This is a genomic window from Amycolatopsis sp. NPDC058340 (genome assembly GCF_042723975.1).
In the GTDB taxonomy this organism is placed as follows: Bacteria; Actinomycetota; Actinomycetes; order Mycobacteriales; family Pseudonocardiaceae; genus Amycolatopsis.
This window is the reverse complement of record NZ_JBHXIB010000013.1, coordinates 56,530-111,438: the sequence shown is the minus strand read 5'-3', so window position 1 is coordinate 111,438 and position 54,909 is coordinate 56,530. Positions and strand designations below refer to the sequence as shown.

Sequence of the window (54,909 nt, the reverse complement as noted above, 5' to 3'; positions counted from 1 at the left end):
GCGCGAACTTCGCCAGCTTCTCGCCCGCCGCGTTCGCCGCGTCACCGGTCCACTGGGACAGCGACGTCTCCGCGTCTTCACCGAACTTCTTGCTGTAGTTCTGCAGGTAGACACCGATGTTGTTGAAGTTGCCCGCCGCGTTCGACAACGCCGGGCCGTCGCCGCTCACCATGTGGATGGCGTCCTGGATCGGCTGGCACACGTTCATCAGGAAGCTGAGGCCCTGGCCGACCAGCCAGCCGATCGGGTCGCTGGCGATATCCGCCACGCCCATGCACGAGCTGACGAAGCCGGCGCCGCTGGCCGCGATGGTCCCGATGTCGCTCGCCTGGAACCCGTCCGCGGTCGCCTTCTTGACGGTGTCGAAGGTGCTGAAGCCGCTGCCGATCGGACCGGGCAGCGAGGTCAGCATCTTGTCCGTGCGGATGGTGTCCGGGTTGTAGTCGTTGATCTGGATCTTGGTGTGTTCGCCGGTGATCTTCTGATCGGCCACGATCAGTCCCCCTCGCTACTTGGCCGGCCCCATCTTCGGTGTCCTCGATTGCGCCGGCTGCTCCAGCAGCTTGAGGATTTCGTTGAGCGCCTTGACGTTGTCGTCTTCGTTCCGCTCGTAGGCGGTCGCGGCGTTGCCGAGCTTCTCCGAAGCCGCGGTCAGTCCCGCGGACATCTCGATCAGCAGATCCTGCAGATCGGTGAGCATCGACGTGTACTCGTTCTTGACGAACAGGCCGACGACGCCCCACGACTCGTCGCCGACGTCGGACTGCTGCACCAGCCGTCCGACCTCGTTCGGGATCTGCACGTCCTGCCCGAGCTTGCCCGAGTAGGTGCGCAGAGCGCTGATCACCACCTCGTGCCCTCCGGCCATCGGCGGTCCCTCCCTTCGCGCACCTTCCGATGCGGCTCGTCGTGATCGGCGCCTTGGACCCTGGGGCGCCGCTCACGGTTCCGGAAACCCCCGGATCGCGTTTAGCCCGCTAAACGCGATCCGGGGGTCAGTGGTCGTCGTCGAAGAGGTTCTTCAGGAAGCGGTCGCCGTCGGAGCCGCTCGACGCCGGGGGCTGAGGGGCCGGCGGTCGCTGCGGATCGTCGGCGGACTTGAGGACGGAACGCTCGGAGTAGTCGTCGGACTGCTCGGCCGCCGGCTGTGCAGGCGACTCCTCCTCCATCCGTGCCCGCATCTCCTCGACGGAGGTGCCGAACAGCTCGGCCTGGGTCTCCAGCACCTGGTCCACCAGGTTGAGGTCGTCGCCCATATGTCCTTCGACGATGGTGGCCTGCTTGCGCGCCGATTCGGCCACGGCCTGCTGGATGGTCGACATCAGCGCCGCCGAAAGGGCGTCCGGACGCTGGCGAAGGGCGTCTTCGGTGAATTTGACGTCCATGATCGCGCCGCCGGGCCCGGCGGTCACGGTCACCGAACGGTCCGAAGAGGACGCCGTCGCCTCGATCCGGCTGAGCTCGTCCTGCATGCCGCCGATATTCGCGAGCCGATCGTCGACGTTCTGGAGCTGGGACTGGAACTTGTCGAATTGCGCGACCAGCTGCTCGAACTCGGCGGACATGGAGCCTCCCCATTACTTGCGGTGCGACGGCCGGACCGGCCCGGGCCGACGCTGTGACCAGTCTCATCGTGACTCATTCACCGGTTCGACGCGACGGGGTGGTTATCGGATCCATCCGGCTCACCCGATAGGGGAATAGGTAGCGTGGACCGCCGAGCAAGGCGGTATCAGTACGAACGAGGGGAGGCGTCGTGGACGCCGAGCAGAAGGAAAGCACCGAGGAACCCAGGCGGGGGAGTCACGCGGCGCCGGAGGGGGCTCCCGTGCATCCGCTGATCGATCTTTCCCGGGACCCGCATCCGGGCCGGGCCGATCACGCCAAGCCGGAAGACGAATAGAAGCGGTCCGAAACGCCGTTCCATCAGGGTGGCCGCGGCGTGCCGCCCGGCACGATATAGTTATCGACCCCCCGATTTGGCCGGTCCGGAAGTGGCCGGGTATCTTTGGAGACCGTGCCCGGCAGGCGTCGGGCCGTCCCGTGTGCCGTGCGGCACGGACGGGGTGCTCAGGCATCCGGTCCGAAGGCTTCGCCCACACGGGATCCGACGGAAAATCCCTACGGGAAGTTACCGGTCGCAAGACCGTGACGCGGGCCGACACGCCCGACCGCGGGGGCCGGAGACAACACGTAGTAGCAAGATCGCGAACAGAAAGCTGGTCCATTGCCCACGATCCAGCAGCTGGTCCGTAAGGGCCGCCAGGACAAGGCTGCCAAGCAGAAGACCGCGGCCCTCAAGGGGAGCCCGCAGCGGCGTGGCGTGTGCACTCGCGTGTACACCACAACCCCCAAGAAGCCGAACTCGGCGCTTCGCAAGGTCGCTCGTGTGAAGCTGACCAGCGGCATCGAGGTCACCGCCTACATTCCCGGTGAAGGCCACAACCTGCAGGAGCACTCGATGGTGCTCGTGCGCGGTGGTCGTGTGAAGGACCTGCCGGGTGTCCGTTACAAGATCATCCGCGGTTCGCTCGACACCCAGGGTGTCAAGAACCGTAAGCAGGCGCGCAGCCGGTACGGCGCGAAGAAGGAGAAGAGCTAATGCCCCGCAAGGGTCCGGCCCCGAAGCGGCCGCTGATCTCTGACCCCGTCTACGCATCCCCGCTGGTCACCCAGCTGGTGAACAAGGTGCTGAAGGACGGCAAGCGGTCCCTGGCCGAGCGCATCGTCTACGGCGCCCTCGAAGGCGCTCGCGAGAAGACCGGCACCGACCCGGTCGTCACGCTGAAGCGCGCCCTCGACAACGTGAAGCCCACCATCGAGGTGAAGAGCCGCCGCGTCGGTGGTGCCACCTACCAGGTGCCGATCGAGGTCAAGCCGGGCCGCTCGACGACCCTCGCGCTTCGTTGGCTGGTCTCCTTCTCGCAGGCCCGTCGCGAGAAGACCATGATCGAGCGTCTGCAGAACGAACTCCTCGACGCGAGCAACGGCCTCGGCGCCAGCGTGAAGCGGCGTGAGGACACGCACAAGATGGCCGAGTCCAACAAGGCCTTCGCGCACTACCGCTGGTGATGAACGCCCGGCTGCCGATCAAAGCCTTGCCGGGCCCCAATTTTGAGACAGGGGAACACTCTCGTGGCACGTGAAGTGCTGACCGACCTGAACAAGGTCCGCAACATCGGCATCATGGCCCACATCGACGCCGGTAAGACCACCACCACCGAGCGGATCCTGTTCTACACCGGGATCAACTACAAGATCGGCGAGGTGCACGACGGCGCCGCGACGATGGACTGGATGGAGGAGGAGCAGAAGCGGGGTATCACCATCACCTCGGCTGCCACCACCACCTTCTGGGCCGACCACCAGATCAACATCATCGACACCCCGGGTCACGTCGACTTCACCGTCGAGGTGGAGCGTTCGCTGCGGGTGCTCGACGGTGCCGTCGCCGTCTTCGACGGCAAGGAAGGTGTCGAGCCGCAGTCCGAGCAGGTCTGGCGTCAGGCGGACAAGTACGAGGTTCCTCGTATCTGCTTCGTCAACAAGATGGACAAGCTCGGCGCGGACTTCTACTTCACCGTCCGCACCATCGAGGAGCGCCTCGGCGCCCGCCCGCTGGTCATCCAGCTGCCGATCGGCGCCGAGAACGAGTTCGAAGGCGTCATCGACCTGGTCCGCATGAAGGCGCTGACCTGGCGCGGCGAGGTCCAGAAGGGCGAGGACTACTCGGTCGAGGACATCCCCGCGGAGCTGGCCGACAAGGCCGCCGAGTACCGCGAGAAGCTGGTCGAGGCCGTCGCCGAGACCGACGACTCCCTGATGGAGAAGTTCCTCGAGGGCGAGGAGCTCACCGAGGCCGAGATCAAGGCCGGCATCCGGAAGCTCACCGTGAACCGCGAGGCGTACCCGGTGCTCACCGGTTCCGCGTTCAAGAACAAGGGCGTCCAGCCCATGCTCGACGCGGTCATCGACTACCTTCCGTCGCCGCTGGACGTCCCGGCCGTCGAGGGCACGCTGCCCGACGGCGAGACCGTCGTGTCGCGCAAGCCGTCGACCGAGGAGCCGTTCTCCGCTCTGGCGTTCAAGATCGCCGCGCACCCGTTCTTCGGCAAGCTGACCTACATCCGGGTGTACTCGGGCAAGGTCTCCTCCGGCGCGCAGCTGATCAACGCCACCAAGGAGCGCAAGGAGCGCATCGGGAAGCTCTTCCAGATGCACTCCAACAAGGAGAACCCGGTCGACGAGGCCCAGGCCGGCCACATCTACGCGGTCATCGGCCTGAAGGACACCACCACCGGTGACACCCTCGCCGACCCGCAGAACCCGGTCGTCCTCGAGTCGATGACGTTCCCGGCGCCGGTCATCCGCGTCGCGATCGAGCCGAAGACCAAGGCCGACCAGGAGAAGCTGTCCCTGGCGATCCAGAAGCTGGCCGAAGAGGACCCGACGTTCCAGGTCAACCTGGACGAGGACACCGGCCAGACGATCATCGCCGGTATGGGCGAGCTGCACCTCGAGGTGCTGGTCAACCGCATGAAGTCCGACTACAAGGTCGAGGCGAACATCGGTAAGCCGCAGGTCGCCTACCGCGAGACGGTGCGCAAGACGGTCGAGAAGCTCGACTACGTGCACAAGAAGCAGACCGGTGGTTCCGGTCAGTTCGCGAAGGTCATCGTCAAGCTCGAGCCCCTCGAGTCCACCGACGGTGCCCTCTACGAGTTCGACAACAAGGTCACCGGTGGCCGCGTGCCGCGGGAGTACATCCCGTCGGTCGACGCGGGCGCGCAGGACGCCATGCAGTACGGCGTGCTGGCCGGCTACCCGCTCGTCGGGTTGAAGTTCACCTTGTTGGACGGCGCGTACCACGAGGTCGACTCTTCGGAAATGGCCTTCAAGATCGCCGGCTCCATGGCGATGAAGGAAGCCGCGAAGAAGGCCGGTCCGGTCATCCTCGAGCCGCTGATGGCCGTCGAGGTCACCACGCCCGAGGACTACATGGGCGATGTGATCGGCGACCTCAACTCCCGCCGTGGCCAGATCCAGGCCATGGAGGAGCGCGCCGGTACCCGTGTCGTCAAGGCACTGGTCCCGCTGTCGGAGATGTTCGGTTACGTCGGCGACCTGCGTTCGCGTACGCAGGGGCGTGCCAACTACTCCATGGTGTTCGACTCCTACGCCGAGGTTCCCGCGAACGTCGCGAAGGAAATCATCGCGAAGGCGACGGGGGAGTAGTTCCCGTCCGCTCGCGGGCATAAGGAACACTCCTGAACGTCCGCAGCATCCGTCAAGAAACGAATCCCCGTCCGACAGCCACGTTGGCCGGTGAGTAAGCAAAACAGTCCAGGAGGACATTCCAGTGGCGAAGGCGAAATTCGAGCGGACCAAGCCGCACGTCAACATCGGGACCATCGGTCACGTCGACCACGGTAAGACCACTCTGACCGCGGCGATCACCAAGGTTCTGCACGACAAGTACCCCGAGCTGAACACCGCTTCGGCGTTCGACCAGATCGACAACGCGCCGGAAGAGAAGCAGCGCGGTATCACGATCAACATCTCGCACGTCGAGTACCAGACCGAGAAGCGTCACTACGCCCACGTGGACGCCCCCGGTCACGCGGACTACATCAAGAACATGATCACCGGTGCGGCGCAGATGGACGGCGCGATCCTCGTGGTCGCGGCGACCGACGGCCCGATGCCGCAGACCCGTGAGCACGTGCTGCTCGCGAAGCAGGTCGGCGTGCCCTACATCGTGGTCGCGCTGAACAAGGCCGACATGGTCGACGACGAGGAGATCCTGGAGCTCGTCGAGCTCGAGGTCCGCGAGCTGCTGTCCTCCCAGGACTTCCCGGGTGACGACGCTCCGGTCATCAAGGTCTCCGGCCTGAAGGCCCTCGAGGGCGACGCCAAGTGGGGCGAGAGCGTTCTCGAGCTGATGGAAGCCGTCGACGAGAACGTGCCGGACCCGGTCCGCGAGCTCGACAAGCCGTTCCTCATGCCGATCGAGGACGTCTTCACCATCACCGGCCGTGGCACGGTCGTGACCGGTCGCATCGAGCGCGGCCGCGTCAACGTGAACGAAGAGGTCGAGATCGTCGGCATCAAGGAGAAGTCGACCAAGACCACCGTCACCGGTGTCGAGATGTTCCGCAAGCTGCTGGACACCGGCGAGGCTGGCGACAACGTCGGTCTGCTGGTCCGCGGTATCAAGCGCGAGGACGTCGAGCGCGGCCAGGTCGTCGTGAAGCCGGGCACCACCACCCCGCACACGGAGTTCGAGGGCTCGGTCTACATCCTGTCGAAGGACGAGGGTGGCCGTCACACCCCGTTCTTCAACAACTACCGCCCGCAGTTCTACTTCCGTACCACGGACGTGACCGGCGTCGTCACCCTCAAGGAGGGTGTCGAGATGGTCATGCCGGGCGACAACACGGACATCAGCGTCGTGCTGATCCAGCCGGTCGCCATGGACGAGGGTCTGCGGTTCGCCATCCGCGAGGGTGGCCGGACCGTCGGCGCCGGCCAGGTCACCAAGATCATCAAGTGATTTAGACGCCCCGCCCGGGGGTAATACACCCCCGGGTTAGGGGCGTCAAATCACGTGTGCGACACTATTCAGGTTGCTCGTCCTGGGGCGGCCGAACTCGTACTTCCTTCGGAAGACAGGTTCCGGCCGCCCTGGTATGAGCGGCCACGGTCCGCGGAGCACTTCCTTCGGGTGAGGCTAGCGGGCAAGGGCGTTTGAGACGGCGATCCAAGCTTTTCCGCCGGCTCGATGCCTCCTCACGTTGAGGAAGACCAGGCAAGACGAAGATCCCGCGGGATCCGTCTGTGCGTCGGGCACGACACGCCCGACCGCGTGGACCGGGGACAGGGCCGTTGAACTGGGAAAACCTCAGCCAGGCTGAGGTTTGAAAAGACAAAAGCGGCACGAGACGACAAGGAACGAGCAGCCACCATGGCGGGACAGAAGATCCGCATCCGGCTCAAGGCCTACGACCACGAGGCGATCGACACCTCGGCACGCAAGATCGTCGAGACGGTCACGCGTACCGGCGCCCGTGTTGTCGGGCCGGTGCCGCTGCCCACCGAGAAGAACGTTTACTGCGTCATCCGCTCGCCGCACAAGTACAAGGACTCGCGCGAGCACTTCGAGATGCGCACGCACAAGCGTCTGATCGACATCCTCGACCCGACGCCGAAGACGGTCGACGCGCTCATGCGCATCGACCTGCCGGCGAGCGTCGACGTCAACATCCAGTAGCAGCGGCTGGCGAGCGGCGGAGAGTAAGAGACTCATGTCTGACAGGCAAGTGAAGGGCATCCTGGGCACCAAGCTCGGCATGACCCAGGTCTTCGACGAGAACAACCGGGTCGTCCCGGTGACCGTCGTCCAGGCCGGGCCGAACGTGGTCACCCAGGTTCGGACCCAGGAGAACGACGGCTACAAGGCCGTGCAGCTGGCTTTCGGCGCGGTCGACCCGCGTCGCGTGAACAAGCCGCGCACCGGCCACTTCGACAAGGCGAGCGTGACCCCGCGTCGTTACCTTGCGGAGCTGCGTACCACCGACGCCGAGACCTACGAGGTCGGCCAGGAGATCACCGCCGAGGTGTTCGAGGCCGGTATCGAGGTCGACGTGACCGGTACCAGCAAGGGCAAGGGCTACGCCGGTGTCATGAAGCGTCACGGTTTCAAGGGCCAGGGCGCGAGCCACGGTGCCCAGGCCGTGCACCGCAAGCCCGGCTCGATCGGTGGCTGCGCCACCCCGGGCCGCGTCTTCAAGGGCCTGCGCATGGCGGGCCGGATGGGCAACGACCGGGTCACCACGCAGAACCTGACCGTGCACGCGGTGCGTGCCGAGGACGGCCTGCTGCTGATCAAGGGCGCCGTGCCCGGTCCCAAGGGCGGCCTGCTGTTCGTTCGCAGCGCCGCGAAGGGTGGTAACTGAACATGACCAGCGTCGAGCTGAAGACCCCGGCCGGTAAAGCCGACGGCACGGTCGAGCTCCCCTCGGAGATCTTCGACGTGCAGGCCAACGTGCCCCTCATGCACCAGGTCGTGGTGGCCCAGCTGGCCGCCGCTCGCCAGGGCACGCATGACACCAAGACCCGCGGTGAAGTCCGCGGTGGTGGCAAGAAGCCGTACCGCCAGAAGGGCACCGGCCGCGCCCGCCAGGGTTCGACCCGTGCGCCGCAGTTCGTCGGCGGTGGTGTCGTCCACGGCCCCACGCCGCGCGACTACACCCAGCGGACCCCGAAGAAGATGAAGGCCGCCGCCCTGCGTGGCGCCCTCTCCGACCGGGCCCGTGCCGGACAGCTGCACGTCATCACCGAACTGGTGACCGGCGAGAAGCCGTCCACCAAGTCCGCCAAGGCCGCCATCGCCGCGGTGACCCAGGCCAAGCGCGTTCTCGTGGTGCTGCACCGCGACGACGAGCTGAGCTGGAACTCCGTGCGCAACCTGGCCGAGGTCCACATCATCACGCCCGACCAGCTCAACACCTACGACGTGTTGGTCAACGACGACGTGGTGTTCACCAAGGCCGCTTACGACGTGTTCGTCGCCGGCCCCGTCCGGGGCAAGGGCGCGAAGGCTTCGGCTCGGTCGAGCGAGGTTGAAGGGAGTGACGAGCAGTGAGTGCGATCGCCATCCCCGATCCCCGCGACATCTTGCTCGCGCCGGTGATCTCCGAGAAGTCCTACGGGCTGCTCGAGGACCACAAGTACACGTTCATCGTCCGCCCGGACGCCAACAAGACCCAGATCAAGATCGCGGTCGAGAAGGTGTTCGGCGTCAAGGTGGTCAGCGTCAACACGGCCAACCGCCAGGGCAAGCGTAAGCGGACTCGCGCCGGCTTCGGCAAGCGCAAGGACACCAAGCGCGCCATCGTGACTCTTTCGGCTGAGAGCAAGCCGATCGAGATCTTCGGCGGACCCACCGCGTAAAGGACTGAGCTGACACATGGGCATCCGCAAGTACAAGCCGACGACCCCGGGTCGTCGCGGTTCCAGCGTCTCCGACTTCGCCGAGATCACTCGGTCCACCCCGGAGAAGTCGCTGCTGCGTCCGCTGAGCAAGTCCGGCGGCCGTAACTCCAGCGGCAAGATCACCACCCGGCACAAGGGCGGTGGCCACAAGCGCGCGTACCGGCTGATCGACTTCCGCCGGAACGACAAGGACGGAGTTCCCGCCAAGGTCGCGCACATCGAGTACGACCCCAACCGGTCCGCTCGTATCGCGCTCCTGCACTACGCCGACGGCGAGAAGCGCTACATCATCGCCCCGGAGAAGCTCAAGCAGGGTGACACGGTGGAGAACGGCCCCCGGGCCGACATCAAGCCGGGTAACAACCTGCCGCTGCGCAACATCCCGGTCGGCACCGTGATCCACGCGATCGAGCTCCGCCCCGGTGGCGGCGCGAAGATGGCGCGGTCCGCCGGTGCCAAGGTGCAGCTGGTGGCGAAGGACGGGCCGTACGCCCAGCTTCGTCTCCCGTCGGGCGAGATCCGCAACGTCGACGTGCGCAACCGCGCCACCATCGGCGAGGTCGGCAACTCCGAGCACTCCAACATCAACTGGGGCAAGGCGGGCCGTAACCGCTGGCGCGGCAAGCGTCCCACCGTCCGTGGTGTCGTCATGAACCCGGTCGACCACCCGCACGGTGGTGGTGAGGGTAAGACCTCCGGTGGTCGCCACCCGGTGAACCCGAACGGTAAGCCCGAAGGCCGCACCCGCCGCCGCAAGGCTTCCGACGCCATGATCGTCCGCCGCCGGCGTACCGGCAAGAAGCGCTGAGCAGGGAGGTAGAAGAACATGCCACGTAGCCTCAAAAAGGGCCCCTTCGTGGACGACCACCTGCTCAAGAAGGTGGACGCTCTCAACGAGTCGGGCAAGAAGACCGTGATCAAGACGTGGTCGCGTCGCTCCACGATCATCCCGGATTTCCTGGGTCACACGATCGCGGTGCACGACGGCCGCAAGCACGTCCCGGTGTTCGTCACCGAGGCGATGGTGGGTCACAAGTTGGGCGAGTTCGCCCCGACTAGGACCTTCAAGGGCCACATCAAGGACGACCGCAAGTCGCGCCGCCGCTGAGCGGGCACGAGAGAACAAGGAAGCTAGCGATGAACGCCCAGAACGACGTGGCCGAGGCTCTGCCGACGGCTTACGCGCGGGCTCGCTTCGTCCGGGACTCGCCTACCAAGGTGCGCCGGGTGATCGAGCTGATCAAGGGACGTAGCGCCGCCGACGCCTTGGCCGTGCTCCAGTTCGCCCCGCAGGCGGCAAGCGAGCCGGTCGCGAAGGTGCTCGCCAGCGCCGTGGCCAACGCCGAGAACAACCTCGATCTCGACCCGGACACCCTCTGGGTCAAGAACGCCTACGCCGACGAGGGCCCGACCCTCAAGCGCATCCGTCCGCGGGCCCAGGGCCGCGCGTACCGGATCCGCAAGCGGACCAGCCACATCACCGTCGAGGTGGAGTCGCGTCCCAAGGCCGAGGCCAAGAAGGCACAGGGCAAGAAGAAGGCAGGTGGCCGGTAGTGGGCCAGAAGATCAACCCGCACGGCTTCCGCCTGGGTATCACCACGGACTGGAAGTCGCGTTGGTACGCCGACAAGCAGTACGCGGAGTACGTGGCCGAGGACGTCAAGATCCGGAAGCTGCTGTCCACGGGCATGGAGCGCGCCGGGATCTCCAAGGTCGAGATCGAGCGCACCCGTGACCGGGTCCGCGTCGACATCCACACCGCCCGGCCGGGCATCGTCATCGGCCGTCGCGGCGCGGAGGCCGACCGCATCCGCGGCGCGCTGGAGAAGCTGACCGCCAAGCAGGTCCAGCTGAACATCCTCGAGGTCAAGAACCCCGAGGCCGACGCCCAGCTCGTCGCTCAGGGTGTCGCGGAGCAGCTGAGCAACCGTGTGGCGTTCCGCCGCGCGATGCGCAAGGCGATCCAGACCTCCATGCGTTCGCCGCAGGTCAAGGGCATCCGCGTGCAGTGCGGCGGTCGTCTCGGCGGTGCCGAGATGTCCCGCTCCGAGCACTACCGCGATGGCCGCGTCCCGCTGCACACGCTGCGTGCCGACATCGACTACGGCTTCTTCGAGGCCAAGACGACGTTCGGTCGCATCGGCGTGAAGGTGTGGATCTACAAGGGCGAGCTCGTGGGTGGCCTCAAGGCCAAGGAGGCGCGTGACGCCGCCGCGGCCGCCGAGCGCGCCCCGCGCCGTGACCGTGGTGACCGCCCGTCCCGACCGCGCCGTTCCGGCTCGTCGGGCACGACGCCGACCTCGACCGAAGCCGGCCGGGCGGCCGCCGCCGCGAAGAGCGACGACGCCCCCAAGGGTGGCACCGCCACCGAGGCCCCGGCTGCTGAGACTGCAGAAAAGACGGAGGGCTGACACGTGCTCATCCCGCGCAGGGTCAAGCACCGGAAGCAGCACTCCCCGAAGCGCCACGGTGCCGCCAAGGGCGGTACGAAGGTGAACTTCGGCGAGTACGGCATCCAGGCGCTTGAGCACAGCTACGTGACCAACCGGCAGATCGAGTCCGCTCGTATCGCCATGACGCGTCACATCAAGCGTGGCGGCAAGGTGTGGACGACCATCTACCCGGACCGCCCGCTGACCAAGAAGCCGGCGGAAACCCGCATGGGTTCCGGTAAGGGTTCGCCCGAGTGGTGGATCGCCAACGTGAAGCCGGGCCGCGTGATGTTCGAGATCTCGTTCCCGAACGAGGAGACCGCCCGTGAGGCGCTCCGTCGCGCGATCCACAAGCTGCCCATGAAGTGCCGCATCGTGACCCGTGAAGGTGGTGAGTTCTGATGGCGAAGGCAGGTGCCGCCCAGGCATCGGAGCTGCGTGAGCTCACCGCGGAAGAGCTCGTTCTGCGTCTGAAGGAATACAAGGAGGAGCTCTTCAACCTCCGCTTCCAGATGGCGACCGGACAGCTCGACAACAACCGCCGTCTGCGCACCGTCCGCACGGACATCGCGCGGATCTACACGGTCATGCGCGAGCGTGAACTCGGCCTGTCCGTTTCCCCTGACGCCGAGAGTGAAGGTGCCGCATGAGCGAGCAGCCCAACGCTGAGGCGGCCCCCCGCAACGACCGCAAGGTCCGTGAGGGTTACGTCGTCTCGGACAAGATGAACAAGACGATCGTGGTCGAGCTCGAAGACCGCAAGAAGCACCGTCGTTACGCCAAGGTTCTCCGCAGCACCAGCAAGGTCAAGGTGCACGACGAGAACAACGAGGCGGGCGTCGGCGACCGGGTCACCCTGATGGAGACCCGCCCGCTGTCGGCGACCAAGCGCTGGCGTCTGGTGCAGATCGTGGAGAAGGCCAAGTAAGTAGGGCTCTCTGAGTCCCTTAGTTCCGCAAGGCTCGCGGCAGAACGCGAGAACCAGCGCGACATACAGGAGTAGACGTGATCCAGCAGGAGTCGCGGCTTCGGGTTGCCGACAACACGGGCGCGAAGGAGATCCTTTGCATCCGCGTTCTCGGTGGCTCGGGGCGGCGCTACGCGGGCATCGGCGACATCATCGTCGCCACCGTGAAGGACGCCATGCCGGCCGCCGGCGTGAAGAAGGGTGACGTCGTCAAGGCGGTCATCGTTCGCACGCGCAAGGAGCGCCGTCGTCCGGACGGTTCTTACATCCGCTTCGACGAGAACGCTGCTGTGCTCATCAAGAACGACAATGAGCCCCGCGGCACCCGCATCTTCGGGCCGGTCGGCCGCGAGCTGCGCGACCGAAAGTTCATGAAGATCATTTCGCTCGCGCCGGAGGTGTTGTAGAGCATGAAGGTGAAGAAGGGCGACACGGTCGTCGTCATCGCCGGCAAGGACAAGGGTGCCAAGGGCAAGGTCATCCAGGCCTACCCCGAGCGCGAGCGCGTGCTGGTCGAGGGCGTCAACCGGATCAAGAAGCACACGCGGATCTCCCAGACCCAGCGCGGCGCGCAGTCCGGCGGCATCGTCACGCAGGAGGCGCCCATCCACGTCTCGAACGTGATGGTCGTCGACTCCGACGGCAAGCCGACCCGGGTGGGCTACCGCATCGGCGAGGACGGCAAGAAGGTCCGGGTCTCGCGCCGGAACGGTAAGGACATCTGATCATGACCACCGCAGAGAAGATCGCCCCGCGCCTCAAGGTGCGGTACCGCGACGAGATCAAGGGACAGCTCCAGGAGGAGTTCTCCTTCGAGAACGTCCACCAGATCCCGGGCGTCGTCAAGGTCGTCGTGAACATGGGTGTCGGTGACGCCGCCCGTGACAGCAAGCTGATCGAAGGCGCCATCCGCGACCTGGCCGCGATCACCGGGCAGAAGCCCGAGGTTCGCAAGGCTCGCAAGTCCATCGCGCAGTTCAAGCTGCGTGAGGGCCAGCCGATCGGTGCGCGCGTCACGCTGCGCAACGACCGCATGTGGGAGTTCCTCGACCGGCTGCTGACCATCGCGCTGCCGCGTATCCGTGACTTCCGCGGGCTTTCGCCGAAGCAGTTCGACGGCAACGGCAACTACACGTTCGGTCTCAACGAGCAGTCCATGTTCCACGAGATCGACCCGGACGCCATCGACCGCCCGCGCGGTATGGACGTCACTGTCGTCACCACCGCCAACACCGACGACGAGGGCCGCGCGCTGCTTCGCAAGCTCGGCTTCCCGTTCAAGGAGAACTGAGTCGATGGCCAAGAAAGCACTGGTCCACAAGGCCGCGAAGACGCCGAAGTTCAAGGTTCGCGGTTACACGCGTTGCCAGCGGTGCGGTCGCCCGCACTCGGTGTTCCGCAAGTTCGGGCTCTGCCGGATCTGCCTTCGCGAGATGGCACACGCGGGCGAGCTGCCCGGCGTCCGCAAGTCCAGCTGGTAAGAGTCTTTTTTAACTCCCACTTCGCCACAGGCCCTGCAGTGAGTGCAGGGAACCAGGGCGAGAAAGGTTGACAGGTCACCATGACGATGACCGACCCCATCGCAGACTTCTTGACCCGTCTGCGTAACGCGAACTCGGCTTACCACGACGAGGTCGTGCTTCCCCACTCGAAGATCAAGGCGAACATCGCCGAGATCCTCAAGCGCGAAGGCTACATCTCGGGCTACCGCGACGAGCCGGGCGAGAAGCACAAGAACCTCGTCGTGGAGCTGAAGTACGGCCCCAACCGTGAGCGCAGCATCGCCGGCCTCCGCCGCGTGTCCAAGCCCGGTCTGCGGGTCTACGCAAAATCGACCGAACTGCCGTCGGTTCTCGGTGGCCTCGGCGTCGCGATCATCTCGACGTCGTCCGGCCTCCAGACCGACCGTCAGGCCAAGCGCAACAGCGTGGGCGGCGAAGTCCTCGCCTACGTCTGGTAAGGAAGGGGGCACAGACATGTCACGCATTGGAAAGCTGCCGGTCGCCGTCCCCTCCGGGGTCAAGGTGACCATCGACGGTCAGCAGATCAAGGTCGAGGGGCCCAAGGGCACCCTCGAGCACACCATCGCCGAGCCCATCACCGTCGAGCAGGCCGAGAACGGCACGCTCGAGGTCAAGCGGCCCGACGAGGAGCGCACCAGCCGTGCCCTGCACGGTCTCACCCGGACGCTGGTCAACAACCTCGTCGTCGGTGTGACCGAGGGCTACGAGAAGAAGCTCGAGATCCACGGTGTCGGTTACCGCGTGCAGGCCAAGGGCTCGGACCTCGAGTTCGCCCTCGGCTACAGCCACCCGGTGAAGATCGAGGCCCCGGAAGGCATCACCTTCAAGGTCGAGACCCCCACCCGGTTCTCGGTCTCGGGCATCGACAAGCAGAAGGTCGGCCAGATCGCCGCGGTCATCCGCAAGCTGCGCCGCCCGGACCCGTACAAGGGCAAGGGCCTGCGCTACGAGGGTGAGAAGATCCGCCGCAAGGTCGGAAAGACGGGTAAGTGATCATGAGCGACACGACTACGAAGCGCAAGCCGGTCGGCAAGGACATCTCGACCCGCCGCCGCGTCGCGAAGGCCCGTCGGCACTTCCGCCTTCGCAAGAAGATCAACGGCACGGACCAGCGTCCGCGCCTGGTCGTCAAGCGTTCGTCGCGGCACATCGCCGTGCAGCTGATCGACGACCTCGCCGGCAAGACCCTGGCGTCGGCGTCCACCCTCGAGGCGGACGTCCGCGCGCTGGAAGGCGACAAGAAGGCCAAGGCCGCCAAGGTCGGGGAACTCGTCGCCGCCCGCGCCAAGAACGCCGGTGTCTCGACCGTGGTGTTCGACCGTGGTGGCAACGCCTACCACGGCCGCATCGCGGCGCTCGCCGACGCCGCGCGTGAGGCGGGGTTGGAGTTCTGATGCAGCAGATGCTCGTGAATGGAAGGAAAGCCTGATGCCGGGACGTACACGGCAATTCGGCGGCGGCCAGGGTGGACCCGGCGGGCAGGGCGGCAACGACCGCAATGACCGTCGCGACCGCCGGGACCGGCGCGACAGCGGCCGTGGCGGGGCCGGCCAGGAAAAGACCCCGCACCTCGAGAAGGTCGTGACGATCAACCGCGTCGCCAAGGTCGTCAAGGGTGGTCGTCGCTTCAGCTTCACCGCCCTGGTGGTCGTCGGTGACGGCGACGGTCAGGTCGGCGTCGGCTACGGCAAGGCCAAGGAAGTTCCCGCGGCCATCGCCAAGGGCGTCGAGGAAGCGAAGAAGAACTTCTTCCGCGTTCCCCGCGTCGCCGGCACCATCCCCCACCCGATCCAGGGTGAGGAAGCCGCCGGTGTCGTGCTGCTCCGTCCGGCCTCGGCCGGTACCGGTGTCATCGCCGGTGGCCCGGTGCGCGCGGTGCTGGAGTGCGCGGGTGTCCACGACGTGCTGTCGAAGTCGCTCGGCTCCGACAACGCGATCAACATCGTGCACGCGACCGTGGCGGCCCTGAAGGGTCTGCAGCGTCCCGAAGAGGTCGCGGCCCGCCGCGGTCTCCCGCTCGAGGACGTCGCGCCGGCTCGCATGCTGCGTCAGCGCGCGGGTCAGGGGGTCTGACATGACTCAGCTCAAGGTGACCCAGGTCAAGAGCAAGATCGGCACGAAGCACGCTCACCGCGAGTCGCTGCGCACCCTCGGGCTGCGCAAGATCCGCCAGAGCGTCGTGCGTGATGACACTCCCGAGGTGCGCGGCCTTATCCACACCGTCCGCCACCTGGTGGAGGTCGAGGAGGTCAAGGCATGACTGCCATCAAGATCCACCACCTTCGTCCGGCTCCGGGCGCGAAGCGCGACAAGATCCGCGTCGGCCGTGGTGAGGGCTCGAAGGGCAAGACCGCCGGTCGCGGTACCAAGGGCACCAAGGCCCGGAAGAACGTGCCCGCCGGTTTCGAGGGTGGGCAGATGCCCATCCACATGCGGCTGCCGAAGCTGCGCGGCTTCAAGAACCGGTTCCGCACCGAGTACCAGCCGGTGAACGTTGGCGACATCGCCCGCGTCTTCCCGGAGGGTGGCAAGGTCGGCGCCGAGGAGCTCGTCGCGAACGGTCTCGTCCGCAAGGGCAAGCTCGTGAAGGTGCTCGGCAACGGCGACGTGAACGGCGTCAAGCTGGACGTCACCGCCGACGCTTTCTCCGGCTCCGCCAAGGAGAAGCTCTCCGCCGCCGGTGGCTCCGCCACCACGCTCTGAGCTTTCTTCGCTCGCTTCACCGAAAGGCCCGCCAGGCTCTGCCAGGCGGGCCTTTCGCTTGCGCTCCCTCCGGCGCCGCCGACCTGCGTTTCGCGGGCTAAACGCGATCTGGCCCGTTTCGCCCGGCCCTCCCGCCGACCTGCGTTTAGCCCCCTAATCGCGATCTGGCCCGAGCGCAGGCCGCCCGCCCCGGAGCGCGTTTAGCGGGCTAAACGCGCTCCGATGGTCGCGCAGGTGCCCGTCGCCCGGATCGCGATTAGTGGGCTAAACGCAAGTCGGCCACGGCGGTCACGAGCATGGCGGAGGGGTGTCCGAGCTGGAAGGATCGTGAGGTGGCCATACCTCCAGGGCAGGATCCGCAGCCCGTGCAGCAGCAGCCGGACGCCCCGCCGATGGTCGTGTCGGTTTCCGGCCCCATGGATCCCGTAGGCGAGCCGGCGCGGTCCGCCCGGATCGAGCCCCGCAGGCTGGTCGCCGCGGGATTGGCATCGCTGGCTCTGGTCCTGTCCCTCGTAGGCTGCTTCTTCCCGCTCTTCAAGACCGAGCATCGGTTCGCCTTCGACACCAGCGAACAGCTCCTGATGGTGTTCGTGCAAAGCGCGTGGGACACGACGGCGTTACAGACCAACGAACCTGCTTTCACCACTTCATCGTCTCCGCTCGGTATCCCGCTCCTGGTCGCCGCGGCGCTCTTGCTGGCCGCAGCGATCGTCAGCGCGCGAGCCGCCGGACGCCCGGGTGCGATGGACAGGTGGCTCACCACCATCGCGGCGGTGTTCCTCACCGGTGTCGTCAGCACCATCGCCACGCTGAGCGCCGGGCGTCAGCTGGGAGATGACGTCAAGGTGGCCCTGACACTCGAAGCGGGTATGTGGGCACTGCTCGCCGCGGTCGTCGCCGCGGTGGGTGCGGCGGTCATGAGCCACCGCGTCCAGGACGACGCTGTCCCACTGAGCGGAGACTCGGCCCTCGCGGAAATGCCCACACCGAAGGACGGCATCTCCATCACCGTGCTCCCGCCGGAGCCCCCGGACTATTCAGCCTTCGCGCCGCCGCCGGATCCCGGCGCGAAGGAGCGCGATTAGCCCGCTAAACGCGCTCGCGGTCGCCGATACGGTGGGGGAGGAGGTGGCCGATGACTTGGGTGGCGGTCTTTTTCGGAGCGGCGGTACTCGTGGCTTTTACGCCAGGGGCGAACAATCTGCTCGGCCTGCATCACGGAATGACGCAGGGGGCCTGGAAGGGACTCGCGGGCCTGTTAGGCCGATTGGCCGCATTCACGGTGCTCATCGCGGCTGTCGCGGCAGGCCTCGGACAGCTCCTCGCGGCATCCGAGCTTGCACTCACAGTGATCAAGTGGGCGGGCGTCGCCTACCTGCTCTGGCTCGGCGGCCGTCTGCTGTGGTCGACGTTCCGCGCCGGCACCACGCCGGTCCAGCCGCCGCCGGCCGCCGAATCCGTACCGGCACTCCGGATCGCGAGAAAGGAATTCGTCGTCGCGATCACGAATCCGAAGGCGATCCTCATCTTCACCGCGTTCGTGCCCCAGTTCATCGACGCAGCTCACGGCTCCTTTTCCGCGCAGATCGCGATCCTCGGCGCCGTCTACCTGCTCGCCGAGTTCGTCGCGGGCGCGACCTACATCGGCGCGGGTGCGCTCGTGAAGACGCTCCGGCTGTCCCGCCGGGCGACTCGCAATGTGGACCGCGGCACCGGTGTCGCGCTCCTCGGCATGGCCGGCGCCTTGGCGGTTTCGAGCACCTGAACGCCCTCGCTGATCACAGCGCGTTTAGCGGGCTAAACGCGATCCGGCAGCGCCAGGAAAGTGAAGACAGGTAAGGCGATCTGTCAAGGTTCCGGAGCGAGAAGCACAAGTCGATCAACCTCGCGGACCAACCTTCGTCCGGAAAACCCACACGCACTGCGGACACGCCCTGTGAAGCTGTTAGAGTCGGCGGCACGCTTCGGGACGAGTGTGCCCCGAAGCGTTCCTGGCTTGTGCCAGAAAGCTGTGTGTTCCCGCCGGCCCCAGGCCGGCCAAGCCGATCGTCGGTAAGACAGCCGACGACGCCGAGGAGGTTCCCCGCGTGCTCAGCGCCTTCCGCTCGGCTCTAGCGACGCCGGATCTACGTAAGAAGATCCTGTTCACGCTAGCCATCGTCGCGGTCTACCGAATCGGTGCCACCATTCCGGCCCCGGGCATCTCGTATTCCGCCGTGCAGCAATGTACGGAGACCGGGTCGCAGGAGGGCGTCTATCAGCTGCTGAACCTGTTCAGTGGCGGTGCACTGCTGCAGCTGTCGCTGTTCTCGACCGGCATCATGCCGTACATCACGGCGAGCATCATCGTCCAGCTCCTCACCGTGGTCATTCCGCGATTCGAGGAACTGAAGAAGGAAGGCCAGGCCGGCCAGGGCAAGCTGACCCAGTACACCCGGTACCTGACGATCGCCCTCGCGGTCCTGCAGGCGACCGGTGTGGTGGCGCTCGCCGACCGCAAGCAGCTCTTCCCGCAGTGCGACACCGCGATCATCCCGGACAACAGCGTCTACACGCTGGCCATCATCGTCATCACGATGACCGCCGGTACCGCCGTCATGATGTGGCTGGGTGAGCTGATCACCGAGCGCGGCGTCGGCAACGGCATGTCCGTCCTCATCTTCCTGAACATCGCGGCCCGGATCCCGATCGAGGGTGGCAACATCCTCAGCAGCGCGGGTGGCGTCGTCTTCGCCCTGATCTGTGTGTTCGGCCTGGTGATCATCGCCAGCGTCATCTTCGTCGAGCAGGGCCAGCGCCGGATCCCGGTGCAGTACGCCAAGCGCATGATCGGCCGCCGCATGTACGGCGGGACCTCGACGTACCTGCCGATCAAGGTGAACCAGGCCGGTGTCATCCCGGTCATCTTCGCCTCGTCGCTGCTCTACCTGCCGGACCTGATCAGCCGCCTCGTCGGCGACGCCAACAGCAACGCGGGCTGGCAGGTCTTCATCCAGAACTACATCGTCAACCAGTCCAGCTGGGCGCACGTCCTGCTGTACTTCGCGTTGATCATCTTCTTCACGTACTTCTACATCACGATCACGTTCAACGTGGACGAGCGTGCGGAAGAAATGAAGAAGTTCGGTGGCTTCATCCCGGGTATCCGCCCGGGCCGACCCACCGCGGAGTACCTCAGCTACGTCCTCGGCCGGATCACCCTGCCGGGCTCGCTGTACCTGGGCATCATCGCGATCCTTCCGAACTTCTTCCTGTCCGTCACCGGCAGCGGGAACAACCAGAACTTCCCGTTCGGTGGCACGGCTGTGCTGATCATGGTCGGTGTCGGTCTCGACACCGTGAAGCAGATCGAAAGCCAGCTGATGCAACGTAACTACGAAGGGTTCTTGAAGTGACGCGCCTGGTTCTCGTTGGCCCTCCTGGCGCGGGCAAAGGTACTCAGGCGGTAGCACTGTCGGAGAAGCTCCGGATCCCGCACATCTCGACCGGCGACCTGTTCCGCGCCCACGTGGGCGAGCAGACGCCGCTGGGCCAGGAAGCCAAGCGCTACCTGGACTCCGGCGAACTCGTGCCCGACTCGGTCACGAACGAGATGGTGCGTGAGCGCCTCGCCGAACCCGACGCCAAGGTCGGTTTCCTGCTCGACGGGTTCCCCCGCAACACGAAGCAGGCCGACGTCCTCGGCGAGATCCTCGGCGAGGTCGACACCAAGCTCAACGCGGTCATCCAGCTGCAGGTCTCGGAAGACGTCGTCGTCGAGCGGCTGCTGTCCCGCGGCCGCTCGGACGACACCGAAGAGGTGATCCGCCGCCGCCAGCAGATCTACGTGTCCGAGACGGCTCCGCTGCTCGAGTACTACGCGGACATCCTGGTCACGGTCGACGGCGTCGGCACGGTCGACGAGATCTCCGCCCGCGTGCTGGAAGCGCTGCGCGACCGCACGTGAATCTCGGAGGACTGCGTGTACTGCAACGGCTTCGTCGTGGGCGCATGATCGAAATCAAGACCCCTGGCGAGCTCCAGGCGATGCGCGCCGCCGGACTGGTCGTCTGGCGCACCCTCACCGCGGTGCGCGAGATCGCCAAGCCGGGGGTGACCACGGCCGATCTCGACGAGCTCGCCGAGCAGACGATCCGCGACGCCGGCGCGGTGCCCTCGTTCAAGGGGTATCACGGCTTCCCGGCGTCGATCTGCGCTTCGGTGAACGAGCAGATCGTCCACGGCATCCCGTCGAAGACGCAGATCCTGAACGACGGCGACATCATCTCCGTGGACTGTGGCGCCATCCTCGACGGCTGGCACGGCGACTCCGCGGTCACGCTCGCGATCGGTGAGGTGTCGAAGGCGGATCTCGCGCTTTCGGCCGCCACCGAGGCGGCGATGTGGGCCGGGATCGCCGCGGTGTCGTCCGGTGGCAGGCTCACGGACATCTCGCACGCGGTGCAGACCGCCGCCGAGAAAGCAGGCCGGGAAGACGGCGTCGAGTACGGGATGATCGTCGAGTACGGCGGCCACGGCATCGGGCGCCAGATGCATATGGACCCGTTCCTGCCGAACCTGGGCAAACCGGGCAAGGGGCCGCGGCTCAAGACCGGTATGGCGCTCGCGATCGAGCCGATGCTGACCGGTGGCGGTGGGGAGACCGTCGAGCTCGAGGACGGATGGACCGTCGTGACCGCGGACGGCTCGCGGGCCTCGCACTGGGAGCACACGGTCGCCATCACCGATGACGGCCCTTGGGTACTGACCGCCCCCGAAGACGCCTGACCTGCCCCTTCGCCCGCCGGAGCGCGTTTAGCCCGCTAAACGCAGGTGGGGCCCCGGATCGCGTTTAGCCCGCTAAAGGCGATCGGCCTCCCGGAGCGCGATTAGCCCGCTAAACGCAGGTCGGCCCGCTGGCCGGCGCAGCGCCTCGGACCGCCGTTGAGGCGCCCGCCCGCTGCCCCCATCGGGTGCACCTCGGCCGCCGAGCGCTCCAGGTCCAGGCCCCATCGGAGCACGATTAGCCCGCTAAACGCAGGTCGGCGCGGGCGTATGATGGGGTTGGTCGCCCAGGGCGGCCTCAGAGGGCACCTAACACAGTCACCCCCCGTTTGGGGCTCACGACACGGGTTGCGTACACTGTCAAGTCGGTGTACTCATCGCGCCCGGATCCTGCGCGCTCGTGATTTCTCGCGAACGGACATTGGACCCGGGCAGGAGTGTGCCGATGCACCACCCAGCCAAGCACTCAAGCTTTGACTGATCACACAGTGTAGCGACAGGAAATGCGGAGGACATGGGCAAGAAAGACGGGGCCATCGAGGTCGAAGGCCGCGTAGTCGAGCCGCTCCCCAACGCGATGTTCCGCGTCGAGTTGGAGAACGGCCACAAGGTCCTTGCACACATCAGCGGCAAGATGCGGCAGCACTACATCCGCATCCTGCCCGAGGACAGGGTTGTCGTGGAGCTCTCGCCCTACGACTTGTCACGTGGTCGCATCGTCTACCGCTACAAGTGATCACGACGAGTTAGCACAAGCAGGAGAGCAGGAGACGTGAAGGTCCAGCCGAGCGTCAAGAAGATCTGCGACAAGTGCAAGGTGATCCGCCGTCACGGCCGGATCATGGTGATCTGCGAGAACCTGCGGCACAAGCAGCGGCAGGGCTGATCACTCGCACTCGTACAGAGTGGATTGACGGCTACACAATCTCCCCGCACCTGCCGGGCCGTGCGAACGGCCCGGTTCACCCTCGGACTTCAGGCCGAGGCCGGGACACCCGAAGCGCAAGCAGAGGGCACGACAGGCGAGTCGGTCCCGGGACCGGACGGGGAGCAGACCTGGAGATGAATTCTATGAAGGAGCATCAACGCCAATGGCACGACTCGCTGGCGTAGACCTCCCCCGCGAAAAGCGGTTGGAGATCGCGCTGACCTACATCTACGGCATCGGCCGTACCCGCTCGAAGCAGCTCATCGCGGCTGCCGAGCTCAACGCGGACACTCGCGTCAAGGATCTGAGCGATGACGACCTCGCCAAGCTGCGGGTCTACATCGAGGAGAACTTCAAGGTCGAGGGTGACCTTCGCCGTGAGGTGAACGCCGACATCCGTCGGAAGATCGAGATCGGGTGCTACGAGGGCCTTCGCTGGCGTCGCGGACTTCCCGTCCGTGGTCAGCGCACCAAGACGAACGCCCGCACCCGTAAGGGTCCGAAGAAGACGGTCGCCGGCAAGAAGAAGGCTGGCAAGAAGTGAGCGTCCAGGGCAAGAAGGTCGTGCGTATGGGCGGCGTCCACCGCCGCGGCTCGGCTTGTGTCTCGCCCAAGGCGCTCTACGCCCGCCCGATGGCGCTCCGCAACCTGTACACCGACGCCGGTTCGATCATCCGGCGCGGACAGGCCGAAGCGGTCGCCGCTCACCAAGAGAACGCGCGCTAACAGGAGAACCCTCAGAACATGCCACCGAAGTCTCGTACTGCGGCGGGGGCCAAGAAGGTCCGCCGCAAGGAAAAGAAGAATGTCGCGCACGGTCACGCGCACATCAAGAGCACCTTCAACAACACCATCGTCTCGATCACGGACCCGACCGGTGCCGTGATCGCGTGGGCGTCGAGTGGTCACGTGGGCTTCAAGGGCTCGCGTAAGTCCACCCCGTTCGCCGCGCAGATGGCCGCCGAGAACGCCGCCCGCAAGGCTGCCGAGCACGGCATGAAGAAGGTCGACGTCTTCGTGAAGGGCCCGGGTTCGGGTCGCGAGACGGCGATCCGCTCGCTGCAGGCGGCCGGCCTCGAGGTCGGCACCATCCAGGACGTGACCCCGCAGCCTCACAACGGCTGCCGCCCGCCCAAGCGGCGCCGGGTCTGAGGAACGGGGAGGAGTAAGAAGAAATGGCTCGTTACACCGGCCCCGCGACGCGTATTTCGCGTCGCCTCAAGGTTGACCTCATCGGCGGCGACCAGGCTTTCGAGCGTCGCCCCTACCCGCCGGGCCAGCACGGCCGCGGGCGCATCAAGGAGTCCGAGTACCTCCTGCAGTCGCAGGAGAAGCAGAAGGCTCGCTACACCTACGGCGTTCTCGAGCGTCAGTTCGTCCGGTACTACAAGGAAGCCGTCCGGCGTCCGGGTAAGACCGGTGAGAACCTGCTGCAGATCCTCGAGTCCCGTCTGGACAACGTGATCTACCGCGCCGGCATCGCCCGCACCCGCCGTCAGGCGCGTCAGCTGGTGAGCCACGGCCATTTCCTGGTCAACGGCGTCAAGGTCAACGTCCCGTCCTACCAGGTCACGAAGTGGGACATCATCGACGTGCGGCCGAAGTCGTTCGCGATGCTGCCCTTCGTCGCGGCCAAGGAGTCGTTCGGCGAGCGTCCCGTTCCCGCGTGGCTCCAGGTCGTTCCGTCCAACCTCCGTGTGCTGGTCCACCAGCTCCCGGAGCGCGCTCAGATCGATGTTCCGGTTCAGGAACAGCTGATCGTCGAGCTCTACTCGAAGTGATCCACCATCGGGCCGGGGTTTCCCCGGCCCGATGTGGGCACGGGCGGCGGCGCCCGGAGTGCGCCGCCGCTTCGCCATCCCTTTCGGTGTCATATGGCGGGCGCCGTTTGGAAAGGAATTAGGAAAGATGCTGATTTCCCAGCGACCGGCTCTCGGCGAAGAGACGGTCAACGAGACCCGCTCCCGGTTCACCATCGAACCGCTGGAGCCCGGCTTCGGCTACACGCTCGGCAACTCGCTGCGGCGCACGCTGCTGTCGTCCATTCCGGGCGCGGCCGTGACGAGCATCCGCATCGACGGCGTGCTGCACGAGTTCACCACCGTTCCCGGGGTGAAGGAAGACGTCACCGACATCATCCTGAACCTCAAGGAGCTCGTGGTCTCCTCGGAAGAGGACGAGCCGGTCACCATGTACCTGCGCAAGCAGGGCCCCGGTGAGGTCACCGCCGCCGACATCGTGCCCCCGGCCGGTGTCACCGTGCACAACCCGGATCTGCACATCGCGTCGCTGAACGGCAAGGGCAAGCTCGAGATCGAGCTCGTCGTCGAGCGCGGCCGCGGTTACGTTCCGGCCCTGCAGAACAAGCAGGCGGGCGCGGAGATCGGCCGGATCCCGGTCGACTCCATCTACTCCCCGGTGCTGAAGGTGACCTACAAGGTCGAGGCGACCCGTGTCGAGCAGCGCACCGACTTCGACAAGCTGATCCTGGACGTGGAGACGAAGCCGTCGATCACGCCGCGGGACGCTGTCGCGTCGGCCGGTAAGACGCTGGTGGAGCTGTTCGGTCTCGCGCGCGAGCTGAACGTCGACGCCGAAGGCATCGAGATCGGCCCGTCGCCGCAGGAGGCGGACACCATCGCCGCCTACGCGATGCCGATCGAGGACCTGGACCTCACCGTCCGGTCGTACAACTGCCTCAAGCGCGAGGGCATCCACACCGTCGGCGAACTGGTCTCGCGCAGCGAGGCCGACCTGCTGGACATCCGCAACTTCGGTGCGAAGTCGATCGACGAGGTCAAGCTCAAGCTCGTCGGTCTCGGCCTCGCGCTGAAGGACAGCCCGCCCGGGTTCGACCCGACCGCGGCCGCGGCCAGCTACGACGGTGAAGGCTGGTCCGAAGGCGTCGACAGCATCACGGACGGAATTTCGGACAACGGCCACGACGATGGCCAGGACTACGCAGAGACGGAGCAGCTGTAAGGCCAGCTACGGCTCCCTCACCGGTCGGGTGGGGGAGCGCCGGCCTTCAGCTGTGAGCTGAACGAGGAGAACCGATGCCCACCCCCACAAAGGGACCCCGTCTCGGCGGGTCGCCCGCGCACGAACGGCTGATCCTGGCCAACCTGGCCACCCAGCTGTTCGAGCACGGCAAGATCACGACGACCGAGGCGAAGGCCCGGCGGGTGCGCCCGCTGGCCGAGAAGCTGATCACGAAGGCGAAGCGGGGCGACCTGCACAACCGTCGTCAGATCCAGCGCATCGTGCGCGACAAGGATGTCGTGCACAAGCTGATCGCCGAGATCGGTCCGTTCTTCGCGGAGCGTCCGGGTGGCTACACCCGGATCACCAAGACGATGGCGCGCAAGGGCGACAACGCCCCCATGGCCGTCATCGAGCTGGTGGCCGAGAAGACCGTCACCGCCGAGGCCGAGGCCGCGCGCAAGACGAAGTTCGCCAAGGACGAGCCGAAGGCTGCCGCCCCGGCCGCCGAGGAGACCACCGAGGCCACTGAGGCTGCCGACACGGCCGCCACCGAGGCTCCGGAGGCCACCGAGGCGCCCGCCGCCGACGAGGCCGCTGAGGCCCCCGCCGCGGACGCGGACAGCAAGAAGGACTGACGTCCTGACGGCACCGAACACCCCGGACGAGCCCGCCACTCCCACTGCGGAGGGCGGGCTCGTTCGTCTGCGTCTGGACGTTTCCTACGACGGGACCGACTTCTCCGGCTGGGCGCGGCAGCCCGGGCGGCGCACGGTGCAGGGAGTCCTCGAAGAGGCGCTCGCTAAGCAGCCTCCAGGAGCCTCGGTCCCGAAGTCCGTCGTCGTCGCCGGCCGCACCGATGCCGGTGTGCACGCGGCCGGCCAGGTGGTCCACGCCGACGTGTCGCCTTTAGCGGGCAAAACGCGATCCGGCCGCCTGGAACTGGACGAGCAGGGCATTCCTGACCTGGGGCGGATGCGGCATCGCTGGAATCGGTACCTGCCGGGGGACGTGCGGGTGCTGGATGCCCGAGTGGCGGCACCTGGGTTCGACGCGCGGTTCTCGGCCGTGCGACGTCACTACCTCTACCGCGTTTCGGACGCGCCGTGGGGCGTGGATCCGTTGCGGCGTCACGACACTCTGGCTTGGGGCCGTCCGCTGTCGGTGGACGCGATGAACGAGGCTTCAGCGGCTCTCTTGGGGCTGCAGGACTTCGCGGCCTTCTGCAAGCAGCGTGAAGGCGGAACGACCATTCGCGAACTGCAGCGGCTTGTGTGGCGACGGACCGGACCGCACGCGGTCGAGGTCGAGGTCTCCGCCGACGCCTTCTGTCATTCCATGGTGCGCAGTCTGGTGGGGGCACTGCTCTTGGTCGGTGACGGCCGACGCCCGCTGGGCTGGCCGGGTGACGTTTTGGAGAGCCGGACGCGCGACAGTGCTGTCGCTCCCGCGCACGGCCTCACGTTGATGGCCGTCGACTACCCACCAGACGCCGAACTTGCCGCGCGTGCCGATCAAACGCGCGCCATGCGCACCCCCTCTTGACCCGGACGCGGCGCCTTTAGTGGGCTAAACGCGCCGCGGCGGGCCTGCCAGACGGCTTCGACGACGCCTTTGAAGTCGTTCGCCAGGTCTTCCGCGGTGACGACGACGAATCGCCATCCCTCGGCCTCCACGCGTCTTCGACGTTTGCGGTCATAGGCCTGTTCCTTCGGTGTGTTGTGCCATCGGCCGTCGTACTCGATGGCGACCCGGAACTTCTCGTCCGCGAGGTCGAGACGAGCGAGGAAACGGCCGGTCCGGGACGTGACCTCGACCTGAGGCGTCGCCGTGATGTCGCCGGCGGCCAGCACGATGCGGAGCTCCGATTCCGGGGGCGACTCCGCACGTGGATCGGAAAGGCGTAAAGCATGCCTGGCCAAGCGAATTCCTCTATTGCGGCGACCGTAGAACTCGCCGTTGAGGTGCAGATCGGTCAGGTTCTCGGCTCTCATGTACTGGTCCAGATCCGGGACGCCGATGCGGAGCCGTCGCACCCATCCAGACTTGCGCGGAGAAAGCCGCAGGAGCAAGTCCAGTGCTATTCGGCGTTTCCGCGCGATGCGAATGCCGTTCCAGGGTCTTGATTCTTCGGGTTTGACCTCTGTCCGCCGGACTTTGATGCCGACGATCGGGCCGAAGCGATTCTTCTCCGGCACGATCATCTCGACGGGATCGTTGGGTTTGGCCAGTTCGACACCGTGAACGGTCGCGGCCGATCGCCCGGTCAGGACAGCTTCCGGAGGTGCCAGCAGTGTGGCGCCTCGGCATCGCAGCTCGTGTGTGACCTCGACGCCGGCGCGCGTGTAGACGTCCTGAAACAGCCGCCGGACGCTCGAACCGCGTAGCTGGCTGGCCGTGATGAGGCCCGCCTTGCGTGCTTCCGATCCGCGGAAGACATCGGGGAGATGGGATGAATCGAAGGGTTTGGTCATATCGACACCGTGGCCGACAAGACCGACAACCCGAGTTCATCACCGCCATTTCAGGGCGATTTATCCACAACACCCGGCTTATCCACAGGTAGCGCCATTGCCCCTTGACTGACAAACCCCGCGTCTCGGATCGCGTTTAGGGGGCTAAACGCGACGCGGCGGCACGCGAAAGGGGCACCGTCCGATGTGGACAGTGCCCCCGAAGAGCGCGATTAGCCCGCTAAAGTCGACGCGGGCCGGGTTAGTCGCCTCGGCGCACAGGGCCAAGGATCTGCTGTTCTTTCGCCGTGGTGACCAGGCGAAGAGGACGCCACAGGTTGCGGCCAAGGGCGACGACCTGGTCGTCCTTCAACGTCGTGAGCTGCTTCATCATCTGGGGCGGGAGCCGCCAGATACGGGCGGCGAGTTCGGCCTGGCCCGGCGGGAGCCGCTGCATCAGCACCAGGTCGGCCGCGTTCGCGGTCGCCCCGGCCTGCGGGTGCAGGTACGGCAGCACGTAGACCGTCGTCTGCCACGGCGACCGCGGCGGGAACAGGTCCTGCGGTGTCGGACCGCCGTCGGTCACCACCAGCAGCGGCGCGTCCTCGGACGGCCGCGGGAGGTCCACCGGCGACAGCCGCCGGATCTGCACCAGCGGCGAAGGCCTGCCGTTCGGTTGGTTCCCCGCGGCCTGGGGGAGCACCTGCCACGCGGCCGGACGTCCGGTCGCCACGACGACCCACGCCCCGACCGCCATCGCCCGCAACGCCACCTGGCGAGCCAGGTAGAGCCCACCGACCAGCACGATCCGGGTCGGTGCCGAGCGCAGCGCGGAGATCGTCAGCGGCTCACCCTTGAGCCCGGAGCCGAGGACGATCCCGCCGCGGTCACCCGACGGGCTGATCGCGTCGAGCATCGCCGGATCGACGGTGAATTCCGGGGCGACACCGGCGCTCTGGCCTGCGTCGCGCATACGGGTGCTCATGCCGTGCCTCCGATCGGCAAAGTCGCGGAGAACCCGGAGATCTGCAGGCCGCGCAGCGGCGTCAGCGTCACACCCAGCCGGTCCGAGACGCCCTGCAGCCGCTGGTCGGCCGCGTCCAGTTCACGCGGGTTCCGCGCGCTCAGGCGAACGATTCCGCGCAGACCGATCTTGCCCTCGTCCGCGGACGGCGAGATCGACATCGCCACCGTCGCCGACAGCGCGCGGACACTGGTCAACGCGTTCAGGCTGCCGCTGATCTTGCCCTTCGGCCAGCTGGTGATCGCGTAGCTCGCGTGCCCGATTCCTGCCGCTGTGACGCCGGTCCAGCGTTCCTGCAGGCCGACCTTCCCCTGCGAACCGGCGACCGCGGTCAGTTCCGCGGCCGAAATGCTGGACCGCAGCAGCTCGTCCGGGTCGAGCGGCCGCGTCGGCACGCCCTGTGACTCCAGGGCGTTGCGCACCCGCGAGAGCGCGCCGATCAGCGCGCGGTGCGCACCGACGACGCCGCCGCCGCGTTCGCGGATGGCGGCCGGGCACCGGCGCGGATCGAGGCGGATGGCGACCCATGTCGTACGCCGCGCGGCCGCGGGAAGCGGGCCGAGCACCTCCATGTAGGAGCTGAGGGCGGGCGAGTCCGACGGAAGCGCGGCGCTGCCCGGGTAGCAGTGCCAGATCATCTGGATCGAGTCGAGGACCACGCCGCGGTCTTCGAGGCACGGCGCGAGCGCGGACAGCGGCAGGCTCGGCGCTCCACCCGCCTGGGTGATCAGCGCGGGCGCGGGTTCGACGAGCAGGACGGCGGTCCACGTCCCGTCGTTCCACGCGATGCCGACCTGCTGGCGTTCGTGATCCACGCCGTGCGCGACGACGAGATCGGGGACGGCGAGGCGAAGCAGGTTCACGCGGGCGTCGTCCGGGCCGGTGACGGCGTCCTCTTCGGCGGCGAGCGACTCGATGCTGCTCGGCGGAAGCGGATTCGCCACACGATCGTGTGAACGGAACATGTACCGCATCGTGAGTCCAGCCCATTGGGTGAACCAACGGCCGCCCCAGCGCAGGAACGCGATGATGAGCGCGAACACGAGCACGCCGATCGCGACGTACTTCAGCTTCATGTCGATCGCGAGCAGGACGAGGCCGATCGCGAGCCCGAGTTCGAGCACGACCAGGTTCGCCACCGGCAGCGGGCCGAGGTTGATCCCGCCGGTCCGGCGTCGCGCGGGCGCGGCGATCCGCGTCGCCGGAGCGGGCGGAGGACCGGACTGCGGGCCGGGGCCGCCGGACGGAGGACCGCCCGGGCCGCCAGGCCCGCCGGGGCCTCCCGGACCACCAGGTCCGCCGGGGCCACCGGGTCCCTTGGGGCCTCCCGGACCACCGGGGCCGCCAGGACCCTGCGGTCCGCCAGGACCTCCAGGGCCGCCTGGGCCCCCGGGACCGCGAGGAACACCGGGACCTCCCGGGCCTCCGGCCGGGCCGCCCGGACCACCCGGTCTGCCGGGCCTTGGCGGCGGCCCCGGCGGACGACCAGGAGGTTGAGACCCCGGAGGGCCGGGCGGACGTGGAGGAGTGGTGACGGACATCCGCGCTTTCTCTTCCCCTCGTGCTTGCTGCGTACCCGGAAAGCCGGTCCCGAGGAACTTGACACTAGCTGGAGTTGGTAGAAACCCCACACCAGACGGTCCCCGTACGGCTATCCTGCGGAACCGTACCGCGACGGGGAGGACTGTAGGTCGAGAATGCCATCAACACCGACTACTAAGTCTCAAGTTCAGGCTTATCAGTTCGTTCTGCGACGGATGCAATCCGCGCTGGTCCGTCGCGACGCCGTCATGCTCCACGACCCGATGCGCACGCACACGCGGGCCACCATCGTGGGTGTCGTGCTGGCCGCGCTGGGCGTCCTGGTCTTCGTCATCTGGGGCCTGCTGAGCCCGAAGCCCTCCGTGCCGGACGCGGGCAACATCGTCATCGGCGAACAGTCCGGAACGGTGTACGTCGTCGCCGGGAACCCGAAGAAACTGATTCCGACCTTCAACCTCGCCTCCGCGCGGCTGCTGATCATCGCGCAGTCGAAACAAGGGGCCCAGCAGTCGGGCGGCAAGCCTTCCGGGCCAACGCAGGCCTCCGAAGTGAAGAACCCCACAGTCGTTTCCGATGAACAGCTGAAGAACATTCCCCGCGGCCAGCTCATGGGCATCCCCAACGGCCCGCAGCTGATGCCGACGGACACTCAGCGCGTGTCCCCGGAATGGGGTGTGTGCGACGAGGTCATGTACGACCCGACGGTGCCCCAGCCGGATCTCTCGAAGACGGAGACGACCGTCTACGCGGGCGTGAAGCAGCTCGGGAGCCGTGAACTCGGTCAGAACGAGGCGTTGCTGGCCAAGGGCGCCAACGGCCGCGAGTACCTGATCTACCGGCAGACGCCGGACCCCAACGCCCGGAACGCGAACGCAGTCAAGGCCGAAATCAAGCCCGACGCGAACGCCGTCCGTTCCGCGCTGAAGCTGTCCGATCAGCCTCGCGGTATCTCGCAGGGTCTGCTGGACGCGATCCCCGAGGTGCCGGAGCTGAAGCTCCCGGAGGTCCCGGGCAAGGGCGAGAGCCCCAACTACGAGATCGAAGGCATGAAGGTCGGCGACGTCTTCTCGACGGAGCAAGCCGAAGGGCGGAAGGACTTCTACCTCATCACGAAGGAAGGAATCCAGACCATTTCGCCGGCGGTCGCCGACATCGTGCAGACCGGGAAGAACGACGGCAGCACTTCGGTCATGTCCGTGCCGCTGGGGAAGATCCGTAACCTCACGCGTGTCTCCCAGGTCGTCGAGCTCGACGCCTACCCGCAGACCGTGCCGACGGTGCTCAACGCGACCCAGGGTTCCCGGGTCTCCTGCCTGAGCTGGTCCATCACGGGTGAAGGTGCCAGCCGGGACGGGCACACGGCGGTGTTCGTCGACGACAAGCTGCCGAAGGGCAGGAACGCCGACGGATCCGCGCCCGGCGTCAAGATCGGCACCCCCGGTCCGGTCGGCGCGCCGATCAACAGCTTCTACATGGAGCCCGGTTTCGCGGCCGTCGTCCAGTCGGCGACCGGCAAGGAGACCTTCGACAAGGGGCCGATCCAGCTGATCTCCGATCGCGGGATCCGTTACGGCGTCCCGGACGCCGTAACGGCGGATTCGATCGGGCTCAACAAGCGCGTTCCGGCGCCGGAGGCCATCGTAAGGATCCTGCCCACCGGCGCTTCGCTGAACACGCAGGACGTGCTCCGGACGTTCGACACGGTGCCGATCGACGACAGGGCAGGCTCGGTCGCCACGCAGTCGCAGCAGGCGCCGGCGGGTAACTGATCACGGGAACCCGCCGGACGGCGCGAGCGTCTCAACGCCCGAGCGGTATCGGGTGAGTGGAGGGTGCAGTGGCCGGCCTGAAGATCGACGGCAGCGTCGTCGGTGACTATGCGAAGCGGGTGGACGCGGCCGCCGGAGAGCTCGACCTGGCGGCCGCGGAGGTGACCGGTGAGGGTGTCACCGTCGAGTCCCACGGCACGCTGGGGGAGGAATTGGGCCTCGGTGCGTCGTATCGGCGTGCGACCGAGGCCATCCAACGTCAGCTGGTGGAGGGCGCGGCCGCGCTGAGGTCGGCGTCCGAGGCCCTGCACACGGTGACCGCGCGGCATGCCGGGCACGACGACGAGGCAGCGCAGATGATCAAGCGCGCCGTGGAGCTCTGAACCGCATGATCGCCGAATCGGAGAACCCGACGGATTCCATCCCGCACCCGATGGCGGCCGCGCGTCCGTCCGCTCCCGAGCCGCCCCCGAGCGCGTTTAGCCCGCTAAACGCGACGGGCTCGGGCGGAGAAGAGCTGGTCGAGGCCGCGGCACCGCATCTCGCCTTCGTTTCGGAGCTGTCCGGCCACCTGGGGCTGATCGATCCGGTCGAGACCTACCTGACCCCGCTGGCGGGGCGCTGGGAGGACTTGAAGAACGAGGCGGATCTCCTCCGGAAAGCGGCGAAGACCGCAGGAAACGTTTCGAAAGAGCTGTCCGAGGACCTCGGGCGCCTCGACGCCGGGTGGTCCGGCAAGGACGCCGACGCGTTCGTCGCGTACATCGTGGACATCCACGCCGCCGGCTCTGACGTCGAAGACGCCCTGACCACGTTGGCGAGTTCGCTCGACGAACTGGTGCTGTCGATCCGTCGCATCCTGACCGACCTCGTCGAGGTCCTCGTCGACACGGCGGAACTGACCTCCGAGACCGCGATGCTGCCGGTCGGCGGCGTGCGGCGGGCGCGTACCCAGCTGGAGGAGGCGCAGGAGTCGGCCAAGGCGCTCTTCGAAGCCGCTCGCAACGTCCTCGAGGACTTCGTGCGGTTTTGCGACGGCGTCGACGATCCCGACGCCGGCTCGCGGAGTATCGAGATCACTCACCGGTACCCGCAGGACGAATTCAAGCTCCACGACGATTCCGAGGCGCCGGGTGCACCGGTCCAGGAGAAGGCCACCGTCGAGGCCGATTCCGGTGCCGGGTCCGACGACCAATCGACGTCGCCGTCCGCGGCCGAAGGCAGGCAGACCGGATCGCAGGAACCGCTGATCGAGCAAGGGCAGGCGCCGATCCCGGAGGTCGCGCCCGTGCAGGCCGCTCCGGCGCATGGATCGGGTGTCGCCGGGGCCGGCTCGGCGATGATGCCGATGGGAATGGCGCCGATGATGGGGATGGGCGGCATGGGCGGTGGCGGCCAGACGGCTCACCAGTCCAAGACGCGGCCCGCTTCGAAGCCGTCCGATGTGGTCGGTGAGCCCGGCCAGGTCGTCCCGCCCGTGATCGGCGAGGACGAGACCCCGCCGAAGCCCGCTCCGAAACCCAAGCCCGCCAAGTAAGGCCCCAGGGCCGAGCGACTTTAGCGGGCTAAACGCGATCTGGGCGGCTCTGTGGCGAGTCCGGGTCAGATCGCGTTTAGCCCGCTAAACGCAAGTGCTACGGGGTTTTGCGGCCTGGTGAGGCGGTCGGCCGGTTGCGGCGGACCGAGTGCACTACGAACAGCGTGACGAGCAGCGCCACCAGGCCCCCGCCGGTGCCGGCGAGCGCGACGATCATCGGGGCGGGGTCACGGTCGTTCGCGGGCGGCAGATTCGCGGGCAGCTGGACCGGCTTGGCCTTGTCCGCCTCCGACGGCACGATCGCGGTCAGCGCGGCGATCGGGTCGATGACGCCGAAGCCGACGAAGTTGTCCCGTCCGCCGGGCGCCGCGGGGTGCTGCGCCGTCGCCTTGATCCGGGTCATCACGTCACGAGCGCTCAGCCCCGGGAACTTCGCGCGCACAAGAGCGGCCACACCGGCTACATACGGGGCGGCGAAACTGGTCCCTTGAATGGGACCGGGGTCCTTACCGCCCTCGATGGTCAGGTTGGCGAGGCTGCTGGACCCTTCCGCCGGGTCCAGCGAAATGATCTTGGTGCCCGGAGCGGCGACGCTGACCCACGGCCCGTGCACACTGAACTCCGCCACACCGCCGGTGTCGTCGATCGCCGCGACCGACAGCACGTCTTCGGCGAACCACGGCGGCGTGACGATCGTTTTGGGCGCCTTGGGATCCGGCTGGTCGTTCTGCGGGCATTTGTCGCCGGCGTTGCCCGCCGCCGCGACGACGACCACGTTGTTGTCGACGGCGTAGTTCACCGCCGCCTGCAGTTGCTGCTCGCCTTCGGTGATGCCACCGGTGGCCGGACGGCAGTTGTCGACCGACATGTTGATCACGTTGGCGCGCTTGTCGACAGCCCTGACCACGGCCTGCGCGAGCGTCTTCAGCGTGCCCGCGGTCTTGCCTTGGCCTTGCTGACGTCCGCCCTTGTCCTGGCCCGGCGCGGTTCCGCCGACAGCGCCGTTCCCAGAGGACGGCGGAAGCTGCGAGCCCGGATTGTTCGATGAGGCAGGAGGAGCCGAGTTGGACGAAGCCGGCGGCGCCGGCGGCTCTTCCTTCTTCTCCGCTTCCTCGTAGTTCTGGCTGGACTGGCGGATCGACATGATCGTGGCGTCCGGCGCGACCCCTCGGAACCCGATGCTGGCGTCGGGCGGGTTCGCGGCGATGATCCCCGCCACCTCGGTGCCGTGGCCATCGCAGTCTTCGAGACCCGGTGCCTTGCCACCGCCTGGAGTCGCGACGTAGTCGCCACCCGATTCGACGGGGTTCTTGAAGTACGGGTGCGCGGAGACGCCGGTGTCGATCACCGCGACCTTGACGTTCGCGCCGACCGAACCGGTGGCGCCGCGCATCAGCTGGTGCACCTTTTCGATCTGCAGATACTCCTGGCCCCAAGGCCGGTTCTTGATGTCGACCTGGTCGCCGCCGAGCTTGCTGCGCTGGACGCACTCGGTCTTCTTCTCGTAGGTCTTGTCCGGCTTGCCCTCGTCGACCGGCTTCTTGGACTTGTCCACCGGAGGCGGGGTCGCGTAGTAGCCGCCGGCATCCGGCGCGACGCTGCTTTGCTGCGCCCACGCGGGAAGCGCCACCGACGCCGGCGAGAGAACACCGATACCGGCCGCCAGCAGCACCGTTCCGGTACGTCCGGCGAGGCCGAAGTGGCGGACGCGCGTCCCCCTGGACTTCCGCGCTACGGCCATCAGAGCATCATCCGATCGGGTCGTCACTTGAAGTTGAGGTGGCGCAGCGTCGTGTAGAGATCCATGACGCCGAGGGCCAGCGGCAGCACCGTCGCGATGAAGACGGCCTCGAAGATCTCCACGGTCCGCCGAAGCGGCGGCGAGAAGCGCTGGTTCGGGAAGATCACGCCGACCACGAGCGCGCCGGCGCCGATCAGCAGCAGCGCGCCGAACACGAACAGAACGCGGTTCAGCGGGCTCGCCGACCACATCCAGCCGAGCAGGATGCCCGCGCCGGACACCATGCCGGTGGTCAGCAGGGCGATGGCCTGCGCGCCGTTCGCGTACGCCCGCGCCCTGAGGAGCAGGACCAGCGTGGCGATCACGCCGAGGATCGGGCCGAAGATCGTCGGCGACGTCGAGGCGATGATCGCGAACAGCGCCGTGGCCGCGCCGCAACCGGTCAGCAGACCGGTCATGTACTCGTGGGCGACCGCGGTGCGGCGTTCGATGGCGCGGTAGTCCGGGAAGCCCGAGTCTTCCTTGAGCTCTTCGGCGCTGCCGGGAACGTGCGGCGTCGGCAGGGCCGCGAGCTTGATCGTCGCGCGGGGCAGGATCGAGATGCAGGCCAGCGAGAACGCGGTGGCGCCGGCGGCGATCCCGGCGATCGGGGTGTCGATGAGCGTCGCGGCCAGGAAGGTCAGCGCCGAGATCGTGGCCGTCGTGGCGGCCGCGATGAAGGTGGTGATCCCGTGCCCGATGACGAGGATGCAGACCGCCGCCACGATGATCACGAGGGTGCTCGCGAGCAGCAGGTTCGCCCACAGGGACAGCCCCGGCACGATGTAGAACCCGCTGACGAACGCCAGCGGCAGACCGCCCGCCGCGGCGATCAGCACACCGGTCGCCTCGGCCTGGTAGGCCTTGGCGAGCGTCGCGCCGATCGCGACGCACGCGATGGCGCCGACACCGCCGGCGATCGCGGCGGCGAGTGCGTTGCCGCCGTAGAAGGAGCCACTGGTGAAGAGCGCGAGGGCCGCGAAGAACAGCGCCAGGCCGCCCGCGATGTGCCCGAAGCGGCGCGCCGTCTCCTTGGTCCACGGACGGAAGCTGTCCGGAGACGACTCGGCGATCGCGTCGACGACGTCGTCGTACAGCGGGGGCGGCGGGTTCTCGTTGCGCTTGCGCAGCTGAAGCAGCTCGCCGTCGACGACACCGAGGGACGCGAGGGTCCGGCTCGGGTCGAGTGGCGCGTCGCCCAGCTTCGCCAGTGCCCAGCCGCCGTGGCGGGCGCCGCCGTCCGGCGTCGCCTCCTTCGCCATCTCCAACAGCATGGGCAGCAGGTCCGCCACCGCGACGTCAGCCGGCAAAGCCACGTCGATCCGGGTGCGTGGCGCGACCACCGTCACCCTGCTGAATACCGTCGTGCCCGTTGCCACTGCCTTCCCCCTGCCCTGAGAGTCTGCTCCCGGGGGAACCTATACCGAACCCGGGTGCCCACATCATCGACTGTCGGAAAAAGACCGGCAAAAGTAAGAGAGGCGACCTCCGAGCCCCGCTCACCGGCTGCCGGCGCGTCGACTTTAGCGGGCTAAACGCGATGCGCCCGAGCCCCGGGCACCTGGGTGCCCCCAGACCGCCGGATCGCGATTAGGGGGCTAAACGCACGTCGGACGTCTGGGGCGCCGGATCGCAGTTAGCCCGCTAAACGCACGTCGGCGCGGCCGGAGCCCTACACTCCTGGCGTGCGTATGGTCCCGGTCGGGGCCGTTCTCGGCGTTGTCCGGATTTCACCGGCCACGTTCGATAGGTTGTCTCGCGCACCCGTACGCGCACCAACGGTGGCCGCCATCGTCGAGTTTGAAGAGGGGTCCTTCGATGAGCACGCTGCAGTTCAAGAAGTCACCGCGCCTGGCGGCGCCGCGGCCGCCGGGCGGCGAGGTGCATCTCGAACCGCCGCCTGAGGTGCCCCGCACCATCCCGGGCAACATCGTCATGAAGCTGCTTCCCGCGGTGATGATCGTCGCCTCCATCGGGATGATGATCTTCATGTTCACCACGGGTGGACGCAATCCCATGATGATGATGATGGGCGGCATGATGGTGCTCAGCACCGTCGGCATGATGGCCGGCGGCGCGGGCAAGGGCGGCGGCGCCAAAAAGGCCGAGATGGACGAGGACCGCAAGGACTACCTGCGCTACCTCGGCCAGATGCGCGACAGGGCCCGCGAGGCCATGGTCGACCAGCGCGCAGCTCTCGAATGGGTCCACCCCGACCCGCAGACCCTGTGGTCGCTGGCCGCGAGCCGCCGCATGTGGGAACGCCGCCAGAACGACCAGGACTTCCTCCACCTCCGTGTCGGCCGCAGCTCGCACCGTCTCGCGACGCGGCTCGTACCGCCGCAGACCGGCCCTGTCGACGAACTGGAGCCGATCGCCACGCTCGCGCTGCGCCGGTTCGTCCGCGCGCACTCGATCGTCCCGGACCTCCCGACCCAGATCACCCTCCGCGGGTTCGCCGCGGTCAGCATGCAGGGCGACCGCGGCCTCACCCGCGGCCTCACCCGGGCGATGCTGGCCCAGCTGGTCACCTTCCACAGCCCCGACGACGTCCTCATCGCGGTCGCGACGGCGGGCCGTGCCAAGGAGGAATGGGAGTGGGCGAAGTGGCTGCCGCACGCCCAGCACCCGGCGCTCGCCGACGGTATCGGCCAGCTGCGGATGATGGCGGGCTCGCTCGCGCAGATCGAGCAGTGGCTCGACGAGGAACTCCGTGACCGCCAGCGGTTCTCCCGCAACGCGACACCGGCGCCGGACCAGCCGCACGTCGTCATCATCATCGACGACGCCGAGGTCACCCGCGAAGAGCAGATCATCCTCGAAGAGGGTCTGGTCGGCGTCACCCTGATCGACCTTTCCGACTCCATCGGCAACCTCGCGGCCCGTCGTGGTCTGCGGCTGGTCGTCGAGGAGGACCGGCTCGGCGCGCGCAGCGCCGGCGGCGTCGAATGGTTCGGCCGTCCGGACACGCTCAGCGTGGTCGAGGCCGAAGCGCTGGCCCGGCTCCTCGCCCCGTACCGCGTCGGCACCGCCGCGCAGGACGCCGCCGAGGAAGAGCCGCTGCTGTCCAACCCCGGTCTGCTCGAACTGCTGGGCATCCCCGGCGACCCGATGACCTTCGACGTCCAGCAGGCCTGGCGGCCGCGCCCGGTGCGAGACCGCTACCGCGTCCCGTTCGGCGTCGGTGAGTACGGCCAGCCGGTCGAGCTGGACATCAAGGAAGCCGCGATGGAGGGCATGGGCCCGCACGGCCTGTGCATCGGGGCGACCGGTTCCGGTAAGTCGGAGTTCCTCCGCACGCTGGTGCTGGGCATGCTCGCCACGCATTCGTCGAGCACGCTGAACTTCGTCCTCGTCGACTTCAAGGGTGGTGCGACGTTCCTCGGTCTGGACTCCGCGCCGCACGTCTCCGCGGTCATCACGAACCTCGCGGACGAGGTCACGCTGGTCGACCGCATGAAGGACGCGCTCGCCGGCGAGATGAACAGGCGCCAGGAGGCGCTGAAGAACGGCGGTAACTTCAAGAACGTCTGGGAATACGAGAAGGCCCGCGAGAACGGCGCCGACCTCGACCCGCTGCCCGCGCTCTTCATCGTCTGTGACGAGTTCTCCGAGCTGCTGGCCGCGAAGCCGGACTTCATCGACCTGTTCGTCGCCATCGGCCGTCTGGGCCGGTCGCTGCAGATGCACATGCTCCTCGCGTCGCAGCGCCTGGAAGAGGGAAAGCTGCGCGGTCTCGACTCGCACCTTTCCTACCGCATCGGTCTGAAGACGTTCTCCGCCGCGGAATCCCGTGCCGCGATCGGCGTGCCCGACGCGTTCGAGCTGCCGTCCGTGCCGGGTGGCGGTTACCTCAAGTACGACACCTCGACGCTGGTCCGCTTCAAGGCCTCCTACGTCTCGGGCCCGTACCGGCCCGCGGGCATCAAGGCGGCCGGTCCGGTCGCGACCGTGGTCCGCGCCGACAAGCGCCCGCAGCTGTTCGTCCCGGACTTCGTCGAACTGCCGAAGGAACCGGAGCCGCAGCAGATCGAGGCCGCGCCCGTCGAGGAGGCCAAGTCGGAGGAGGCCGTCGAGCCCAGTGAGCTCGACGTGATCGTGTCCCGGCTGATCGGCCAGGGCCCGCCCGCGCACGAGGTGTGGCTGCCGCCGCTCAAGGAGCCGAACTCGCTCGACACTCTGCTGCCGAACCTGAACCCCACCGACGACCGCGGGCTTTCCCCGGTCGGGTTCTTCGGCAACGGACGGCTGCAGGTGCCGATGGGCATCGTCGACCGCCCGTACGAGCAGCGTCGTGACCTGTTGTGGGCCGACTTCTCCGGTGGCGCCGGGCACGGTGTGATCGTCGGCGGCCCGCAGTCGGGCAAGTCGACCATGCTCCGCACGCTGATCATGTCGATGGCGCTGACCCACACCCCCGAAGAAGCGCAGTTCTACGCGCTCGACCTCGGTGGCGGTACGTTGGCCGGTCTCCAGGGCCTGCCGCACGTCGGTGGGGTCGCCGTCGCCCGGCGCGAGCCGGACAAGGCCCGCCGGATCGTCGCCGAACTGACCACCCTGCTCACCGAGCGGGAAGGCCGGTTCGGTGCCATGGGCATCGACTCGATGAACGAGTTCCGCAACCGCAAGCGGCGGGGCGAGATCAAGCACGAGGAAGACGCCTTCGGTGACGCCTTCCTGATCGTCGACAACTGGAAGGCCCTGCGGGACGACTTCGACGAGCTGGAGACCTCGATCACCAAGCTCGCCACCCAGGGTCTTTCCTACGGCGTGCACGTCATCATCGCGGCGAATCGGTGGGCGGACATCCGCCCGGCGATCAAGGACATGATCGGTACCCGGTTCGAGCTCCGCCTCGGTGACCCGAGCGAGTCGGACATCGACCGCCGCGTCGCGGTGAACGTCCCGGCCGGCCGCCCCGGCCGCGGCCTCACCAGGGACAAGCTGCACCTGCTGACCGGTCTGCCGCGCATCGACGGATCGAGCAACCCGGACGACGTCGCCGCCGGTGTCGCCGACGCGGTGGCGAAGATCAAGGCCGCGTGGAAGGGCCGCCCGGCGCCGCAGGTCCGCCTGCTGCCGGAGATGGTCACCTACGACGAGGTCCTGGCCATCGACTCCAAGCGCAACACGAAGCTGGTGCCGATCGGTGTCAACGAGGAAGACCTCCAGCCGATCTACCTCGACTTCGCGGCCGATTCGCACTTCTACGCGTTCGCGGACGGCGAGTCGGGCAAGACGAACCTGCTGCGCCAGATCACCCGGGGTATCACCGAGCGGTACACGACGCAGGAAGCGGTCATCATCCTCGTCGACTACCGCCGCACGATGCTCGGCTTCGTCGGCGGAGACCAGCTGCTCGGCTACGCGGTGTCCGCCGCGCAGCTCGACAGCATGGTCAAGGACGTCCACGGGTCGATGACCCGGCGGCTCCCCGGTCCGGACGTGACGCAGGAGCAGCTGAAGACCCGGTCCTGGTGGACCGGTCCGGAGCTGTTCATCATCGTCGACGACTACGACCTGGTCGCCACGCAGACGAGCAACCCGCTGAAGCCGCTCGCCGAGTTCCTCGCGCAGGCGAAGGACGTCGGTCTGCACATCGTCGTCGTCCGCCGCAGTGGTGGCGCGAGCCGGGCGATGTTCGACCCGATCCTCGGCAAGCTCAGGGAGATCGCGGCGCCCGGTATGGTCATGAACGGCTCGCGCGACGAGGGCAACCTCGTCGCCAACGTGAAGCCGAGCCAGATGCCGCCGGGTCGAGGAAACCTCGTGACCCGGAAGCACGGCAAGCAGCTCATGCAGGTCTCGTGGATCCAGCCGGACTGACCTCCCGCGGAACCAGGTGAGGTACCGGCCGGGCTCGGGGTGACGACGACGATCTGCGGGAGTGGCTTGTGACAGTGCGGGTTGCGGTGGACTTCGGGACATCGAGCACCTGCGTAGTCGCTTCGATCAACGGCCGCGAGCCGCAGGTCGTCGTGGTGGACGGGCAGCCCTTGATGTCGTCGGCGGTCTACGCCGCGCCGGACGGGACGCTGTTCGTCGGCCAGGAGGCGGAACGGCAGGCGGCGGTCGACCCGTCGCGCTACGAGCCGAACCCGAAGCGCCGGATCGACGAGGGCGATCTGCTGCTGGGCGACAACGTCCTGCGCGTGACCGACGTCGTCCACGCCGTGCTGAAACGCGCGGTGACCGAGGCGCGACGGCTCGCCGGTGACGCCGAGGTCGAGCTGCTCGTCCTGACCCATCCCGCGGATTGGGGCGCGACCCGCACCCGGCTGCTCCGCCAGGCGGCGAGCGGGCTCGCGCGTCAGGTCGCGCTCGTGCCGGAGCCGGTCGCCGCGGCGGTGTACCACGCGGCGACGTTCGCCCCGGCGGATCTCAACTCCGAACGCACCGTCGAGTTCAGCGGCCGCCCCGGCGACACGCTGGCGGTCCTCGACCTCGGCGGGGGCACCGTCGACGTCTCCGTGGTGCAGCGCATGCCGGGCAGCCCGGCGGATCGCAGTTCGCCCGCTAAACGCGCCGGGTTCCAGGTGCTGGCCACCCGGGGGGATCCGAGCTTCGGGGGAGCGGACGTCGATCAGGCGCTCCTGGAGCACGTGGGTTCGCTGGTGTCGGCCGTCGATCCGCCGGAATGGCGGAAACTCGTCGAAGGCCGCGAGCTCACGGACAGGCGGCGGCGCCGCGTGCTGCGGCAGGACGTGCGCGGCGCGAAGGAGACGCTGTCACGGCACGCGTACACCGACGTCCCCATGCCGCCGCCGTTCGCCGACGCGCATGTGACCCGGGAAGACCTCGAGCGGCTCATCGCGGGTCCGCTCGGACGCGCGGTCGAGCTGACCGTGGCCGCGATCGGCGATTCCGGGCTGCGGCCGAAGCAGCTGACGGCGATCTTCCTCGTGGGCGGGTCGAGCCGGATCCCGATGGTGTCCAGGCTGGTGCACGAGCGGACCGGGGTCGTCCCCACCACGCTGGATCAGCCGGAGACCGTGGTCGCCAGGGGTGCCCTGCGTGCCGTGCTGATCGACCCGGACCGGACGGGATCCCTGGCGGGCTCCGCCGTCTCCCGGGTCGGCGGCGCTCCCGCGCCCGCCGACCGGCGCCCCGATGCCCCGCGCCCCCCGTTCCCTCCCGGCCCGCCCCCGCAGAGCGCGTTTAGCCCGCTAAACGCGACGCGGCCGCAGGGGCCGCCGTCGCCGCCGATGGGCCAGCAGGGGGTCGCGCCCCCGCCGCCGTGGCGGCCGGGTGAGCCCGCCCGTGAGGCCAAACCCGCCGAGCGTGGCGGGAAGGGCAAGAAGACGCCCTGGATCATCGCCGGGGCCGTGGTGGCCGTGGCGGCGATCGTCGGCGGCATTCTCTTCGCGGTCAACAGCGGGGAGGCCGAGCCGGAAGGCCGGACGCTCGCCCAGTACGACTACCGCTTCATCGCGCCACTGGACTGGACGCAGACCGACGACCGCGTCGCCAAGCGTCAGGTGGTGATCCATCCGAGCGACTCCCTCACCGGCGACGACCTCGTGGTCGCCCAGGAGAACGTGATGGACTACGACGCGACGGCCGACAGACAGAAGCTCGTCGACGAACTCGGCGGCCTGGCCCGGCTGGAGCCGGACAAGTACAGCGGCTTCAACGGCGCCGCGGAGTACGCCGGCAAATCCGTCATCTACTACCGCGAGACCAAACCGAGTGCCCGCGTCGACTGGTACGTCGTCGCTCAGGGAAAGATCCGCGTCCACATCGGTTGCCAGTACGGCACCGGCTCACCGCACGAACAGCGGGTGCGCGCGGCCTGCGAGCAGGTCGTCAAAACGATGGTGGTCGTCAACTGAAGGGGGAGGCTCATGCCACCCGAACCCGAGACCGCCGCTGAGCACTTCGCGCGCACAGGACGCGACGCGGTCACCTATGCCCGGCAGGTCGCCCGTACGGCCAAGGCGCGCTACGAACGCCGCCGCGGCGAGAACGCCGAACTGGCGAAGCAATTCGGCAAGGGGCGGCTCGCGGGCGGTGAGACCGCGCCGACCCCCGCCGTCGTCCGGAACGCCGCGAAACGGTTCCGCGCGAGCGCCGGTCTTCCGGTTCCCGCGTTGCCCCTGGCGGCGGATTTGGTTCCCCTTCGGCCGGAACCCGTGTCCAGACGGCCACGTGTGGGTGACGACGACGAGGACTTTTCGCAGTCGCGAATCATGAGCCGGGGCGATTGACCGTTCGCTGTGCATTCGCTAAATCGCGTGGTGGAAGCCCTTTTTCTCGCGGGAATCGCAGCGTGCCGCCCGGGTTCCCGCGTTCGGTTCCCGCCGGGAGCGTTAACGCAAGCAACTACTTGAAACCAACGAGCGACAAGAGGGAACCAGACGTGGCAGTGTCTCCGTCGTAGGTCCGTACCAAACGAACTTCACCAAGTACGGATAAACCACGAACGAAGGGGGTAGCTCCCATGGCTGGCGGATTTACCGGGACAGTTGAGCAGTTCACCGAGGCCGAGAAGCGCGTGACCGAGGTCCGCGTTTCGATGGACCAGAACCTGAGCAAGCTTCGCGACAACATCGAGGCCACCCGCGCGGGCTGGACCGGCGACGCGGCGCTCGCGTTCAACAACGTGATGACGCGCTTCGACTCGGCGGGCCGTGGGCTCAACCAGGCCCTCCAGAACATCGGTGACCTGCTCGAGCAGGCCGGTTCGAAGTACAACGCGACCGAGCAGCAGCAGCAGGAGCTCATCAAGTCGGTCAACCAGGGCTTCGGCGTCCTCGGCTGATTCGGCTACACCGCACCAAAACCAAGACTTTTTTCTGAATACTGGAGGAACTTATGGGCGAGATGAAGGTCGATTACGCCACGATCCACGCGGCGGCCGACGACTGCAAGAGCACCGGTGGCGAGCTGGAGTCCCTCTTCGGGCAGCTGAAGAGCGACCTGTCCCCGCTGGTCAACACCTGGGACGGTGACGCGAAGGTCGCGTACATGGCCGCTCAGCAGGAGTGGGACAACAAGTTCGAGGAGCTCAAGCAGCTGCTCGCGCAGGTCGCCGGCGTGCTGCCGCAGCTGGCCGACGGCTACCAGGCCACGGAACAGGGTGTCACCGGCCTGTTCTGAGTCTTCCGGCTCCGAACGAGCAACGGCGGGCAGGCATCTTCGGATGCCGAGCCCGCCGTTTCGTTTGTGTCAAAGGAAAAGCCGCGACGGTCACCGTCGCGGCTTCTCCGTGTCCGTACCTGGTCAGTGCGGCGCGCCGACCTCGAATTCCGGGGTGGTGTTCAGCACCCGGACGGTGACTTTCTTCTGCTGTCCCGAAAGGTCGATCGAGCAGTCGAACGTGGTGCCGTTCTCCACCGGCTGGCCGGAAGGACAGCTCACGTTCTTCACGTCCGGCTCCCCGTAGTGCTCGTTGAGCACACGGACGACACCGTCCTGGACCGACTTCTGATCGAGGGTGTCACCGGCGAACGCGCCGAGCAGCCAGGCCCCGACTCCGCCCGCGATCACGACGGCCGCCGCGATCCCGCCGATCAGCAAGGTCTTCTTGGAGACCTTGGGCTTCTTCGCGGGCTCCGCCCCGAACGCACCGAGCCCGCCGTACTGCGACGACGGCGCCTGCTGTGCGGTCTGGAATCCACCGCCGTACTGCATCGGCGGGGGAGTGGCCGGACCTTGTTGCTGGGCCTGCCAATCCTGCTGCTGTGGCGTGGGCTGCTGCTGCGGTTGCTGCCACGCCGTGCCCGGTGCCGGAGGGCCGCTTTGCTGCCAGGGCCCGGAAAAAGAGCCGGTGACGCCGGGCTGCTGCTGCCATTGCCCGGTGTAGGAGCCGGTGTTCGCGCCCGCGTCGTTCTGCTGCCACTGCCCGGAATGCGGTCCGGTGGCTTGGCCTTCCTGCTGCCAGCCTTGCTGCTGGTTCCCGGGATTCGCCGGTGGCTGCCACCACTGCTGCGGCTGTTGTGGTTGCTGTGGCTGCTGTTCGGTCATGCCTCAGACACCCTTCAGCTCGTTGAACCGGCGGTTGAAGTCGTCCTTGGCCGCCTTGTCCGGCAGCACGGTGATCTGCGAGGCGTCCGGCAGCTTCGGCAGGTCCTGCGCGCTCGCCTTGCCGGTGAAGCGGAAGTCGTAGCGCAGCTCGATCTTGTGCCCGCCGCCCTCGATCTTGGCCTCCATCACGATCTGGCTCAGCGTCCCGTCCGGGTTGAGGGAGACGGTGGTCCGCACCGGGGCCTTCTTCATCTCGGCCGTGACCGCGCTGCTGATCGACGTCGGCAGGATCTCCACCCGCCGCTCCATGAACTTCCCGAACGGGATGTCGGCGGTCAGCTCGATCCGGTTCTCCGGAAGACTTTTGGCGCTCTTCACGATCTTCTTGTCCGCGTTGTAGGACACGGCGATCGCGTCCGCCATCTTGCAGGCGGTGATGATGCCGACCCACGCGCAGGGGATGGTCAGCCCGGCTTCGGACTTCGGCATCGAAACCCACGGGGTCGGGGCGAGGCTCTTGTAGACGGGGCCGAGGTACACGTACTCGACGGTCCCGTCGCCCGGGGTGTACCAGTCGATGCTGTCGTCCGGGTTCTTCTGCGAGCGCTGACGGCTGACCCGGCCTTCCGGCGAACCGGTGCGGGCCGAGGAGATCGTGCTGCGGATGTACTTCTCGTCGAAGCGGAAGTAGGCGCCCGACTCGCTGGTGACGTCGCGCTGGTCGCCGATGGTGTCCTGCAGCTTGTTCATCGCCGTTTCGAACTTCGTGCCGACGTAGGTCGCCGCGTCGTCGCCCTTCGGCACGGCCGTGCCCGCGCGCCCCTGGCCGCAGGCGGTGGTCAGCGCCAGCACGGCGCCCAGCACGCACAAGATGGTCGTTGGACGTTTGTTCATCGCCGTTCCCCTGATCGAGTCCCCCGCGCGCGGTGCGCGTCCGGATCGTCTCATCCTCTCCCGCGAAGGATGATGCCGTGGGCGGTTCCGCCACACCGGCGAGGTACAGTTGCGGGGCGCCCGCCGGGCGCCGGTCCTAGTATGGGACCCCGGACCGACCCCCGCTTCGCAGTAGGGTCGGGCGTGGGGGTATCTTCATATGTCGTTGTGCGCTGCGGCGCGTAAGCGCTAGGCCCGCACAGAACCCACACGCAATGTTGACGACGAGGTAGACCCTTGCCCACGTACAGCCCCAAGCCCGGCGACGTCACTCGTGCCTGGCACGTGATCGACGCCGAGGATGTCGTGCTCGGCCGGCTCGCGACCGAGGTCGCCACGCTGCTGCGCGGCAAGCACAAGCCGACCTACGCCCCGCACGTGGACACCGGTGACTTCGTCATCATCGTCAACGCCGAGAAGGTCGCGCTCACCGGTAACAAGCGCGAGCAGAAGTTCGCGTACCGGCACAGCGGTTACCCCGGTGGTCTGCGTAAGCGCTCCTTCGGCGAGCTGCTCGACACCAAGCCCGAGCACCTGCTCGAGAAGGTCGTCAAGGGCATGCTCCCGAAGAACAAGCTCGGCCGCGCCCAGGCGAAGAAGCTCAAGGTCTACGCCGGCGCCGAGCACCCGCACGCCGCGCAGCAGCCGCAGGCGCGCGAGATCGCCAAGATCGCGCAGGTCGCGAAGTGAGTGAGGAACAGTCTGTGACCAGCACCGAGACCGAGGCCGTCGAGGCTGTCGAGACCCCCGCGGTCGGTGACGCCGTCGCGACCAGTGAAACCCCCGCCACCCCGCGCCCCTCGCGTGCCGCCGGTGGCAACGCCCAGACCGTCGGCCGCCGCAAGGAAGCCGTCGTCCGGGTGCGCGTCGTTCCCGGTACCGGTGAGTTCAAGCTCAACGGCCGCACGCTCGAAGAGTACTTCCCGAACAAGGTGCACCAGCAGCTCATCCGTGAGCCGCTGGTGACGGTCGACAAGCCCGACTCGTTCGACATCTTCGCCAACCTGCACGGTGGCGGGATCTCGGGCCAGGCCGGCGCGCTCCGTCTCGCGATCGCCCGTGCGCTCGTCGAGGTCGACGCCGACGACCGTCCGGCCCTGAAGAAGGCCGGCTTCCTGACCCGTGACGCCCGCGCCACGGAGCGGAAGAAGTACGGCCTCAAGAAGGCCCGTAAGGCTCCGCAGTACAGCAAGCGCTGATCGCGCCTCTGGCGCAACCCGCGGAAGCGCCCATCCGTCTCTCGGATGGGCGCTTCCGTGTTTCCGGGGTCCCTCGGGCCCCCGCTCGCCCCCAGTCCCACTTGTCACACCCGCCACACGTGCCCCACCCGTGTCGCGTTTAGCCCGCTAAAGTCGCGCGCGTCGCGTTTAGCCCGCTAAAGGCGAACGGGGGTGCGGGAGGGTGGGGAGGGGCACTGGCTAGGTTGTCGTGGTGGTTTTTCAAGGAGGTCGACAGATGGCTCGTCTATTCGGTACCGACGGCGTACGTGGCCTCGCCAACGAGGAGCTGACCCCGGAGCTGGCGCTCTCGCTCGCCGCCAGCGCCGCCCGTGTCCTCGCCGCCCACGACCGCTCGCACCGCCCGGTCGCGGTCGTCGGCCGTGACCCGCGCGCCAGCGGCGAGATGCTCGAGGCCGCCGTCGTGGCGGGCCTCACCTCCGCGGGTGCCGACGTGCTCCGCCTCGGCGTCCTCCCGACGCCCGCCGTCGCGTACCTGGTCGGCGCGCTCGAAGCGGATCTCGGCGTGATGATCTCCGCCTCCCACAACCCCATGCCCGACAACGGCATCAAGCTCTTCGCGGCGGGCGGCCACAAACTCCCCGACGGGATCGAAGACGAGATCGAAGCCGGTCTCGCCACCCCCGTCACCCGTCCGACCGGGATCGGCGTCGGCCGGGTGAAGGACGTCCCCGACGCGGGTGACCGCTACGTCCAGCACCTGCTGTCGGCCACCCCGCACCCGCTCGAAGGCCTGCGTGTCGTCGTCGACTGCGCCAACGGCGCGTCCTCCTTCGCCGCCCCCGAGGTCTACCGCAAGGCCGGCGCCGAGGTCATCGCGATCCACGCCGACCCGGACGGCGTGAACATCAACGAACACTGTGGGTCGAATCACCCGGACGCGTTGCGCGCAGCCGTCGTCGAGCACGGCGCCGACCTCGGTATCGCGCACGACGGTGACGCCGACCGCTGTGTCGCGGTCGACGCCGCGGGTGAGCTCGTCGACGGCGACCAGATCATGGCCGTCCTCGCGCTCGCTCTCGCCGAGACCGGCGAGCTGACCAAGAACACCCTGGTCGCGACCGTGATGAGCAACCTCGGCCTGCACCTGGCGATGCGCGCGCACGGCATCGACCTCGTCACCACCGCCGTCGGCGACCGCTACGTCCTCGAAGAGCTCCGCGCGAGCGGGTTCGCACTCGGCGGCGAGCAGTCGGGTCACGTCGTCCTTCCCGCCTACGCGACCACCGGCGACGGCCTCCTCACCGCGCTGCGCGTGATGAGCCGGATGGCGTCCACCGGCAAGTCGCTCGCCGACCTCGCCGCCGTCATGAACCGCCTGCCGCAGGTGCTGGTGAACGTCCCGGTGGCGGACAAGGCGGCGGTCGCCGTCTCGGCCGCGGTCCGTGACGCCGTCGGCGCCGTCGAGGCCGAGCTCGGCGAAGAAGGCCGTGTCCTGCTGCGCCCCTCGGGCACCGAGCAGCTGGTCCGCGTCATGGTCGAGGCCCCCGCGCACGACACCGCACAAGCGGCCGCGGACAGGCTCGCGGGAGTCGTCTCCTCCGCCTCGTAACCCCTCTCACGATCTCCCCAAGTCGCTGCGCTGCGGTTACCGGCCCGGTACATTCCGTATGCGGATACCTAGGGGAGGGTGACGGTGGCCGGTAAAGGGCACAAGGTCGATCCAGCGCAGCTGAACGAGGCGGCAAAGGTCCTGCAGGACGTGCCCAAGCAGGCTTGCGAAGGGCCGATCGGGGCGGTCGAGCAGATCAACCTGAACGCCGGGAGTTTCGGCCCGGCGCACGGGGACAACTTCAGCGGGTACTCCGCGAGCATCCAGCGCCTGGCGAAATGCGCGCGCAGCTATCTCGCGGCTTCGGACGAGTTCGGCCGCAAGCTCGCGGCGTCCAAGGACCTTTACCAGTCCAATGAGGACTCCAACGCCGCCGAGATGAGGAAGCACTGATGCCTCTCGCAGATGTCGGCGGGGACACCGGTCACGACATTCCCAGCCGGGCCGAAGTCGAGAAGATCCTCAACGACCCGAACATCGACCGCGACACCAAACGCGAGCTCGCCCTCAACTACATCGACTACATCGAGGACGAGACGCCGGAAAGCTGCGGGTTCGCCAGCGAAGCCGAACGGAACGGCTTCCGGGACTACATCAAGTCGATGAACGGTGACTGGATCACCGAAAGCGACATCGGCTCCAACGACGCCTACCTCGAAGACGTCCAGAAGGCTTACAAGACCGCGCACGAGAAGTACGACGCGAACCAGGCCGCTGGGCGGCAGGGTGATCGTGACGCGCTCAACAAGGACGCGGCGAAGACCCAGGAGATCGCCGGGCGCGCCACCGAGACCGATCCGGGCTGCGCGAATTCGAACGACATCATGGTCCCCGGCCTGTCGGGGTTCAAGGTCTACGAGATCTTCCACCCGCTCTACGTCCGCGCGCTGGGCCTGGCGGGTGGCGGAGCGGCGGTCTCCCTCGCCGAGCTTCAGCGGCTGTACCACGAGCAGGACAACATCCCGTTCAACCTCTTCAAGACGAGCGCGGAGGAGCTGACCGCGGTCGGCACGGCCGTCACCGGGTCCGCGCAGGACGTCTCCGGAAAGCTGGGGAATTCGCTCGGCACCTGGGAAGGCGCCGCGGCTGAACAGGCGCGCGCCTACCAGAAGGCCTATTCGGACAAGACCGGCCTGGTCGCCGAAGCGTTCAAGGCCGCGGGTGACGGGCTACTGCGCACCACCGCCTCGGTGGGCAAGTTCTGCCGCGAAAAGGTCGAGTGGCTGCAGAAGTGGTTCACCGACAACATCGACGGTGCCACGGCGCAGGACATCGAGCGGATCATCCGCATCGCCGACGGCTCGTGCAGCCACAACGACATCGTCCACTGCATCAAGTTCCTGAGTATCGACGCCAAGAACGCCTACAACAAGGACTGGGGCGACATCGACCAGAGCACCATCGACGAGGTCCTCAAACCTCAGGCGGTGGCCTGGCTGAAGAACGTCTTCCTCGGCTGGTTCGGCCAGCACATCGAGAACTTCCAGCTGGTGTGCAAGAACACTCGCGACGCGATCAACGGCGCGTGGAAGGCGTACTTCGACTCGCTCGGCCAGGTGGTCGAGAATCCGTTCGCGGATCTGGGCAAGACCCCGGAAACGGGCGGCGAGAAGCCTGTCGAAAAGCCGCCCGTCGAGAAGGGCGGTGGCGGCCCGCCCGCCAGCGGTGGCAGTGGCGGTGCCGGACCGTCGGCCGGTGCTGGCGGCGCTGGGCGCATGACGCCGAGCAACACCGTGCTCCCGGAGCCGGAAAAGCCCGAAGTCCCGGGCCAGGAGAAGAACCCGGTCACGGACAAGCCGCTCGACGTCGACCCGGCCACCGGCGAGCCGTATCCGATCGACCCCCGCACTGGTGAGGCGATCAAGGACACCGTGCGCCCGGAGCCGGTGACGGTCGAGCAGGGCGATCGCAAGATCTCCATGGCCGAACCCGATGCCGACGGCAAGATGGGCATCTCCGTCCAGGACGGCACGGGGCAGGCCAAGGACTACGACCTCGACTTCGGTGACGGCAAGGCCACGCCGGAGCAGGCGGGCGGCGAGCGACCGGAGCAGCAGCCGGCCTCGCGTCCACCGGCGACTCCGGGCCCCGACGGCAAGATCCACATCGAGGACGGTGGCCTCAAGATCACCGCGGAACGGCCGAACGGTCCCGACGGGCCGACGCTGGTGACCGTCGACGACGGTTCGGGACAGCCGTCGAAGTACACCTTGGGTGAGGACGAATCCGCAGGCGGCCGTCACGCGAGCCCGGACGCCACGCCGCAGGCGGCCGGACGGCACGCCGCGGCGCAGCCTGTCGAAGAGGCAGCGCGTCAGCAGGCCGAGCAGGGGGCTCCTCCGCGTGACACCACCGGCGGGTCCGGCGGCGGAGCGCCCGTCCAGGCCGAACCGGTGGTGGCCGAAAGTGATCCGGAAGCGACGACGGCACAGTCGCTGAGCGATCCGTTCGACGGTGGGGACAACGGTCTCGGCGAGGCGTCGGATCCGGCCGGGTCCGGCGGCGGCGGAGCCTCGACCACGACGTCGTCCGGGCTCGGCTCCGCTCCGGGAGGGGGCGCCCAGGATCCGGCCGCGGCCAGTGCGGGAATGATGGGTGGCATGGGCATGATGGGCGGCGGTGCGGCCGGAGGCGGGCAAGGGTCCGGTGAAGACCAGCAGCGCACGTCCAGCGGATACCGGGTCGACGGCGGCCTGTTCGACACCGCGACGACGACGGGCAGCCGGATCAGCGGCTCGCTCGACGACGACGGCGTCATCGGCTTCCGCTAGGGGAGGGGTCAGTGAATCCTGAGGAGGGTCTCGCCACACTCCGGCACAAGCTGGCCGGGCTGGAGCGCGAGAACGGCGACCGGATGTACCTGGTCGACAACCGCGCGGCCAAGGTGATCGAGGAGACCCGGACCGCGGGCGACCAGCTCAAGCAGGAGACGGCCGCGGCCTTGACGGCGCGAAGCGAGCAGAAGCGGCGCGCGGAGGCCGCCGGCGGCTGGGAGACCGAGTCGACGCTGAGTGAGAAGGTCGAGGACGACGGCGACTTCGGGTTCGAAGAGGACGAGGCCGAGAACGAGCGCCGGGCCGGGTATCGGACGGCGGAGGAGCCGCCGATCGCGTACCGGCCGCCCGCTCCGTCTGTTCCTGCGCCGGCACCCCCGCCGCCTCCGGCTCCCGCTCCGGAAGAGCGTCCGGCCGGGCGGCACCGGCGGGCGGCGGCCGCGCGGGGTGACGACGACGATTTCGCCAACACCGACTGGCTGGCGACCTGAGCGGTCAGGTTCGCAGCGCGACGATGGCCCGCTCGACGCCGTGGAAGACGGCGTGCGTCTTGTACCGCACGTCTTCGGCGACGTGGTCGGGAGTCAGGATCTCGGCGAGGGCGCGAAGCGCGACTTCGCCCTCGGCGACCGCGACCCGTGAGCCGGGGCAGGTGTGCCGGCCGAGGCCGAAGGCGAGTTCGGCGCCGGGGCCGAGCGGGATGGCCAGTTTGTCCCCGGTCGTGAAGTCCTTGCCCGCCAAGGAGAACGGCGCGATCACGCGGCGGGCGGCGAAGCGGGTCGGGGCGATTTCGTGGATCAGGCCGCGTACGTCGTCGAGAACGTCGGGGCGGCGTAGGAGTTCGAGGCCGGCGAGGGCGAGGAAGTTCATGGAGTTCTCGTACGCCGCGTGGGCGAGCATCACCGGCGTGATCATCAGCTCGTCCTCGGTGATCCGGCCCGCTTCGTGCGCTTCGCGGAGCAATGCCAGCCCGCCGCCTTCGACAGCCGTCGCCTTGAGGAAGAACATCGCGACCCTGAGCGCGGCGGTGTCGGCTCCGGCGGGCCCGCCCGACCAGACGTCGAGGTTCGCGGCTGTCTCCGAAAGGTTCGTCAGCAGCTTCTCTCCGAGCGGCTCGACCGTGCCGAGTACCGCCTCCGTCACCCTGGCCGCCGCGGGCCTGGCGAAGTCGGCCACCAGATCGAACCGCCGGAGCGACTTTAGCGGGCTAAACGCGATCCGGAGGTCGGCGAGCACGGCGTCCGGAAGCGGCTCCACCAGGGCGATGACCTCCTTGACGACCGCGCGCAGCCGCCGGTGGTCCGCGCCGTCCATCAGCAGGAGGTTCGGGGTCTCGGCCGCGGCGCCGCCCGGGTTCGAGCTGAGTTCGCGGTCGCGCAGGGCCTTGACGCGATCCGCCGGATCGTCCAGCACGAAGAAGTCGTCCACATTCGTATGATGCCCATGCCCCGGCCGGAGGATGTGCCAGTGCGCTCAGAAGTGCCCGAAGAAGTCCTGCGGACCCCGCTCGTGCGGCGGCTGCTGGAACGCGCCGAGGTCGAGCGCCCGGCGTACACGCACCTCGACTGCTCGAACCGGCACGAACCCGTCGAGGACACGCTGAACTGGGCGGAGCTGCTCGTCCACGTCCGCGCGGTCGCGGCGAAGCTGCGTGAGGTGATCCAGCCGGGAGACCGCGTCGCGATCACGGCGCGGCAGGACCTGTCTTACGTCGTCGCGTTCTTCGGCGCGTTGTACGCCGGGGCCGTCGCGGTGCCGCTGTCCGCGCCGGACGTCCGCGCTCACCGCGAGCGGCTGGTCGGGGTCCTCAACGACTGCGACGCCGACATCTGGCTCACATCGGAAGCCCTGGTCGGACGGCTGACGGAGTTCGCCGAGACCGAGCCGGTTCCGGCGCCTCGCGAGATCATCGCCGTCGACACGCTGCGGGGCGATCCGGCGGACCAGTCGCCGCCGTCGCCGGTTTCCCCGGAAGACCCCGCCTACCTGCAGTACACCTCGGGCACGACACGATCGCCCGCGGGCGTCATCATCACGCATCGGGCGCTGTCGGCCGCCTGCTGGCAGATCTGCGAGGCCTACGACGTCGACGAGCGCACCACCTGCGTCGGCTGGATCCCGTTCTTCCACGACATGGGGCTGGCGCAACTGCTCGCGGGGACGATGCACTCCGGCGGCCGGACGGTGTTCATCGCGCCGCTGGAGTTCATCCGGCGGCCGGAGCGCTGGCTGCTGCTGATGTCGTCCTATCCGAACACGCTCACGGCGGCCCCGAACTTCGCGTACGACCTGGTGACCGAGGCCGTTCCCGAGGCGAAGCGCGCCGAGTACGACCTCTCGACGGTGTCGATCGCGCTCAGCGGCAGTGAACCGGTCCGGGCGGCGACCGTCCGGGAGTTCCTCGCCGCTTACGAACCCCACGGTTTCCCGCGCGGCGCGTTCCGGCCGTCCTACGGTCTGGCCGAGGCCACGGTCTACGTCGCCAGCGGCGACTCCGACGGCCCGGTGGTGACCGAAGTGGACGGCCGGGAAGTCGTCGAGATCGGCCGGCCGAGGGGGCAGCGGGTCCGCGTCGTCCCCACGCCGGATCGCGTTTTGCCCGCTAAAGGCGACCCGGATCGCGTTTTGCCCGCTAAAGGCGAAGTGGGCGAGATCTGGGTCAAGGGGCCCAACGTGGCGGCCGGGTACTGGCGGCGTCCGGACTTGACCGCCGAGGTGTTCGACGCCGAACTCGACGGCGAGGGCGGCTGGCTCCGCACCGGCGACCTGGGCACGATCCGTGACGGCAGGCTGTCGGTGACCGGTCGTATCAAGGACCTGATCATCATCGACGGCCGTAACCACAGCCCCCACGACATCGAGGAGACGGTCGCCGCCGCGCATCCCCTTCTCGGGCCCGATCGGGTCGCCGCGTTCTCGGTCGACGGCGGCGAAGGCGAGGGTGTCGTCGTGGTCGCCGAGCGCGCCCGGAAGGCCCCCGACTTCGACGAATCCGAGATCGCGCGGGCCGCCACCCGAGCCGTCGCCGAGCGGCACGACGTGCGCCTC

66 protein-coding genes (2 of these 66 cut by a window edge) are annotated in these 54,909 nt (G+C 67.8%); 55 read left to right on the top strand and 11 right to left on the bottom strand.

Annotation, left to right across the window (positions count from 1 at the left end; all coding sequences use genetic code 11):
* The 3 genes from ACFWIW_RS17890 to ACFWIW_RS17880 all read right to left on the bottom strand — a co-directional run.
* Positions 1-493: the beginning of a hypothetical protein gene (locus ACFWIW_RS17890; protein WP_240595822.1), read on the bottom strand. 695 nt of this gene lie to the left of the window's left edge; 493 of the gene's 1,188 nt are visible here — the first part of the coding sequence; the start codon lies at positions 491-493; its stop codon lies beyond the left edge, outside the window.
* A gap of 15 nt (positions 494-508) precedes the next feature.
* Positions 509-868, bottom strand: coding sequence for a type VII secretion target (locus ACFWIW_RS17885; RefSeq protein WP_240595821.1), 360 nt, complete (start codon positions 866-868; stop codon positions 509-511).
* A gap of 127 nt (positions 869-995) precedes the next feature.
* The gene (locus ACFWIW_RS17880) at positions 996-1,565 is read right to left on the bottom strand and encodes a YbaB/EbfC family nucleoid-associated protein (RefSeq protein ID WP_378369430.1); all 570 of its coding nucleotides are present in this window, start codon (positions 1,563-1,565) and stop codon (positions 996-998) included.
* A gap of 191 nt (positions 1,566-1,756) precedes the next feature.
* Here ACFWIW_RS17880 and ACFWIW_RS17875 point away from each other — a divergent pair, with 191 nt between their 5' ends.
* The 40 genes from ACFWIW_RS17875 to truA all read left to right on the top strand — a co-directional run bounded on the left by ACFWIW_RS17875 (position 1,757) and on the right by truA (position 26,838).
* Positions 1,757-1,903: a hypothetical protein gene (locus tag ACFWIW_RS17875; RefSeq protein WP_378369429.1), complete on the top strand. Its 147-nt coding sequence runs from the start codon at positions 1,757-1,759 to the stop codon at positions 1,901-1,903.
* Between the two features lie 324 nt (positions 1,904-2,227).
* A complete protein-coding gene (gene rpsL / locus ACFWIW_RS17870) occupies positions 2,228-2,602 on the top strand; it encodes a 30S ribosomal protein S12 (protein ID WP_003102113.1) in 375 nt (124 codons plus the stop codon).
* Positions 2,602-3,072 carry a 30S ribosomal protein S7 gene (gene rpsG, locus ACFWIW_RS17865; protein WP_007031033.1) on the top strand — a complete coding sequence of 157 codons (471 nt, stop codon included), beginning with the start codon at positions 2,602-2,604 and terminating at the stop codon, positions 3,070-3,072. The genes rpsL and rpsG overlap by 1 nt, the downstream gene beginning before the upstream one ends.
* A 63-nt stretch (positions 3,073-3,135) precedes the next feature.
* Positions 3,136-5,235, top strand: coding sequence for an elongation factor G (gene fusA / locus ACFWIW_RS17860; protein WP_378369428.1), 2,100 nt, complete (start codon positions 3,136-3,138; stop codon positions 5,233-5,235).
* 124 nt (positions 5,236-5,359) lie between these two features.
* Complete coding sequence (tuf, locus tag ACFWIW_RS17855; RefSeq protein ID WP_016331088.1) at positions 5,360-6,553, top strand: elongation factor Tu; 1,194 nt, start codon at positions 5,360-5,362, stop codon at positions 6,551-6,553.
* 411 nt (positions 6,554-6,964) lie between these two features.
* On the top strand, positions 6,965-7,270 hold the full coding sequence (gene rpsJ / locus ACFWIW_RS17850) for a 30S ribosomal protein S10 (protein ID WP_003102098.1): 306 nt from the start codon (positions 6,965-6,967) through the stop codon (positions 7,268-7,270).
* Between the two features lie 34 nt (positions 7,271-7,304).
* A complete protein-coding gene (rplC, locus tag ACFWIW_RS17845; RefSeq protein ID WP_007031036.1) occupies positions 7,305-7,955 on the top strand; it encodes a 50S ribosomal protein L3 in 651 nt (216 codons plus the stop codon).
* Between the two features lie 2 nt (positions 7,956-7,957).
* Positions 7,958-8,644: a 50S ribosomal protein L4 gene (gene rplD / locus ACFWIW_RS17840; protein WP_240595817.1), complete on the top strand. Its 687-nt coding sequence runs from the start codon at positions 7,958-7,960 to the stop codon at positions 8,642-8,644.
* Positions 8,641-8,952: a 50S ribosomal protein L23 gene (gene rplW / locus ACFWIW_RS17835; RefSeq protein ID WP_005166778.1), complete on the top strand. Its 312-nt coding sequence runs from the start codon at positions 8,641-8,643 to the stop codon at positions 8,950-8,952. The genes rplD and rplW overlap by 4 nt, the downstream gene beginning before the upstream one ends.
* A gap of 16 nt (positions 8,953-8,968) precedes the next feature.
* Positions 8,969-9,802, top strand: a complete 834-nt coding sequence (rplB, locus tag ACFWIW_RS17830) for a 50S ribosomal protein L2 (RefSeq protein WP_005166779.1) — start codon at positions 8,969-8,971, stop codon at positions 9,800-9,802.
* A gap of 18 nt (positions 9,803-9,820) precedes the next feature.
* Complete coding sequence (gene rpsS / locus ACFWIW_RS17825; protein ID WP_003102083.1) at positions 9,821-10,102, top strand: 30S ribosomal protein S19; 282 nt, start codon at positions 9,821-9,823, stop codon at positions 10,100-10,102.
* Positions 10,103-10,131: 29 nt separating this feature from the next.
* Complete coding sequence (gene rplV / locus ACFWIW_RS17820) at positions 10,132-10,548, top strand: 50S ribosomal protein L22 (protein ID WP_005166780.1); 417 nt, start codon at positions 10,132-10,134, stop codon at positions 10,546-10,548.
* A complete protein-coding gene (rpsC, locus tag ACFWIW_RS17815) occupies positions 10,548-11,405 on the top strand; it encodes a 30S ribosomal protein S3 (RefSeq protein WP_016331091.1) in 858 nt (285 codons plus the stop codon). Before rplV ends, rpsC begins: the two co-directional genes overlap by 1 nt.
* A 3-nt stretch (positions 11,406-11,408) precedes the next feature.
* A complete protein-coding gene (gene rplP, locus ACFWIW_RS17810) occupies positions 11,409-11,828 on the top strand; it encodes a 50S ribosomal protein L16 (protein WP_005166782.1) in 420 nt (139 codons plus the stop codon).
* On the top strand, positions 11,828-12,076 hold the full coding sequence (gene rpmC, locus ACFWIW_RS17805; protein ID WP_007031040.1) for a 50S ribosomal protein L29: 249 nt from the start codon (positions 11,828-11,830) through the stop codon (positions 12,074-12,076). The genes rplP and rpmC overlap by 1 nt, the downstream gene beginning before the upstream one ends.
* Positions 12,073-12,354: a 30S ribosomal protein S17 gene (gene rpsQ, locus ACFWIW_RS17800; protein WP_007031041.1), complete on the top strand. Its 282-nt coding sequence runs from the start codon at positions 12,073-12,075 to the stop codon at positions 12,352-12,354. The genes rpmC and rpsQ overlap by 4 nt, the downstream gene beginning before the upstream one ends.
* A 77-nt stretch (positions 12,355-12,431) precedes the next feature.
* The gene (gene rplN, locus ACFWIW_RS17795) at positions 12,432-12,800 is read left to right on the top strand and encodes a 50S ribosomal protein L14 (RefSeq protein ID WP_005166785.1); all 369 of its coding nucleotides are present in this window, start codon (positions 12,432-12,434) and stop codon (positions 12,798-12,800) included.
* A gap of 3 nt (positions 12,801-12,803) precedes the next feature.
* Complete coding sequence (rplX, locus tag ACFWIW_RS17790; protein ID WP_005166786.1) at positions 12,804-13,118, top strand: 50S ribosomal protein L24; 315 nt, start codon at positions 12,804-12,806, stop codon at positions 13,116-13,118.
* 2 nt (positions 13,119-13,120) lie between these two features.
* Complete coding sequence (gene rplE / locus ACFWIW_RS17785) at positions 13,121-13,684, top strand: 50S ribosomal protein L5 (RefSeq protein WP_378369427.1); 564 nt, start codon at positions 13,121-13,123, stop codon at positions 13,682-13,684.
* A 4-nt stretch (positions 13,685-13,688) separates the two neighbouring features.
* Entirely contained in the window at positions 13,689-13,874 is a 186-nt protein-coding gene (locus ACFWIW_RS17780) for a type Z 30S ribosomal protein S14 (protein WP_005166789.1), read from the top strand.
* 80 nt (positions 13,875-13,954) lie between these two features.
* Positions 13,955-14,353 (top strand): 30S ribosomal protein S8, encoded by a 399-nt coding sequence (rpsH, locus tag ACFWIW_RS17775; protein WP_007031043.1) that lies wholly within the window; start codon positions 13,955-13,957, stop codon positions 14,351-14,353.
* Between the two features lie 16 nt (positions 14,354-14,369).
* The gene (gene rplF / locus ACFWIW_RS17770; RefSeq protein ID WP_005166793.1) at positions 14,370-14,909 is read left to right on the top strand and encodes a 50S ribosomal protein L6; all 540 of its coding nucleotides are present in this window, start codon (positions 14,370-14,372) and stop codon (positions 14,907-14,909) included.
* Between the two features lie 2 nt (positions 14,910-14,911).
* Positions 14,912-15,310, top strand: coding sequence for a 50S ribosomal protein L18 (gene rplR, locus ACFWIW_RS17765; RefSeq protein WP_007031045.1), 399 nt, complete (start codon positions 14,912-14,914; stop codon positions 15,308-15,310).
* A gap of 34 nt (positions 15,311-15,344) precedes the next feature.
* The gene (rpsE, locus tag ACFWIW_RS17760; RefSeq protein WP_007031046.1) at positions 15,345-15,989 is read left to right on the top strand and encodes a 30S ribosomal protein S5; all 645 of its coding nucleotides are present in this window, start codon (positions 15,345-15,347) and stop codon (positions 15,987-15,989) included.
* Between the two features lies 1 nt (position 15,990).
* A complete protein-coding gene (gene rpmD, locus ACFWIW_RS17755) occupies positions 15,991-16,176 on the top strand; it encodes a 50S ribosomal protein L30 (protein WP_007031047.1) in 186 nt (61 codons plus the stop codon).
* Positions 16,173-16,619 (top strand): 50S ribosomal protein L15, encoded by a 447-nt coding sequence (rplO, locus tag ACFWIW_RS17750; RefSeq protein WP_034304258.1) that lies wholly within the window; start codon positions 16,173-16,175, stop codon positions 16,617-16,619. Before rpmD ends, rplO begins: the two co-directional genes overlap by 4 nt.
* 332 nt (positions 16,620-16,951) lie before the next feature.
* Positions 16,952-17,704, top strand: coding sequence for a hypothetical protein (locus ACFWIW_RS17745; RefSeq protein ID WP_378369426.1), 753 nt, complete (start codon positions 16,952-16,954; stop codon positions 17,702-17,704).
* 50 nt (positions 17,705-17,754) lie between these two features.
* The gene (locus ACFWIW_RS17740; RefSeq protein WP_378369425.1) at positions 17,755-18,384 is read left to right on the top strand and encodes a LysE family translocator; all 630 of its coding nucleotides are present in this window, start codon (positions 17,755-17,757) and stop codon (positions 18,382-18,384) included.
* A gap of 322 nt (positions 18,385-18,706) precedes the next feature.
* Positions 18,707-20,014 (top strand): preprotein translocase subunit SecY, encoded by a 1,308-nt coding sequence (gene secY / locus ACFWIW_RS17735; protein WP_007031051.1) that lies wholly within the window; start codon positions 18,707-18,709, stop codon positions 20,012-20,014.
* The gene (locus ACFWIW_RS17730; protein WP_125788827.1) at positions 20,011-20,565 is read left to right on the top strand and encodes an adenylate kinase; all 555 of its coding nucleotides are present in this window, start codon (positions 20,011-20,013) and stop codon (positions 20,563-20,565) included. The genes secY and ACFWIW_RS17730 overlap by 4 nt, the downstream gene beginning before the upstream one ends.
* Positions 20,566-20,609: 44 nt before the next feature.
* Entirely contained in the window at positions 20,610-21,386 is a 777-nt protein-coding gene (gene map, locus ACFWIW_RS17725; protein WP_378369424.1) for a type I methionyl aminopeptidase, read from the top strand.
* Positions 21,387-21,897: 511 nt separating this feature from the next.
* Complete coding sequence (infA, locus tag ACFWIW_RS17720; RefSeq protein ID WP_005166804.1) at positions 21,898-22,119, top strand: translation initiation factor IF-1; 222 nt, start codon at positions 21,898-21,900, stop codon at positions 22,117-22,119.
* Positions 22,120-22,155: 36 nt separating this feature from the next.
* Positions 22,156-22,269 carry a 50S ribosomal protein L36 gene (rpmJ, locus tag ACFWIW_RS17715; RefSeq protein WP_004558882.1) on the top strand — a complete coding sequence of 38 codons (114 nt, stop codon included), beginning with the start codon at positions 22,156-22,158 and terminating at the stop codon, positions 22,267-22,269.
* A 205-nt stretch (positions 22,270-22,474) separates the two neighbouring features.
* Complete coding sequence (gene rpsM / locus ACFWIW_RS17710; protein WP_005166805.1) at positions 22,475-22,855, top strand: 30S ribosomal protein S13; 381 nt, start codon at positions 22,475-22,477, stop codon at positions 22,853-22,855.
* Positions 22,852-23,037 carry a hypothetical protein gene (locus ACFWIW_RS17705; protein ID WP_005166807.1) on the top strand — a complete coding sequence of 62 codons (186 nt, stop codon included), beginning with the start codon at positions 22,852-22,854 and terminating at the stop codon, positions 23,035-23,037. Before rpsM ends, ACFWIW_RS17705 begins: the two co-directional genes overlap by 4 nt.
* A gap of 18 nt (positions 23,038-23,055) precedes the next feature.
* Entirely contained in the window at positions 23,056-23,463 is a 408-nt protein-coding gene (gene rpsK / locus ACFWIW_RS17700; RefSeq protein WP_004558885.1) for a 30S ribosomal protein S11, read from the top strand.
* 23 nt (positions 23,464-23,486) lie between these two features.
* On the top strand, positions 23,487-24,092 hold the full coding sequence (gene rpsD, locus ACFWIW_RS17695; RefSeq protein ID WP_007031054.1) for a 30S ribosomal protein S4: 606 nt from the start codon (positions 23,487-23,489) through the stop codon (positions 24,090-24,092).
* Between the two features lie 127 nt (positions 24,093-24,219).
* Positions 24,220-25,293 (top strand): DNA-directed RNA polymerase subunit alpha, encoded by a 1,074-nt coding sequence (locus tag ACFWIW_RS17690; protein ID WP_005166811.1) that lies wholly within the window; start codon positions 24,220-24,222, stop codon positions 25,291-25,293.
* Between the two features lie 74 nt (positions 25,294-25,367).
* Positions 25,368-25,931 (top strand): 50S ribosomal protein L17, encoded by a 564-nt coding sequence (gene rplQ, locus ACFWIW_RS17685; RefSeq protein ID WP_038519813.1) that lies wholly within the window; start codon positions 25,368-25,370, stop codon positions 25,929-25,931.
* 73 nt (positions 25,932-26,004) lie between these two features.
* Entirely contained in the window at positions 26,005-26,838 is an 834-nt protein-coding gene (gene truA / locus ACFWIW_RS17680) for a tRNA pseudouridine(38-40) synthase TruA (protein WP_378369489.1), read from the top strand.
* Here the strand turns inward: truA and ACFWIW_RS17675 are convergent.
* From ACFWIW_RS17675 to eccE, 3 genes are all read right to left on the bottom strand, one after another.
* The gene (locus ACFWIW_RS17675; RefSeq protein WP_378369423.1) at positions 26,808-27,767 is read right to left on the bottom strand and encodes an endonuclease domain-containing protein; all 960 of its coding nucleotides are present in this window, start codon (positions 27,765-27,767) and stop codon (positions 26,808-26,810) included. The genes truA and ACFWIW_RS17675 overlap by 31 nt on opposite strands.
* A 241-nt stretch (positions 27,768-28,008) precedes the next feature.
* Entirely contained in the window at positions 28,009-28,731 is a 723-nt protein-coding gene (locus ACFWIW_RS17670; protein ID WP_125788830.1) for a hypothetical protein, read from the bottom strand.
* Positions 28,728-29,909 carry a type VII secretion protein EccE gene (gene eccE / locus ACFWIW_RS17665; protein ID WP_378369422.1) on the bottom strand — a complete coding sequence of 394 codons (1,182 nt, stop codon included), beginning with the start codon at positions 29,907-29,909 and terminating at the stop codon, positions 28,728-28,730. The genes ACFWIW_RS17670 and eccE overlap by 4 nt, the downstream gene beginning before the upstream one ends.
* 558 nt (positions 29,910-30,467) lie before the next feature.
* Between eccE and eccB the strand changes: the two genes are divergently transcribed.
* The 3 genes from eccB to ACFWIW_RS17650 all read left to right on the top strand — a co-directional run bounded on the left by eccB (position 30,468) and on the right by ACFWIW_RS17650 (position 33,618).
* Complete coding sequence (gene eccB, locus ACFWIW_RS17660; RefSeq protein WP_378369421.1) at positions 30,468-32,081, top strand: type VII secretion protein EccB; 1,614 nt, start codon at positions 30,468-30,470, stop codon at positions 32,079-32,081.
* A 68-nt stretch (positions 32,082-32,149) separates the two neighbouring features.
* Positions 32,150-32,464 carry a hypothetical protein gene (locus tag ACFWIW_RS17655; RefSeq protein ID WP_378369420.1) on the top strand — a complete coding sequence of 105 codons (315 nt, stop codon included), beginning with the start codon at positions 32,150-32,152 and terminating at the stop codon, positions 32,462-32,464.
* 5 nt (positions 32,465-32,469) lie between these two features.
* The gene (locus ACFWIW_RS17650) at positions 32,470-33,618 is read left to right on the top strand and encodes a WXG100 family type VII secretion target (RefSeq protein ID WP_378369419.1); all 1,149 of its coding nucleotides are present in this window, start codon (positions 32,470-32,472) and stop codon (positions 33,616-33,618) included.
* Positions 33,619-33,715: 97 nt separating this feature from the next.
* On the opposite strand, the gene mycP is transcribed toward ACFWIW_RS17650, so the two are convergent.
* Positions 33,716-35,359 (bottom strand): type VII secretion-associated serine protease mycosin, encoded by a 1,644-nt coding sequence (gene mycP / locus ACFWIW_RS17645; RefSeq protein ID WP_378369418.1) that lies wholly within the window; start codon positions 35,357-35,359, stop codon positions 33,716-33,718.
* A gap of 23 nt (positions 35,360-35,382) precedes the next feature.
* Positions 35,383-36,747: a type VII secretion integral membrane protein EccD gene (gene eccD / locus ACFWIW_RS17640; protein WP_378369488.1), complete on the bottom strand. Its 1,365-nt coding sequence runs from the start codon at positions 36,745-36,747 to the stop codon at positions 35,383-35,385.
* Between the two features lie 469 nt (positions 36,748-37,216).
* On the opposite strand from eccD, the gene eccCa reads away from it, so the two are divergent.
* The 5 genes from eccCa to ACFWIW_RS17615 all read left to right on the top strand — a co-directional run bounded on the left by eccCa (position 37,217) and on the right by ACFWIW_RS17615 (position 44,497).
* A complete protein-coding gene (gene eccCa, locus ACFWIW_RS17635) occupies positions 37,217-41,224 on the top strand; it encodes a type VII secretion protein EccCa (protein WP_378369417.1) in 4,008 nt (1,335 codons plus the stop codon).
* Between the two features lie 68 nt (positions 41,225-41,292).
* Entirely contained in the window at positions 41,293-43,230 is a 1,938-nt protein-coding gene (locus tag ACFWIW_RS17630) for a type VII secretion-associated protein (protein WP_378369416.1), read from the top strand.
* Between the two features lie 12 nt (positions 43,231-43,242).
* Positions 43,243-43,605 (top strand): hypothetical protein, encoded by a 363-nt coding sequence (locus tag ACFWIW_RS17625; RefSeq protein WP_378369415.1) that lies wholly within the window; start codon positions 43,243-43,245, stop codon positions 43,603-43,605.
* A 233-nt stretch (positions 43,606-43,838) separates the two neighbouring features.
* Positions 43,839-44,159 carry a WXG100 family type VII secretion target gene (locus ACFWIW_RS17620; RefSeq protein ID WP_076153463.1) on the top strand — a complete coding sequence of 107 codons (321 nt, stop codon included), beginning with the start codon at positions 43,839-43,841 and terminating at the stop codon, positions 44,157-44,159.
* A gap of 53 nt (positions 44,160-44,212) precedes the next feature.
* The gene (locus ACFWIW_RS17615) at positions 44,213-44,497 is read left to right on the top strand and encodes a WXG100 family type VII secretion target (RefSeq protein WP_016331114.1); all 285 of its coding nucleotides are present in this window, start codon (positions 44,213-44,215) and stop codon (positions 44,495-44,497) included.
* A 123-nt stretch (positions 44,498-44,620) separates the two neighbouring features.
* Here ACFWIW_RS17615 and ACFWIW_RS17610 read toward each other — a convergent pair whose 3' ends face one another.
* A complete protein-coding gene (locus ACFWIW_RS17610; protein ID WP_378369414.1) occupies positions 44,621-45,364 on the bottom strand; it encodes a DUF4333 domain-containing protein in 744 nt (247 codons plus the stop codon).
* A 3-nt stretch (positions 45,365-45,367) separates the two neighbouring features.
* Positions 45,368-46,258: a hypothetical protein gene (locus ACFWIW_RS17605; RefSeq protein ID WP_378369413.1), complete on the bottom strand. Its 891-nt coding sequence runs from the start codon at positions 46,256-46,258 to the stop codon at positions 45,368-45,370.
* 276 nt (positions 46,259-46,534) lie between these two features.
* Here ACFWIW_RS17605 and rplM point away from each other — a divergent pair, with 276 nt between their 5' ends.
* From rplM to ACFWIW_RS17575, 6 genes are all read left to right on the top strand, one after another.
* Positions 46,535-46,987 carry a 50S ribosomal protein L13 gene (gene rplM, locus ACFWIW_RS17600; protein WP_378369412.1) on the top strand — a complete coding sequence of 151 codons (453 nt, stop codon included), beginning with the start codon at positions 46,535-46,537 and terminating at the stop codon, positions 46,985-46,987.
* A gap of 14 nt (positions 46,988-47,001) precedes the next feature.
* Positions 47,002-47,496, top strand: coding sequence for a 30S ribosomal protein S9 (gene rpsI / locus ACFWIW_RS17595; RefSeq protein ID WP_240595802.1), 495 nt, complete (start codon positions 47,002-47,004; stop codon positions 47,494-47,496).
* Between the two features lie 256 nt (positions 47,497-47,752).
* Entirely contained in the window at positions 47,753-49,087 is a 1,335-nt protein-coding gene (glmM, locus tag ACFWIW_RS17590; protein WP_378369411.1) for a phosphoglucosamine mutase, read from the top strand.
* Positions 49,088-49,171: 84 nt separating this feature from the next.
* On the top strand, positions 49,172-49,480 hold the full coding sequence (locus tag ACFWIW_RS17585; protein WP_240595800.1) for a type VII secretion target: 309 nt from the start codon (positions 49,172-49,174) through the stop codon (positions 49,478-49,480).
* The gene (locus ACFWIW_RS17580; RefSeq protein WP_378369410.1) at positions 49,480-51,858 is read left to right on the top strand and encodes a hypothetical protein; all 2,379 of its coding nucleotides are present in this window, start codon (positions 49,480-49,482) and stop codon (positions 51,856-51,858) included. The genes ACFWIW_RS17585 and ACFWIW_RS17580 overlap by 1 nt, the downstream gene beginning before the upstream one ends.
* An 11-nt stretch (positions 51,859-51,869) precedes the next feature.
* Positions 51,870-52,352 (top strand): hypothetical protein, encoded by a 483-nt coding sequence (locus tag ACFWIW_RS17575; protein WP_378369409.1) that lies wholly within the window; start codon positions 51,870-51,872, stop codon positions 52,350-52,352.
* A gap of 4 nt (positions 52,353-52,356) precedes the next feature.
* Here ACFWIW_RS17575 and ACFWIW_RS17570 read toward each other — a convergent pair whose 3' ends face one another.
* Positions 52,357-53,289 (bottom strand): cytochrome P450, encoded by a 933-nt coding sequence (locus ACFWIW_RS17570; RefSeq protein ID WP_378369408.1) that lies wholly within the window; start codon positions 53,287-53,289, stop codon positions 52,357-52,359.
* Between the two features lie 15 nt (positions 53,290-53,304).
* Between ACFWIW_RS17570 and ACFWIW_RS17565 the strand changes: the two genes are divergently transcribed.
* On the top strand, positions 53,305-54,909 hold the 5' portion of the coding sequence (locus ACFWIW_RS17565; protein WP_378369487.1) for a fatty acyl-AMP ligase. The gene runs 123 nt beyond the window's last position; only the first 1,605 of its 1,728 coding nucleotides appear in the window; the start codon lies at positions 53,305-53,307; its stop codon lies beyond the right edge, outside the window.

Excerpts from the sequence above, each read along its gene's own strand:
- rpsD (WP_007031054.1), top strand. The coding sequence starts at position 23,487 with ATGGCTCGTTACACCGGCCCCGCGACGCGTATTTCGCGTCGCCTCAAG.
- ACFWIW_RS17690 (WP_005166811.1), top strand. The coding sequence starts at position 24,220 with ATGCTGATTTCCCAGCGACCGGCTCTCGGCGAAGAGACGGTCAACGAG.
- infA (WP_005166804.1), top strand. The coding sequence starts at position 21,898 with ATGGGCAAGAAAGACGGGGCCATCGAGGTCGAAGGCCGCGTAGTCGAG.
- ACFWIW_RS17885 (WP_240595821.1), bottom strand. The coding sequence starts at position 868 with ATGGCCGGAGGGCACGAGGTGGTGATCAGCGCTCTGCGCACCTACTCG.
- rpsK (WP_004558885.1), top strand. The coding sequence starts at position 23,056 with ATGCCACCGAAGTCTCGTACTGCGGCGGGGGCCAAGAAGGTCCGCCGC.
- rplF (WP_005166793.1), top strand. The coding sequence starts at position 14,370 with ATGTCACGCATTGGAAAGCTGCCGGTCGCCGTCCCCTCCGGGGTCAAG.
- ACFWIW_RS17580 (WP_378369410.1), top strand. The coding sequence starts at position 49,480 with ATGCCTCTCGCAGATGTCGGCGGGGACACCGGTCACGACATTCCCAGC.
- ACFWIW_RS17610 (WP_378369414.1), bottom strand. The coding sequence starts at position 45,364 with ATGACCGAACAGCAGCCACAGCAACCACAACAGCCGCAGCAGTGGTGG.
- rplC (WP_007031036.1), top strand. The coding sequence starts at position 7,305 with ATGTCTGACAGGCAAGTGAAGGGCATCCTGGGCACCAAGCTCGGCATG.
- rplV (WP_005166780.1), top strand. The coding sequence starts at position 10,132 with ATGAACGCCCAGAACGACGTGGCCGAGGCTCTGCCGACGGCTTACGCG.
- ACFWIW_RS17670 (WP_125788830.1), bottom strand. The coding sequence starts at position 28,731 with ATGAGCACCCGTATGCGCGACGCAGGCCAGAGCGCCGGTGTCGCCCCG.
- rpsM (WP_005166805.1), top strand. The coding sequence starts at position 22,475 with ATGGCACGACTCGCTGGCGTAGACCTCCCCCGCGAAAAGCGGTTGGAG.
- ACFWIW_RS17625 (WP_378369415.1), top strand. The coding sequence starts at position 43,243 with ATGCCACCCGAACCCGAGACCGCCGCTGAGCACTTCGCGCGCACAGGA.
- eccCa (WP_378369417.1), top strand. The coding sequence starts at position 37,217 with ATGAGCACGCTGCAGTTCAAGAAGTCACCGCGCCTGGCGGCGCCGCGG.
- ACFWIW_RS17880 (WP_378369430.1), bottom strand. The coding sequence starts at position 1,565 with ATGTCCGCCGAGTTCGAGCAGCTGGTCGCGCAATTCGACAAGTTCCAG.
- rpmD (WP_007031047.1), top strand. The coding sequence starts at position 15,991 with ATGACTCAGCTCAAGGTGACCCAGGTCAAGAGCAAGATCGGCACGAAG.
- rpsQ (WP_007031041.1), top strand. The coding sequence starts at position 12,073 with ATGAGCGAGCAGCCCAACGCTGAGGCGGCCCCCCGCAACGACCGCAAG.
- ACFWIW_RS17605 (WP_378369413.1), bottom strand. The coding sequence starts at position 46,258 with ATGAACAAACGTCCAACGACCATCTTGTGCGTGCTGGGCGCCGTGCTG.
- glmM (WP_378369411.1), top strand. The coding sequence starts at position 47,753 with ATGGCTCGTCTATTCGGTACCGACGGCGTACGTGGCCTCGCCAACGAG.
- rplE (WP_378369427.1), top strand. The coding sequence starts at position 13,121 with ATGACCACCGCAGAGAAGATCGCCCCGCGCCTCAAGGTGCGGTACCGC.
- rpsE (WP_007031046.1), top strand. The coding sequence starts at position 15,345 with ATGCCGGGACGTACACGGCAATTCGGCGGCGGCCAGGGTGGACCCGGC.
- rplR (WP_007031045.1), top strand. The coding sequence starts at position 14,912 with ATGAGCGACACGACTACGAAGCGCAAGCCGGTCGGCAAGGACATCTCG.
- rpmC (WP_007031040.1), top strand. The coding sequence starts at position 11,828 with ATGGCGAAGGCAGGTGCCGCCCAGGCATCGGAGCTGCGTGAGCTCACC.
- rplX (WP_005166786.1), top strand. The coding sequence starts at position 12,804 with ATGAAGGTGAAGAAGGGCGACACGGTCGTCGTCATCGCCGGCAAGGAC.
- rplQ (WP_038519813.1), top strand. The coding sequence starts at position 25,368 with ATGCCCACCCCCACAAAGGGACCCCGTCTCGGCGGGTCGCCCGCGCAC.
- rplB (WP_005166779.1), top strand. The coding sequence starts at position 8,969 with ATGGGCATCCGCAAGTACAAGCCGACGACCCCGGGTCGTCGCGGTTCC.
- map (WP_378369424.1), top strand. The coding sequence starts at position 20,610 with ATGATCGAAATCAAGACCCCTGGCGAGCTCCAGGCGATGCGCGCCGCC.
- eccB (WP_378369421.1), top strand. The coding sequence starts at position 30,468 with ATGCCATCAACACCGACTACTAAGTCTCAAGTTCAGGCTTATCAGTTC.
- ACFWIW_RS17675 (WP_378369423.1), bottom strand. The coding sequence starts at position 27,767 with ATGACCAAACCCTTCGATTCATCCCATCTCCCCGATGTCTTCCGCGGA.
- ACFWIW_RS17615 (WP_016331114.1), top strand. The coding sequence starts at position 44,213 with ATGGGCGAGATGAAGGTCGATTACGCCACGATCCACGCGGCGGCCGAC.
- rpsS (WP_003102083.1), top strand. The coding sequence starts at position 9,821 with ATGCCACGTAGCCTCAAAAAGGGCCCCTTCGTGGACGACCACCTGCTC.
- ACFWIW_RS17620 (WP_076153463.1), top strand. The coding sequence starts at position 43,839 with ATGGCTGGCGGATTTACCGGGACAGTTGAGCAGTTCACCGAGGCCGAG.
- rplD (WP_240595817.1), top strand. The coding sequence starts at position 7,958 with ATGACCAGCGTCGAGCTGAAGACCCCGGCCGGTAAAGCCGACGGCACG.
- rpsH (WP_007031043.1), top strand. The coding sequence starts at position 13,955 with ATGACGATGACCGACCCCATCGCAGACTTCTTGACCCGTCTGCGTAAC.
- rpsG (WP_007031033.1), top strand. The coding sequence starts at position 2,602 with ATGCCCCGCAAGGGTCCGGCCCCGAAGCGGCCGCTGATCTCTGACCCC.
- ACFWIW_RS17740 (WP_378369425.1), top strand. The coding sequence starts at position 17,755 with ATGACTTGGGTGGCGGTCTTTTTCGGAGCGGCGGTACTCGTGGCTTTT.
- mycP (WP_378369418.1), bottom strand. The coding sequence starts at position 35,359 with ATGGCCGTAGCGCGGAAGTCCAGGGGGACGCGCGTCCGCCACTTCGGC.
- ACFWIW_RS17650 (WP_378369419.1), top strand. The coding sequence starts at position 32,470 with ATGATCGCCGAATCGGAGAACCCGACGGATTCCATCCCGCACCCGATG.
- rpsJ (WP_003102098.1), top strand. The coding sequence starts at position 6,965 with ATGGCGGGACAGAAGATCCGCATCCGGCTCAAGGCCTACGACCACGAG.
- rplO (WP_034304258.1), top strand. The coding sequence starts at position 16,173 with ATGACTGCCATCAAGATCCACCACCTTCGTCCGGCTCCGGGCGCGAAG.
- ACFWIW_RS17780 (WP_005166789.1), top strand. The coding sequence starts at position 13,689 with ATGGCCAAGAAAGCACTGGTCCACAAGGCCGCGAAGACGCCGAAGTTC.